The organism is Ruegeria sp. BC2, assembly GCF_056539245.1.
This window is the reverse complement of the sequence record NZ_JBQFUQ010000001.1, coordinates 1,018,103-1,074,101: the sequence shown is the minus strand read 5'-3', so window position 1 is coordinate 1,074,101 and position 55,999 is coordinate 1,018,103. Positions and strand designations below refer to the sequence as shown.

General features: G+C 61.0%; 57 protein-coding genes and 1 other RNA gene (2 of these 58 cut by a window edge). 18 read left to right on the top strand and 40 right to left on the bottom strand.

Translation table 11 applies throughout. The features are described from left to right. Window positions 1-161, top strand: partial view of a tRNA 2-thiouridine(34) synthase MnmA gene (gene mnmA / locus ACR0CU_RS05260; protein WP_170445854.1) — the 3' end only. 985 nt of this gene lie to the left of the window's left edge; the window shows 161 of its 1,146 coding nt (coding positions 986-1,146); its start codon lies beyond the left edge, outside the window; its stop codon occupies window positions 159-161. Here the strand turns inward: mnmA and ACR0CU_RS05255 are convergent. The 18 genes from ACR0CU_RS05255 to ACR0CU_RS05170 form a co-directional block, all read right to left on the bottom strand. Continuing rightward, complete coding sequence (locus tag ACR0CU_RS05255; RefSeq protein WP_174820234.1) at window positions 155-739, bottom strand: hypothetical protein; 585 nt, start codon at window positions 737-739, stop codon at window positions 155-157. The two genes, mnmA and ACR0CU_RS05255, sit on opposite strands and share 7 nt — an antisense overlap. Further along, entirely contained in the window at window positions 739-1,896 is a 1,158-nt protein-coding gene (lpxB, locus tag ACR0CU_RS05250) for a lipid-A-disaccharide synthase (RefSeq protein WP_170445850.1), read from the bottom strand. The genes ACR0CU_RS05255 and lpxB overlap by 1 nt, the downstream gene beginning before the upstream one ends. After that, a complete protein-coding gene (locus tag ACR0CU_RS05245) occupies window positions 1,896-2,690 on the bottom strand; it encodes an LpxI family protein (RefSeq protein ID WP_170445847.1) in 795 nt (264 codons plus the stop codon). The genes lpxB and ACR0CU_RS05245 overlap by 1 nt, the downstream gene beginning before the upstream one ends. 4 nt (window positions 2,691-2,694) lie before the next feature. Then, entirely contained in the window at window positions 2,695-3,480 is a 786-nt protein-coding gene (gene lpxA / locus ACR0CU_RS05240; RefSeq protein ID WP_170445844.1) for an acyl-ACP--UDP-N-acetylglucosamine O-acyltransferase, read from the bottom strand. Further along, on the bottom strand, window positions 3,477-3,950 hold the full coding sequence (gene fabZ, locus ACR0CU_RS05235) for a 3-hydroxyacyl-ACP dehydratase FabZ (RefSeq protein WP_170339263.1): 474 nt from the start codon (window positions 3,948-3,950) through the stop codon (window positions 3,477-3,479). The genes lpxA and fabZ overlap by 4 nt, the downstream gene beginning before the upstream one ends. A gap of 72 nt (window positions 3,951-4,022) precedes the next feature. After that, window positions 4,023-4,607, bottom strand: coding sequence for an OmpH/Skp family outer membrane protein (locus tag ACR0CU_RS05230; protein ID WP_170445841.1), 585 nt, complete (start codon window positions 4,605-4,607; stop codon window positions 4,023-4,025). Window positions 4,608-4,612: 5 nt separating this feature from the next. Beyond that, a complete protein-coding gene (bamA, locus tag ACR0CU_RS05225) occupies window positions 4,613-6,973 on the bottom strand; it encodes an outer membrane protein assembly factor BamA (RefSeq protein WP_170371099.1) in 2,361 nt (786 codons plus the stop codon). A gap of 127 nt (window positions 6,974-7,100) precedes the next feature. Next, the gene (locus ACR0CU_RS05220) at window positions 7,101-7,229 is read right to left on the bottom strand and encodes a hypothetical protein (RefSeq protein WP_254920122.1); all 129 of its coding nucleotides are present in this window, start codon (window positions 7,227-7,229) and stop codon (window positions 7,101-7,103) included. A gap of 103 nt (window positions 7,230-7,332) precedes the next feature. After that, a complete protein-coding gene (gene rseP, locus ACR0CU_RS05215; RefSeq protein WP_170340055.1) occupies window positions 7,333-8,685 on the bottom strand; it encodes an RIP metalloprotease RseP in 1,353 nt (450 codons plus the stop codon). A 4-nt stretch (window positions 8,686-8,689) separates the two neighbouring features. Beyond that, window positions 8,690-9,862: a 1-deoxy-D-xylulose-5-phosphate reductoisomerase gene (dxr, locus tag ACR0CU_RS05210; RefSeq protein WP_170445838.1), complete on the bottom strand. Its 1,173-nt coding sequence runs from the start codon at window positions 9,860-9,862 to the stop codon at window positions 8,690-8,692. Continuing rightward, a complete protein-coding gene (locus tag ACR0CU_RS05205) occupies window positions 9,862-10,644 on the bottom strand; it encodes a phosphatidate cytidylyltransferase (RefSeq protein WP_170338692.1) in 783 nt (260 codons plus the stop codon). The genes dxr and ACR0CU_RS05205 overlap by 1 nt, the downstream gene beginning before the upstream one ends. Next, window positions 10,641-11,372 (bottom strand): polyprenyl diphosphate synthase, encoded by a 732-nt coding sequence (gene uppS / locus ACR0CU_RS05200; RefSeq protein WP_170339273.1) that lies wholly within the window; start codon window positions 11,370-11,372, stop codon window positions 10,641-10,643. Before uppS ends, ACR0CU_RS05205 begins: the two co-directional genes overlap by 4 nt. Before the next feature lie 9 nt (window positions 11,373-11,381). Beyond that, window positions 11,382-11,945: a ribosome recycling factor gene (gene frr / locus ACR0CU_RS05195; protein WP_170338696.1), complete on the bottom strand. Its 564-nt coding sequence runs from the start codon at window positions 11,943-11,945 to the stop codon at window positions 11,382-11,384. A gap of 183 nt (window positions 11,946-12,128) precedes the next feature. Further along, window positions 12,129-13,124 carry an acryloyl-CoA reductase gene (acuI, locus tag ACR0CU_RS05190; protein WP_170338698.1) on the bottom strand — a complete coding sequence of 332 codons (996 nt, stop codon included), beginning with the start codon at window positions 13,122-13,124 and terminating at the stop codon, window positions 12,129-12,131. Between the two features lie 88 nt (window positions 13,125-13,212). Next, on the bottom strand, window positions 13,213-14,316 hold the full coding sequence (locus ACR0CU_RS05185; protein ID WP_170523826.1) for a dimethylsulfoniopropionate demethylase: 1,104 nt from the start codon (window positions 14,314-14,316) through the stop codon (window positions 13,213-13,215). Then, a complete protein-coding gene (locus ACR0CU_RS05180) occupies window positions 14,317-14,844 on the bottom strand; it encodes a DinB family protein (RefSeq protein ID WP_170523829.1) in 528 nt (175 codons plus the stop codon). Beyond that, the gene (locus ACR0CU_RS05175) at window positions 14,844-15,548 is read right to left on the bottom strand and encodes a DUF1326 domain-containing protein (protein ID WP_093962001.1); all 705 of its coding nucleotides are present in this window, start codon (window positions 15,546-15,548) and stop codon (window positions 14,844-14,846) included. Before ACR0CU_RS05175 ends, ACR0CU_RS05180 begins: the two co-directional genes overlap by 1 nt. Window positions 15,549-15,552: 4 nt before the next feature. Then, window positions 15,553-16,344: a DUF2182 domain-containing protein gene (locus ACR0CU_RS05170; protein WP_170523832.1), complete on the bottom strand. Its 792-nt coding sequence runs from the start codon at window positions 16,342-16,344 to the stop codon at window positions 15,553-15,555. Window positions 16,345-16,429: 85 nt separating this feature from the next. Between ACR0CU_RS05170 and ACR0CU_RS05165 the strand changes: the two genes are divergently transcribed. The 8 genes from ACR0CU_RS05165 to ACR0CU_RS05130 all read left to right on the top strand — a co-directional run bounded on the left by ACR0CU_RS05165 (window position 16,430) and on the right by ACR0CU_RS05130 (window position 22,727). After that, on the top strand, window positions 16,430-17,161 hold the full coding sequence (locus tag ACR0CU_RS05165) for a FadR/GntR family transcriptional regulator (protein WP_170418965.1): 732 nt from the start codon (window positions 16,430-16,432) through the stop codon (window positions 17,159-17,161). A 127-nt stretch (window positions 17,162-17,288) separates the two neighbouring features. Next, window positions 17,289-18,689 (top strand): selenium-binding protein SBP56-related protein, encoded by a 1,401-nt coding sequence (locus tag ACR0CU_RS05160; RefSeq protein WP_170339288.1) that lies wholly within the window; start codon window positions 17,289-17,291, stop codon window positions 18,687-18,689. Between the two features lie 13 nt (window positions 18,690-18,702). Next, window positions 18,703-19,353, top strand: coding sequence for a hypothetical protein (locus ACR0CU_RS05155; RefSeq protein WP_170339290.1), 651 nt, complete (start codon window positions 18,703-18,705; stop codon window positions 19,351-19,353). A gap of 64 nt (window positions 19,354-19,417) precedes the next feature. Further along, window positions 19,418-19,780, top strand: coding sequence for a DUF4345 family protein (locus tag ACR0CU_RS05150; RefSeq protein WP_170523835.1), 363 nt, complete (start codon window positions 19,418-19,420; stop codon window positions 19,778-19,780). A 35-nt stretch (window positions 19,781-19,815) separates the two neighbouring features. Then, window positions 19,816-20,163, top strand: a transfer-messenger RNA (tmRNA) gene (ssrA, locus tag ACR0CU_RS05145). 101 nt (window positions 20,164-20,264) lie between these two features. Beyond that, window positions 20,265-20,696, top strand: a complete 432-nt coding sequence (locus ACR0CU_RS05140; protein WP_093961996.1) for an ester cyclase — start codon at window positions 20,265-20,267, stop codon at window positions 20,694-20,696. 236 nt (window positions 20,697-20,932) lie between these two features. Further along, a complete protein-coding gene (chrA, locus tag ACR0CU_RS05135; protein WP_480642972.1) occupies window positions 20,933-22,186 on the top strand; it encodes a chromate efflux transporter in 1,254 nt (417 codons plus the stop codon). A gap of 76 nt (window positions 22,187-22,262) precedes the next feature. Beyond that, window positions 22,263-22,727, top strand: coding sequence for an SspB family protein (locus tag ACR0CU_RS05130; protein WP_170403236.1), 465 nt, complete (start codon window positions 22,263-22,265; stop codon window positions 22,725-22,727). A 40-nt stretch (window positions 22,728-22,767) separates the two neighbouring features. Here ACR0CU_RS05130 and ACR0CU_RS05125 read toward each other — a convergent pair whose 3' ends face one another. Next, a complete protein-coding gene (locus tag ACR0CU_RS05125) occupies window positions 22,768-23,295 on the bottom strand; it encodes a hypothetical protein (protein WP_170371935.1) in 528 nt (175 codons plus the stop codon). 244 nt (window positions 23,296-23,539) lie between these two features. On the opposite strand from ACR0CU_RS05125, the gene fumC reads away from it, so the two are divergent. The 4 genes from fumC to ACR0CU_RS05105 are packed head-to-tail and all read left to right on the top strand — an operon-like array spanning window position 23,540 to window position 25,991. Continuing rightward, on the top strand, window positions 23,540-24,934 hold the full coding sequence (gene fumC / locus ACR0CU_RS05120; protein WP_170445809.1) for a class II fumarate hydratase: 1,395 nt from the start codon (window positions 23,540-23,542) through the stop codon (window positions 24,932-24,934). Beyond that, entirely contained in the window at window positions 24,934-25,110 is a 177-nt protein-coding gene (locus ACR0CU_RS05115; protein WP_170445806.1) for a DUF4169 family protein, read from the top strand. The genes fumC and ACR0CU_RS05115 overlap by 1 nt, the downstream gene beginning before the upstream one ends. After that, entirely contained in the window at window positions 25,107-25,337 is a 231-nt protein-coding gene (locus ACR0CU_RS05110) for a ribbon-helix-helix domain-containing protein (RefSeq protein ID WP_170445803.1), read from the top strand. Before ACR0CU_RS05115 ends, ACR0CU_RS05110 begins: the two co-directional genes overlap by 4 nt. A gap of 51 nt (window positions 25,338-25,388) precedes the next feature. Continuing rightward, complete coding sequence (locus tag ACR0CU_RS05105; RefSeq protein WP_170445800.1) at window positions 25,389-25,991, top strand: DNA-3-methyladenine glycosylase I; 603 nt, start codon at window positions 25,389-25,391, stop codon at window positions 25,989-25,991. Window positions 25,992-25,993: 2 nt separating this feature from the next. Here ACR0CU_RS05105 and ACR0CU_RS05100 read toward each other — a convergent pair whose 3' ends face one another. The 4 genes from ACR0CU_RS05100 to ACR0CU_RS05085 form a co-directional block, all read right to left on the bottom strand. After that, window positions 25,994-26,875, bottom strand: coding sequence for a fructose bisphosphate aldolase (locus ACR0CU_RS05100; RefSeq protein ID WP_170445796.1), 882 nt, complete (start codon window positions 26,873-26,875; stop codon window positions 25,994-25,996). A 72-nt stretch (window positions 26,876-26,947) separates the two neighbouring features. Continuing rightward, complete coding sequence (locus tag ACR0CU_RS05095) at window positions 26,948-28,297, bottom strand: cytochrome P450 (RefSeq protein WP_170445792.1); 1,350 nt, start codon at window positions 28,295-28,297, stop codon at window positions 26,948-26,950. Then, complete coding sequence (locus ACR0CU_RS05090) at window positions 28,294-29,568, bottom strand: hypothetical protein (protein ID WP_170445789.1); 1,275 nt, start codon at window positions 29,566-29,568, stop codon at window positions 28,294-28,296. The genes ACR0CU_RS05095 and ACR0CU_RS05090 overlap by 4 nt, the downstream gene beginning before the upstream one ends. A gap of 78 nt (window positions 29,569-29,646) precedes the next feature. After that, window positions 29,647-30,399, bottom strand: a complete 753-nt coding sequence (locus tag ACR0CU_RS05085; RefSeq protein WP_170338729.1) for a cytochrome c biogenesis CcdA family protein — start codon at window positions 30,397-30,399, stop codon at window positions 29,647-29,649. Window positions 30,400-30,504: 105 nt separating this feature from the next. On the opposite strand from ACR0CU_RS05085, the gene ACR0CU_RS05080 reads away from it, so the two are divergent. Further along, on the top strand, window positions 30,505-30,744 hold the full coding sequence (locus ACR0CU_RS05080; protein WP_170445785.1) for a sulfurtransferase TusA family protein: 240 nt from the start codon (window positions 30,505-30,507) through the stop codon (window positions 30,742-30,744). 36 nt (window positions 30,745-30,780) lie between these two features. On the opposite strand, the gene ACR0CU_RS05075 is transcribed toward ACR0CU_RS05080, so the two are convergent. From ACR0CU_RS05075 to purC, 7 genes are all read right to left on the bottom strand, one after another. Beyond that, complete coding sequence (locus ACR0CU_RS05075) at window positions 30,781-33,474, bottom strand: Rne/Rng family ribonuclease (RefSeq protein ID WP_170445781.1); 2,694 nt, start codon at window positions 33,472-33,474, stop codon at window positions 30,781-30,783. A 503-nt stretch (window positions 33,475-33,977) separates the two neighbouring features. Beyond that, complete coding sequence (locus ACR0CU_RS05070) at window positions 33,978-35,312, bottom strand: sigma-54-dependent transcriptional regulator (RefSeq protein ID WP_093961984.1); 1,335 nt, start codon at window positions 35,310-35,312, stop codon at window positions 33,978-33,980. Between the two features lie 13 nt (window positions 35,313-35,325). Beyond that, on the bottom strand, window positions 35,326-37,098 hold the full coding sequence (locus tag ACR0CU_RS05065; protein ID WP_093961983.1) for a sensor histidine kinase: 1,773 nt from the start codon (window positions 37,096-37,098) through the stop codon (window positions 35,326-35,328). Window positions 37,099-37,134: 36 nt separating this feature from the next. Next, entirely contained in the window at window positions 37,135-37,803 is a 669-nt protein-coding gene (gene purQ / locus ACR0CU_RS05060) for a phosphoribosylformylglycinamidine synthase subunit PurQ (RefSeq protein ID WP_170363525.1), read from the bottom strand. Window positions 37,804-37,837: 34 nt separating this feature from the next. Next, window positions 37,838-38,068: a phosphoribosylformylglycinamidine synthase subunit PurS gene (gene purS / locus ACR0CU_RS05055; RefSeq protein ID WP_170339320.1), complete on the bottom strand. Its 231-nt coding sequence runs from the start codon at window positions 38,066-38,068 to the stop codon at window positions 37,838-37,840. Between the two features lie 129 nt (window positions 38,069-38,197). Next, window positions 38,198-38,866, bottom strand: a complete 669-nt coding sequence (locus tag ACR0CU_RS05050; protein ID WP_170363526.1) for a MarC family protein — start codon at window positions 38,864-38,866, stop codon at window positions 38,198-38,200. A 148-nt stretch (window positions 38,867-39,014) separates the two neighbouring features. After that, a complete protein-coding gene (gene purC / locus ACR0CU_RS05045; protein WP_170357710.1) occupies window positions 39,015-39,770 on the bottom strand; it encodes a phosphoribosylaminoimidazolesuccinocarboxamide synthase in 756 nt (251 codons plus the stop codon). Window positions 39,771-39,958: 188 nt separating this feature from the next. On the opposite strand from purC, the gene ACR0CU_RS05040 reads away from it, so the two are divergent. Together ACR0CU_RS05040 and bmt are read left to right on the top strand one after the other, a co-directional pair. After that, window positions 39,959-40,276, top strand: a complete 318-nt coding sequence (locus ACR0CU_RS05040; protein WP_170403268.1) for a DUF1476 domain-containing protein — start codon at window positions 39,959-39,961, stop codon at window positions 40,274-40,276. A gap of 118 nt (window positions 40,277-40,394) precedes the next feature. Further along, the gene (gene bmt / locus ACR0CU_RS05035) at window positions 40,395-41,408 is read left to right on the top strand and encodes a betaine--homocysteine S-methyltransferase (RefSeq protein WP_480642574.1); all 1,014 of its coding nucleotides are present in this window, start codon (window positions 40,395-40,397) and stop codon (window positions 41,406-41,408) included. Window positions 41,409-41,411: 3 nt separating this feature from the next. Here bmt and ACR0CU_RS05030 read toward each other — a convergent pair whose 3' ends face one another. The 10 genes from ACR0CU_RS05030 to ACR0CU_RS04985 form a co-directional block, all read right to left on the bottom strand. Continuing rightward, on the bottom strand, window positions 41,412-42,188 hold the full coding sequence (locus ACR0CU_RS05030; protein WP_170445772.1) for an enoyl-CoA hydratase-related protein: 777 nt from the start codon (window positions 42,186-42,188) through the stop codon (window positions 41,412-41,414). A gap of 71 nt (window positions 42,189-42,259) precedes the next feature. Further along, complete coding sequence (locus tag ACR0CU_RS05025) at window positions 42,260-42,715, bottom strand: cytochrome c-type biogenesis protein (protein WP_170371123.1); 456 nt, start codon at window positions 42,713-42,715, stop codon at window positions 42,260-42,262. Then, window positions 42,712-44,676, bottom strand: coding sequence for a heme lyase CcmF/NrfE family subunit (locus ACR0CU_RS05020; RefSeq protein ID WP_170445769.1), 1,965 nt, complete (start codon window positions 44,674-44,676; stop codon window positions 42,712-42,714). The genes ACR0CU_RS05025 and ACR0CU_RS05020 overlap by 4 nt, the downstream gene beginning before the upstream one ends. A gap of 75 nt (window positions 44,677-44,751) precedes the next feature. Beyond that, window positions 44,752-45,330: a holin family protein gene (locus ACR0CU_RS05015; RefSeq protein WP_170445766.1), complete on the bottom strand. Its 579-nt coding sequence runs from the start codon at window positions 45,328-45,330 to the stop codon at window positions 44,752-44,754. Continuing rightward, a complete protein-coding gene (locus ACR0CU_RS05010; protein WP_170432804.1) occupies window positions 45,321-45,932 on the bottom strand; it encodes a holin-associated N-acetylmuramidase in 612 nt (203 codons plus the stop codon). The genes ACR0CU_RS05015 and ACR0CU_RS05010 overlap by 10 nt, the downstream gene beginning before the upstream one ends. 138 nt (window positions 45,933-46,070) lie before the next feature. After that, entirely contained in the window at window positions 46,071-46,517 is a 447-nt protein-coding gene (gene ccmE, locus ACR0CU_RS05005; RefSeq protein WP_170338751.1) for a cytochrome c maturation protein CcmE, read from the bottom strand. 7 nt (window positions 46,518-46,524) lie between these two features. After that, a complete protein-coding gene (argC, locus tag ACR0CU_RS05000) occupies window positions 46,525-47,553 on the bottom strand; it encodes an N-acetyl-gamma-glutamyl-phosphate reductase (RefSeq protein WP_170437432.1) in 1,029 nt (342 codons plus the stop codon). Window positions 47,554-47,646: 93 nt separating this feature from the next. Then, window positions 47,647-48,456 carry a glutamate racemase gene (locus ACR0CU_RS04995; RefSeq protein WP_170437430.1) on the bottom strand — a complete coding sequence of 270 codons (810 nt, stop codon included), beginning with the start codon at window positions 48,454-48,456 and terminating at the stop codon, window positions 47,647-47,649. 8 nt (window positions 48,457-48,464) lie between these two features. Further along, window positions 48,465-49,343, bottom strand: a complete 879-nt coding sequence (locus ACR0CU_RS04990) for a lysophospholipid acyltransferase family protein (protein ID WP_170339337.1) — start codon at window positions 49,341-49,343, stop codon at window positions 48,465-48,467. A 67-nt stretch (window positions 49,344-49,410) separates the two neighbouring features. Continuing rightward, on the bottom strand, window positions 49,411-52,830 hold the full coding sequence (locus tag ACR0CU_RS04985; RefSeq protein WP_170371129.1) for an indolepyruvate ferredoxin oxidoreductase family protein: 3,420 nt from the start codon (window positions 52,828-52,830) through the stop codon (window positions 49,411-49,413). Window positions 52,831-52,999: 169 nt separating this feature from the next. On the opposite strand from ACR0CU_RS04985, the gene ACR0CU_RS04980 reads away from it, so the two are divergent. Both ACR0CU_RS04980 and ACR0CU_RS04975 read left to right on the top strand, forming a co-directional pair. After that, window positions 53,000-53,908 (top strand): LysR family transcriptional regulator, encoded by a 909-nt coding sequence (locus ACR0CU_RS04980; RefSeq protein ID WP_170442633.1) that lies wholly within the window; start codon window positions 53,000-53,002, stop codon window positions 53,906-53,908. A gap of 269 nt (window positions 53,909-54,177) precedes the next feature. Then, a protein-coding gene (locus ACR0CU_RS04975) for a mechanosensitive ion channel family protein (protein ID WP_170445763.1) crosses the window boundary here: on the top strand, window positions 54,178-55,999 show its 5' portion. 431 nt of this gene lie beyond the right edge of the window; only the first 1,822 of its 2,253 coding nucleotides appear in the window; the start codon lies at window positions 54,178-54,180; its stop codon lies off the right edge, out of view.

The following is a 55,999-nucleotide window of genomic DNA, read 5'->3' as shown; positions in this document are numbered from 1 at the left end:
GCCCCCCGCGCGAGGCGATCATACGTCCGCTGACCGACACCACCGCCGAGGTCGAATTGTTGACGCCCGAAGAAGGCGTCTCGCCCGGGCAGGCCTGCGTGTTCTATGAAACCGGGGGCAGCCGGATCTTTGGCGGCGGCTGGATCTGGCGCGGTTACTGAACCGCGTCGGTCCATGAATTGCTGAGGATATAAAGCCCGGCGCAGACCATGACATAAGGCACGAGGTACTCCAGCCGTTGCGCCAGGCGCCCCGTCATGATCTGGGCGCGCCCGCCGATCAGCCCCACGATCGCAAGGGAGAGCGCTGCTAGTCCTGCCCCAAGCACACCTGCCAGCCGGAAATCGGGGGTCGAGTCCGCCAGCAAGGGGGCGAGGACCGCAAACGTGTCCATCGAAAGGCTTGTGAACAACAACATTGTCACAAGCGCCGAGGCGCTGCCCGGCACTGCGGGCGCGTCCTGCGCATTCGTTCCGCGAAGCTGTCGAGCGGCCCCAAAAAGCCCCAAGGCCAGAGGGATGGCGCCGAGGTAGCCCGCCCAGTGCGGCACAACATCTTCGACCCCCAGCGCCAGCAGGAAAGCCGCGCCGATCACAAGCCCCTGTGCCAGCAGGAACCCCAGAACCGCGCGTTGCGGACCGGTGACGATCATCAGGGCGACCAGAGCCATGAGGTTGTCGAGATTGGTCAGCACCTGCGCCATGAAGGCCGAGGCCGCAAAGACCACATAGTCCAGCATCACGGCGTCATCCGCTCCAACACCGCGCGCGCGGCCCGAAGACCGGGCGCTTCGCCACCGCGGCCGAGACGTTCCATCGTGATGGCCATAGCCTGTTCCTGCGCGTCCGGCGCGGCCGACACGGAGGCAAGCGCGGCGGAAATGGCTTCAGGCGTGCAGTCATCCAGCAGGCATTCCGGCACTGTCCGGGTTTCGGACACCAGGTTGACCAGCGTGACCGTATCCAGCTTGACCATGCGTTCGGCGATCTTCTGGGTCAGCCAGGTCAGTTTATAGGCAATCACCATCGGCGTGGACTGGGCCGCCAGCTCCAATGAGACCGTGCCGGATGCGGCCAGCGCGATCTCGGCGGCGGCAAAGGCCGCACGTTTGCTGGCCACCGCCTGATCCGTGGCGATGTTGCGCGGGTCCACCACGACCGGCTGACCCGGCCAGGACCGGACATGGGCGGCCACGGTATCGGCCACATGCGCGACCGCCGGAACCACCACTCGCATGTCGGGGCGGTCTTTCAGGTACTGGTCAAGCGCCGCTCCGAATACGGGCGCCAGCCGATCGACCTCACCCCGGCGCGAGCCGGGCAAGGCCAGCAGGATTGGCGCGTCGCCCAGCCCGTGATCGGCGCGGAACTGTGCGATCTGCGCGTCGGTTGCAACCGGCTCGCTGGCCACCGGGTGGCCGACGAAATCGCACTCCATTCCGGCGTTTTCCATATAGGGCGGCTCGAACGGCAGCAGGGCCAGAACATGGTCGATGACCTTGGCCATCTTGTCCGCCCTCTTGGGGCGCCAAGCCCAGACGCTGGGCGCAACATAATGCACGGTTCGTATATTGCTGCGCGTCTTGACCTGCTTGGCCACGCGCAACGAAAAGTCGGGACTGTCGATGGTGATCAGAACGTCGGGCTGGGTATCCAGAACGGCCTGAGCGGTTTCGGCTATGCGGCGCTTGAGGTGAAAGAACTTGGGCAGAACCTCGACCAGGCCCATCACGCTGAGCTCGGACATCGGAAAGCGGCTGACCAGTCCCTGAGCCTGCATCAGCGGCCCGCCGACCCCGTCGAAGTCGATCTCCGGAACCAGGGTCTTCAACCCCTCCATCAGCGCACCGCCCAGACGGTCGCCCGATGGCTCACCGGCGACCAGAAAAACGCGCATCAGACAGCCCGCTCATGTACGTGCAGGAACAAGCCCAGGCGGTCGCATTCCGCGATCACTTGGGGCCGGTCCAACACGATCACCCCACCCTTTTCGATGATGATGCCGGACAAACCGGCCGCAACGGCGCTGGATACGGTGTCGGGGCCGATGGCAGGCAGATCGGCACGTCGGTCTTGGCCCGGCTTGGGGCCCTTGAAAAGAATACCACCGCCCGCATCCGGGCGTGCGGCCAGCGATTGCAGCATCCAGGCCGTGCCGAAGGCCCCTTCGACAACCAGAACTTGGCCTTTGTGAACAACGCAAGCCTGTCCGATATCCGCTGCCCCCATGGCCCGCAGGACACCCACGGCCCGGTTTGCATCGCCCAGCTCCGCCTCGGTCGGCTGTACCTGGGTCAGACACCCGAGAGGAGGCAACAGGTCCGGCGCGATCTCGTGCGCGGCCCGCACGCGCAGTCCGGCGTCCTCCAAAATGCCGATCACCGCCCGCAAGGCTCCGTCGTCGCCCGACATCAACGCCTGCTGTATGATCGGAACCAAGGGCATGGTCTGCGCGTCAATCCGGGCGGGGTTTATGTCTGGCCTGCGGACGGCACCTGCGAGGCATACATCTGTGACGCCGCGCGCTTTGAGCTCGGCGACAAAACTGCCCAACTGCTCCAGCGGGAAGGTCACGTCTGGCGTCAGAGTGTCGGGCTGAAATCCCTCCATCGCGCAAACCAAGGGGCGTTCCGGCAGGTGCGCAACCAGTTCGTCCGGCAAAACCCCTGTTCCCGCGATCAGAGCCAGCATGATCTTATTTCCTTGGTGTCAGGAACGAACGATCGCTTTCGCCCGTCACGAATTCCACGATCTGACGCACATAGTCGCTGTCGGTGCTGTCGCCCAGCCGCTTGGCGCGGTCCATGAAGGTGCCCTCGCCTTCGGACAGCTCGCGAAAGGCCGCACGCAGCGCCGAAATGTCCGCCCGGGAAACGCCACGGCGTTTCAGGCCGACAAGGTTCAGCCCCTCCAATTCGCCACGCGAGGCCTGAACCAGGCCGTAAGGGATGACATCGTTGGGCACCATGGTCAGCGCACCGATGATGGCGCCGCGGCCCACGCGCACCCATTGATGCAAACCGGAAATGCCGCCGATGATCACGTCATCCTCGATGATGCAGTGGCCGGCGGCGCCGGAATGGTTCACCATGATCACCCGGTTGCCGATCTGTACGTCATGGGCCACATGGACCCCGGCCATCAGCAGGCAGTCATCGCCGATGCGAGTGACGCCGCCGCCACCCTCGGTGCCGGTATTTACCGTAACGTGTTCCCGGATGCGGTTTCGCTTGCCAATTTCCAGCCGCGTGTTTTCGCCCCCGAACTTGAGGTCCTGCGGGATTTCACCAATCACCGAAAAGTTGAAGATGACGCAGTCGTCACCGATCGAGGTATCCCCGGTGACAACCACATGCGACTTCAGCTCGACTCGGTCGCCCAAACGCACCTGTGGCCCCACATGGCAGAACGGGCCGACTACGCAGCCCTGGCCGATCTGAGCGCCGTCTTCGATGATCGCGCTGGGATGAATTCGGTTCATGCTGTTTTTTCCATATCCCAATCGACATAGGCCGAGAACTCGGCCTCGGCCGCCACTTCACCGTCCACGGTCGCACGGCCGCTGAACTTGAAGATCTTGCCGCCCTTCTTGCCGCGCACGGTTTCGACATGCATTTTCAGCACGTCACCCGGCACCACTTTGCGGCGGAATTTGCACTTGTCGATATTCATGAAATAGATCAGCAGCTCGCTGTCGATGACATCCATGCCGACGCCCAGCATAACACCTGCGGTTTGCGCCATCGCCTCGACGATGGTCACGCCGGGCATGATCGGCGTTCCGGGGAAATGGCCCTGGAAATGTGGCTCGTTCATGGTGACGTTCTTGATACCAACCGCCGACTGATAGCCGTCAATCTCTTCCACCTTGTCAACCAGCAGGAACGGATAGCGATGCGGCAGGATCCGCTGGATCAGCTGAATGTCGGCGCTCTTGGTTTCCGTGGTCATTTTCAGGATGTCCTGTTCTCGAGGTCTCGTTCACGCGTGGTTAGCAATACCCGTACCCAAGGGCAAGCCACGCTATGGCTTGTCGCCCTCTTCCAGCTGCGATCCGTCGCCGATGGCCGCGTCGATCTTGCGGATGGCGATGGCCGTAACATCCGAGGCGTCCGAGCTGAGAAACACGTTGGATCGTTCGATGATCAGCGACGCGCCAGTTTCACGCAGCAGGTCGATGAGCACGGGCTGCGCCATCTCAAAGAACTGGTTGCGTGCCTCGTCACTGCGGCGGGCCAGAGCATCCAGTTTCGCGCGTTGCCCCTCGCGGTGAGACTGGACCTTTCGGTCGAAGGCTTCTGCAAGCGGGCGGAACTCCTCGGGGCTCAGGACTTCGCGCTTTTGCGTCAGCTCTTTTTCCTCGCGGCTCAGCTCGGCAACGATGCGTTCATTTTCAGCGGCCAGCGCAGCACTTTCTGCTTCGATCTCATCAAAAACCCGTCGCCCGAATGCTGACTCGGTAAAGATCCGGTCGCTTGAGATGGTCAGCACGCCGGATTGCGGTACACCCAACTGCTGGGCGGCCACTGGGAGCGACACCACCAGGAAGATCAAAACACACAGGGCCCGCAACGGGCCCTGTACAAACTTCGATATCGTCTTGATCATGGACGTCAGAACCGTGCCTGAATAGTAAAGTCGAAGTTCTGCTCTTTGTCGAAGTCTTCCTTCTTCACGGCCTGCGAGAAGTTGAACCGCAGCGGACCGAACGGCGTATCCCATAGCAGCGAGACGCCGATGACCTGACGGATCGAGCCGTCTGCGCCGACGATATTGGCACCTGTCGTATCAACATTGTTGATGTTGTACAGGTTGCCGATGTCATAGAAGACACCGCCGCGCAGCCCCAGTTCCTCGGGCAGACCCAACGGGAAGTCCGACTCGAACCGGGCGACCCAGTAGTAGTTGCCGCCGATCGCATCATCCTGCCCGTTCGACAGGTCACGAGGGCCGATACCGGCCGGCTCGAAGCCGCGGAACGTTGTCGGACCCAGAACATAACGGTCAATTGCCCGACTGAAGTCGTCACCTTGCCAATGGAGCGCGCCGGCCTCGAAGGACGCACGCAGCGTCATTTCCTCGTTCAGAACCTTTGTCTGGGCAATCGCCCGGGTCGAGGTCTTGAAGTACTTGTTGTCGCCACCAAGGCCAGCCGCGTCCACGCCGACCTCGAACAGAACACCTGCATTCGGGTTCAGGCCGCCCAGCCGGCTGTCATAGACATAGGCCAGCCCCAGCGAGCTTGTCGAACGCTTGCCTTGCGCGATTTCCGACGCGATGACTGCCCCGTTGACCTCGTCATCCTGCTGCGACATCTCGGACTTGTTCCAGTTGTAACGCAGCCGCAACGAGGACAGTTCGCCAATCGCATAGCTGAGCTGCGGATTGATGAACACGCTCTTGGTGTCATAGCTGGCAAAGCTGGAATTGGTCCTTGAAAGGCCAAAGCCCAGATCGAAACGCAGTTTCCGGCCCAACAGGTACGGTTCGGCAAAGTTGATGACGTACTGCTCAGAGTCCTGCGCAGTCGACAGCGTCAGGCCAAATTCCTGTCCGCGCCCGAGGAAGTTCCGTTCCTCAAGCCGGATGGCGATCCCGAAACCGTCGGAAACCGAGTAGCTACCGCCCAACGCCAGTGAACCGGTCGGTTGCTCCTGGACATCCACGTCCACGATCACCTGGCTGGGGCTGGACCCTTCGCGAGTTTCCACATCCGCGACCGAGAAGAAACCCAAGGCCCGGATACGTTCGGCGCTCTGCCGGATTTCGCGCGGGTTGAAGGGGTCACCCTCGACCGTGTCGAACTGGCGCCGGATGACCCGGTCCAGAGTGGTCGTGTTGCCCTCGATGTCGATCCGTTCGACGAAAATGCGCGGGCCTCTGGTGAGCACGAACTGAACATCCAGCGTCAGGTCACGGTCGTTTCGGGTCACGCGCGGCTCAACGCGCAGGAAGTCGACGCCCTGCTTCAGGCCAAGACGTTCCTGCCGAGCGATCGAATTCTCAATCAGAGTTGGTGAATACGTGACACCAGGTTTGATCTTGAGGGCCTTCTGATACTCGGCCGCATCAACGCCCGGGATTTCGCTGACCGTCGAGATGTTGCCGAACGAGAATTTCTGACCTTCGGTGATGTTCATCACCAGATAGAAGGCGTCGCGCTCCCGCGTGAACTCGACATTGGCGCTGTTGATCCGAAAATCGACATAGCCGCGCGACAGGTAGAAATCACGCAGAACCTGTTTGTCGAACTCGATGCGGTCGGCAATGAACGTGTCACCGCGCAGGAAGGTGCGCAGGATGTTGGCCTGCTTGGATTCAAGCACACGGCGCAGACGACGGTCGGAATAGGCGCGGTTTCCTACAAAGCTGACGCGCTCGATCTCAATCGTGGTGCCTTCTGCCACTTCAAAAACCAGGTCCACCCGGTTGTCGCTGCGGCGGATGATCCGCGGAATGACAGTGGCCGACACACGCCCTTGCGCCGAGTAGATTTCGGCGATCTTGTCAGCGTCGGACTCTGCGACCTGCGGCGTGAACACCCGGCGCGGCTGCGACGAGATTGCCTGGATCAACACGTCATCCTTTACGCGGCGATTGCCCTCGATGCTGATCTTGTTGATCGTCGGATACTCGGCGACCTCGATCACCAGAGTGTTCCCGCGCGGGGTCAATTCGACTGTCTCAAAAACACCACTGTCAAGCAAACGCTGGTAGGCGTCATTCAACTGGCCCGCAGTGACTGTCTGACCGGGTGTGATTCCTGTCCGGGCGATGATGGTGGACGTCTCAATGCGACGGTTGCCCTGAACATCGAACGACGAAATCGTGTAGGTCTGGGCCTGGGCGGCTTGCGGTACCGCCGTAAAACTCATTGCCGCAAAGAGGAAAAAAATCGTTAGTGCCCGCCACAAAATATTGTCGTGCGGTTGCGCAGTACCGCAGGATGTGCCCGCGCCTCTCCTGTAAGCCATTTTTGTCTCTACCTAGAATTTCGGACTTTAGAAGTTGAGTAGCCGCTCTGATGGGCCTTGTCAAAAGCACAAACGAAAAACGCGACCGGATCGGTCGCGCTCGGGTCGTTCAGCTGGGTATGGGGAATCACATACCGGCCAGATATGCGGCGCCTGCCAGTGCCAAAGCGGTCAGCCCAAAGCTCAGCAACGCGTCCCAGTTCAATACGAACAGGAAGCTGAAGCCCCGATAGGAATTTCGCAATGCCTTGGTCATTGGTTACAGCCCGCTTAATTGCATGTCTCGGCAGGATTACCCCAAACAAACTAGGTTTGAATTGAGGCAATTTTGCGACCGCAACGCGTCAATGCCGCCACAATCAGCAGAACAGGTCGTTGCTTACCGAGAAGATCATGAGGCTGAGAATTAACGTGATGCCCACCGCCATCAACAGTTGCAAAGCTCGGTCGCTGGGCGGTTTCCCCGCGACTGCTTCGTAGGCGTAGAAAACAAGGTGCCCCCCGTCCAATGCCGGGATTGGGAACAGGTTCAGCAAGCCTACAGCAGTGGACAGAACCGCGATGAAGAAGATGAAGCTCTGCGCCCCTTGGCTCGCCATCGCGCCCGAGGTTTCCGCGATACCAATGGGTCCGGACATGTTGCAGGTGCTGATCGCACCGGTGACCATGTGCCATATGCCGGACAGCGACCCCTCGATGATGCGGCCGGTCTGGATGACACCGCCATGCAGCGAGTCGACTAGACCCGCAGGTTCGGTCGCCGGGACCAGCATCATGCCGCCGACGATTCCAATCCGCCATTCGGTTTTGAAGCCGCCGTCCGCCTGTGGTTCATCCGTGCGACGCGGCGCCAGTGCAAATTCCAACTCGGCGCCGTCGCGCCAGACGTCCAGCAGAAGCACCTTTCCGTCCGAGCTTTCGACCTTTTCCTTGAGCTGTTCGAAGGCAAAAATCGGGTCGCCATCAACCGAGGTGATGACGTCGCCCGCCTGCAACTGGATATCCATCGCAGCACTGCGCGGGGCGACCTGCTGGATCAAGGGCGGGAACAGCCACGGAGCCGACACGTCGAGGGTCTGGCCGTCGCGGATGACAGTGTATTCGAGAACCGGCTGCACCGGCAGCGCTTCGGTAAACTCGGTCCAGGCCCCCTCCTGATCGAAATCAGGCGTGGGGATGCCAGCGATCGCAACGATTTCGTCCCCCTCCTGAAGCTCCTGCACGGTGCCCGGCAGAGGTTTCAGCGATCCGACCGTCAGTGGCTCGCGGGTCACGCCTTGCGACCAGAAGATCAAACCGAAGACAAGGATCGACAGAACGAAATTGAAGACCGGCCCGGCTGCAACCGTGGCAGTCCGCGCCCAAAGCGGTGCGCCATGCATCGTCCGACGCAATTCCTCGGGGCTTTGCGTGGTGATTTCGGCCATCGTCTCGGCGTCCTTGCCCGAGGCCGCATTGGCATCGCCCAGGAATTTCACGTAACCGCCAAAAGGCAGCAGAGCGATCTGCCATTTGGTGCCGCGTTTGTCCATTCGGCTCCAAAGCACCGGACCAAAACCCAACGAGAACACCTCGGCATGGATCCCCGACCAGCGGCCAACGATGTAATGCCCGTATTCATGCACCGCCACGATGACGGACAGCGCCACGACGAATGCGGCAATCGTATAGACCAGCCCACCAAATTGCGGAATCAGCGAGAGTATGTCCAAAATTCTATCCTGCTCTTCGTAGTACGGCGTCATCCACCCATTGACGTGCCAGATGGTCCGTTTTCAGGACGTTATCAAGGGTCAAAGGGGCATCAATAAGGCCGCCTGCATCGTCGAAACGGCCCAGAACGGCGGCCACGGCGTCGGTCATGTCCAGAAAGCCGATGCGTTGACCGATGAAATGATCCAACGCACGCTCCTTGGCGGCGTTGAAGATCGCGCCTGACAGGCCACCGCGCTGCATGACCTCGCGGGCCAGCCGCAGGGCCGGGTAACGCGCCGGGTCCGGATCACGAAAACGCAGCTGGCCCAACTTGGCCAGGTCCAGGCGCGGCACCGGCAGGTCGCGCCTTTCGGGCCAATGCAGCGCATAGCCGATCGCATGCCGCATATCAGGCGCTCCCAAATGCGCCATCACTGCGCCATCGCGAAATCCGACCAGAGCATGAACGATGGATTCCGGGTGAACCACAACCTCGATCCGTTCAGCATTGATCCCGAAAAACTCTTTGGTCTCGATTACTTCCAGCGCCTTGTTGAACATCGAGGCGCTGTCGATCGTTATCCGCTGACCCATGTCCCAATTGGGGTGGCTCGAAGCTTGCTCGACCGTAGCGCCGGCCAGCTTCTCGACCGGCCAGTCGCGAAAGGCGCCGCCGCTGGCAGTGATGATGATGCGCTCAACCGCATCCATGTCTTCACCCACAAGCGCCTGAAAGACCGCCGAATGCTCGCTGTCGACAGGCAGCAGACGCGCGCCATGGCGTTCCGCAGTTTCCAGAACAAGCGGGCCGGCACACACCAGCGTTTCCTTGTTTGCCAAGGCCAGGGTCGCGCCCTGCTTCAACGCCTCAAGCCCCGGCGCCAAACCGGCCGAGCCAACAATGGCGGACATGACCCAGTCTGCCGGGCGAGCGGCCGCTTCGATCAGCGCGGTTGCGCCCGCGGCGGCCTCGATCCCGGTGCCGGACAAAGCATCGCGCAGATCGTCCAGATGCTGGTCAAAGGCGGTTACCGCCACTTCGGCGCCCAACCGGCGGGCGTCCTGCGCCAGTTGCCGAACATTCGCCCCGCCGGTGACGGCGACCACCTTGTAGTCCTCAGGGGCCCGCGCAATCAGATCGATTGTATTCTGGCCAATCGATCCGGTCGCGCCGAATATCGAAACCTTTCGCATCAGATTTCCCCGGGCGAATAGACCAGCGACGCGATCAGAACCATCAGCGATGCACCCATCATGCCGTCAAATCGATCCAGAAAACCGCCATGCCCCGGCACCAGGTTCGAGCTGTCCTTGACCCCGAACCGCCGCTTGACGGCGCTTTCCACGATATCACCGGCCTGGCTGGCCATCGAGGCCAGGACCGAAACCAAAACAAACCGGTAGCCAAACCCGGCATACGCGGCAACGGCTGCGCCCACCAGCGCGGCTGCCACCCAGCCGCCCGCCGTGCCCGACCAGGTCTTCTTGGGGCTGACGCGAGGCCAGAACTTCGGGCCACCGAACGTCTTTCCCACAAAGTAACCAGCTACGTCCGTGGCAACGACGACCAGGATCAACCAGACCATCCAGCCAAACCCCATCGTCTCGCGGATCTGGATGAACCCGTAACCCGCGCAGGCAATCCACATGGCAAACAGCACGTAGATCCCGCGCGAGTGCGAGACCTGCCCTGCCCCGACCAGTGCGGGCGCGATCAGAAAGGGCAGTTTGTAGAGCGGCGGAACATGATAGCTGAGCATGACAGCAACGCCGGTCAGGATTCCCAACTGAACCGCGACGCCCATCCGATCGGAATCGATCATGCGAACCAGTTCCCAGGTCATCAGACCACACGCGGCGGCAACAAATGTCTCGAACCATAGTCCGCCCAGCCAAACCTCGACCGCTCCAATAGCGACCAGTACCAGGGCAGACAACACCCGGGTGGTGAGGTCGGACCATCGGCCGTCCGTCATGCCGGAACTGCTCCGAACCGGCGTTCGCGCGACCCGAAGCTCTTGCACAGCCGTTCCAGCTCGGCCGCGGTGAAGTCGGGCCAGAGCGTGTCGATGAATTCGTATTCCGAGTAAGCGGATTGCCAGAGAAGGAAATTCGATATCCGCGCCTCGCCACTGGTGCGAATGACCAGATCGGGGTCAGGCAGGACGCGCGTGTCCAGATATCTGGGCAGCGTTTCCTCGTCGACATCTTCTGGCCGCAGGTTGCCTGCGGCAACGTCCCGCGCCAGCCGCTTAGTTGCCCGGGCCACTTCGTCCCGACCACCATAATTGAGAGCGACGGTCAGGTGGACAAGGTCATTGTTGGCCGTCTCGCGCTCCAGCGTGTCCATCAACTCGATCAGTTTGGCATCCAGCCGCACCCTGTCGCCGATGAATCGGACACGGATACCGTTTTGGGCCAGTGTTCGGGTTTCCTTGATGATGTAGCGCTTGAACAGGCTCATCAAACCGGCAACCTCGACCTGGGTCCGTTTCCAGTTTTCCGTCGAGAAGGCAAAAATCGTCAGGTACTTGATCCCCAGCCCCGGGCAGGCTTCGACCACTTCGCGCACCCGACGGGCACCGGCGTGATGCCCGTACAGCCGTGGCCGGCCGCGCGCCTGGGCCCACCTACCGTTGCCATCCATGATGATGGCCACGTGACGCGGTCCACAGGGGGGCTCGTTTTGGGGATCAGCGGGCATGGCTTGCGCTCAAACCTGCATGATTTCGGCCTGCTTGGCCTCAAGGGCCGCATCTACGGCCTTGATCATCTGGTCGGTCAGTTCCTGAACCTCGGTTTCCCAGAACTTCTGATCGTCTTCCGACAGGCCGTCGGCCTTGGCTTTCTTGATCTGATCCATGCCATCGCGGCGCACGTTGCGAATGGCAACGCGGGCGTGTTCGGCGTATTGCCCGGCCACTTTGCCCAGCTCGCGGCGGCGCTCTTCGTTCAGCTCGGGGATAGGCAGCATGATGATCGTTCCGTTCAGCTGCGGGTTGATGCCCAGTCCGCTTTCCCGGATCGCCTTTTCCACTTTGCCGACCAAAGACTTGTCCCAAACATTCACGGTGACCATGCGCGGCTCGGGAACGTTTACAGTGCCGACCTGGTTGATCGGTGTCATCGACCCATACGCATCCACCATAACCGGCTCGAGCATCGAAGCCGACGCACGCCCGGTGCGCAGCGACGCGAATTCGGTTCTGAGGTTGGCCATCGCGCCATCCATGCGGCGTTTCAAATCATCGGTGTCCAGTTCAAAATCGTCAGACATGCTGCTCACTCCCCGTCTTCAGGTGATGTTGGAATGGCTCTTACGCCATCGCACCTGGGATGTATAGCAATCATGATCGGGAAATGTGGCAATGACCAGAGTTGTTTCCGCGAAAAAACCGATCCCCCAAACAAAAAAGACCGACCCTGTGGCGGGCCGGTCTGGCACAGAAAAAACTAAGGCTCAGGCGTTCAGGTCAACGACCACGCGTCCCTTGACCTGACCGTTGAGGATGTCGGCACCCAGCTTCGGAAGATCATTCAGAGTGGCCGGCTGAATCATCGCTTCCAGCTTGTCCATCGGCAGATCCGAAGCCACCCGCTGCCAGGCCCGCAGTCGGTTGTCGAACGGCTGCATCACGCTGTCGATACCCAACAGGTTGACTCCGCGCAGCAGGAACGGAATGACGGTCGCCGGCAAGCCCGCGCCACCGGCCAGACCGACCGCTGCCACCGAGGCGCCATACTTCATCTGACCCAGTACGCGCGCCAGCATTGCGCCCCCTACGGCATCAACGCAGCCAGCCCAGGTTTCGCTTTCCAGCGGACGTTTGGTGGTTTCGTTCAACTCGTCACGCGGCACGATCGACGTCGCACCAAGCGCCTTCAGATAGCCTTCGGTTTCAGGCCGCCCGGTCACTGCCGCAACTTCGTATCCCAGATTGGCCAAAATCGCCGTGGCGACCGAGCCGACGCCCCCGGCTGCACCGGTTACCAGAACCGGCCCGCGGTCGGGCGTCAGACCGTGATCTTCCAGCGCCATCACCGCCAGCATCGCGGTAAAACCGGCAGTTCCCACGGCCATGGCCTGGCGCGTGCTCAACCCCTCGGGCAGAGGGACGAGCCAGTCGGCCAGCGCGCTGGCCTTCTGGGCGTATCCGCCCCAATGCGCCTCACCCACGCGCCAACCGGTCAGCACGACCTTGTCGCCGGGTTTGTACCGGTCGTCCGAGGATTCTTCGACAGTTCCAGCATAGTCGATCCCGGGCACATGCGGATAATTTCGGACCAGACCGCCGCCCTTGGGCGACATGCACAAACCATCCTTGTAGTTGACGGTCGAGAACTCGACGGCCACACGCACTTCACCATGCGGCAAGTCATCTTCCGAAATCTGCTTGATGACCGGGCTGGCCAGTCCGCTTTCCTCGTCCTTTTCCATCACCAAAGCGTTGAACATATTCCAATTCCTTTCATTGACCGTGGCCCAACCGATCTGTCATCTGGCCCATATGCTTCTCGGGCGCGTCCCGCGCGCCCTTCCCGGCTCAAATCCAGAACTTGTCCTGCACGATTGCAGTCCGCATTCCAGACGGCGTTTCGACTTCAACCTGCGTTCCCGGATCCCAATGGCTCAGCCGCAGCATACCGATCGACACGTTGGTTTGAAAATCCGGCGACCAGGTAGCCGAGGTCACCTGGCCCACACGCTTGCCGCCGCCATAGATCGGCCACGGCCGATCGCAGGGGGGCACCGCGTCGCCCTCGATCGCGATCGGACGGATTTGCTGAACCGGCCCCTCTTTGGCCACCCGCAACAGCGCATCCCGCCCGATGCAGCCAATGGCCGTATGCGTGTTGCAGAACTTGCCCAACCCGCATTCATGGGGCGTGTTGTCATCGGTCATGTCATTGCCGTAAGACAGCAACCCGCCCTCGATCCGCTCGATCAGGTTGGGGCAGCCCGCCCGAACCTGCAGGTCCTCTCCGGCGGCGAAAAGCGCATTCCACAAGGGCATGCCGACGTCGCCGCCTTCGACATAGATCTCGAACCCGCCCTGTTTGGAATAGCCCGACCGCGCAATCGCCAGATCACGCCCCTCGAACTGGAACATGTCGAACTTGAAGAAGCGGATATCACGCACCCGGTCGCCAAAGACCCGCGCCATCAGGTCATCCGACTTGGGTCCCTGCACCGCCAAGGGCGACACGTCCGGCTCATCCACCAGAACATCCAGTCGATATCCGTTGGCCAAGCCTTTGACCCACAACAGCAAATCACTGTCTGCGATCGAAATCCACCAGCGGTCATCCGCCAGTTTCACCGCCACGGGATCGTTCAGCATTCCCCCGGTTTCGTCCACGATCGGCACATAGTAGCACTGGCCCGGCAACATGCCGCGCAGGTCGCGCGGGGTCAGCATCTGCATCAGCCGCGCCGCATCGGGACCGCGCAGTTCGACCTGCCGCTCGCATGATACGTCCCAGACCTGCACGTGGGTTTTGAGATGCCGATAGTCGGCCTCGACGCTTTCAAATACCGTGGGCAGCAACATCCGGTTGTACACGGTATAACCTTTGACACCGGCCGCCTCGACCCCGTCGGAGAACGGCGTGCGCCGCAGCCGGCGCGACAAAGAAATCTGTGGCACTTAGACCTCCTCGGGCAAGAAAACGAGATCACTGACCGGGGCCCCAGACCCGGCCTCGGTCAGCATTTTGTGGATTTGTCCCCGGTGATGCGTTTGATGATTGAAAAAATGCATCACACACACAGCGTAAGGTAATGTAATGTCTTCTTCTTTTGCCGCGGAATACCAGGTGAACGGACCCGAGATTGGCTCGTCGCCCAGAGTTTCAACCCAAGCATCGATCCGCGCATCGATGGTCTCGCGCAGTGGAAGCCAGTGCGCTAGATCCGGACTCAGGTGGACGCTCTCGTGTATACCGCCGCCCTTGCGGTGCGGATTGCTTTCAGGCCCCGGACCTTTGTCGAACCGCGACACCCAAATCCAGTCGCCCCACAACAGATGGTTGGCAGTCCCCAGGATCGACCCGAAAAATGCGCCGCGTTCCCGGGTCAATTCCTCGGGCGAAAGCTCTTGAAGAAAGCCCGCCAACTGGCTGTTCTGCCAGCGGTTATAGCGGGCCATCTGCTGTGCATAGGCGCCGGTGATCATCACTTGGGTCCGTGCCAGTCGATCGGGCAGATTTCGGCAGATTTGCCGCCGAAATCCCAGACACGACCATAATCGCGCACCTTCGACTTGGTGCCACGCGCCACGATGATGTCCGGGCCCATCCAATACTTGGAATTGGACACCATGACCGGATGCTCGGGATCTTTGCCTGCCAGCATCTCGATCTCACCCTGGATCTTGCGGCCGATGACGATGCGGCGTTTGTTGCCGTCGCGCTCGATCTGCACCGGAGCACGCTCGGCCCCGATGATTTCACTCACCAGCATCGTGAACAGCCCAGTGGTGCCACCGGCCTGCCCGCTGAAAATCTGCAGCAGACCGTTGTACGCCTTGCCACTTGCGCGCTCATCCACGTACGCGGCGACCTTCCACTGGCCTTCGCCCATCCGGCCCGGAATATCGACCAGCAGACCAACGTTCAGACCCGACAGGTCCTCACCTTCATAGTGTCCCTCGTCGATGATCACGCCCATCCAGGCATGACAATGCCCTTCGGTCGGAGGGTGCGCCCCCAGCGAAACCACGCAGGGGCAGAACACGTCGCAGGAGCAGTTCAGGATAAGCTCACCCTTGATGGCCCAGTCCGTCGGGCTCATCTCGCGCCGCTTGGGATTGGGCATCCGGCTATCAATTCGCTGACTGACCGGCAGCTTGTCGGCATCGGGTTTTCTGTTTTTTGCCATCGGCTTATCCTCCGTATGCAATTGGGTAGATCAGCAGCCCAAGGCCACCTGCAATCAAAGCGAAACCCAGCGGCCGAGTCAGAACATGACCGATCTGGGGCAATTTCTCCAACACCATGAACAGGGTCGCCAAACCCATCCACAGCAGGCTCATCACGCCTCCGACAAAGCCAAGCGCCATGAACCCCCAGCAGCAGCCGACACAAAAGGCGCCCAGCCCCAGCCCCATGCGCAGACCGCCAGAGAAGCCGGTGCGCCAGTGTCCAAGGAAATAGGTCATGGGTGCATGACACACCCCGTGGCACACCTCCTTGGCGCGCGTGAATTGAAAGGCACCGACGGCAATCAGAAGACCGGCGGCAAAAAGCGGAGACTTGGCAATGCCCAGCATGTCGATCACGCCCCCGAACAACAAAGCCAGCTGAACACCTGTGATCAACGCGGCGAACCCGGCCCAAACCACGAAGTAACCCAACAGAACGCCGACCCACCCAAGCCTTGTTCCATTGGCGCTCTGGATCAAATCCTCATAGCTTCTCAGTGTTGGAACCAAAGTCGGAAGCATCATCGCGGCCATCATGATCGCCCACATCACGAACAGCGGGCCGAACTCGGCCATCGGCATGTACATGTCCATACGGGGATCCATCGCACGCATCGCATCTGCCATTGGCCCGGGTCGGCCAATCCAATCGACGCCCATGTCGCGGCTCATGGTGTACATCACCCACCAAGCCCACAGGATCAGGACGAAAAAGCCCAGCCACAAACCGCTGCGAAGAAGTGCCCGACTCATGTTCCCTCCCGACTCGGTGCTTGCTTTTCAAATGTCAGACTTTTAAATGTCAGACAAATAAATTTTTCACGGCGGCCTGCAGAAGATGAAAATCGATCCTCAGAAAAGCACCGACTTGTCCGCACAGATCGCCCAAGCCATCCGCGATGCCATCGTATCAGGAGAGCTGATCGTGGACGAGCGCCTGCCCTCTGAATCCGAACTGGCGGACCAGTTCCAGGTCTCACGCCCCACCGTGCGCGAGGCGCTGAAACGGCTGGCGGCGCAATCGTTGATCCGCACCCAGCGCGGCGCGACGGGGGGTGCTTTCGTCAACCGGCTGAGTTTCCCGGACGCCTATTCTCAGCAGATCACGACTTCGACGCTGCTGCTTTCGATGAACGAGGTCAGCTTCGACACCGCTTGCGAGGCCCGCTATGCGTTGGAACGGGCTTGCGCGCCCCTGTCGGCCCAGCGGCGCACCGCCGATCAATTGGCCACCATGCGCGCGGAAATCTTCCGTCAGGCGCAACCCGGTTTGACGGATGAGGCCTTCTGCGCCTCGGACGTGGCCTTTCACCGGGCGCTGGTCGATGGTGCGGGCAACCCTGTCCTGTCCTATCAGCTGGCCGGCGCGGTCGAGGCGATGCAGCCCCTGATGAACATGATCACCTTCACCGCCCGCTCGCGTGAAGAGATCATCCGCCTTCACAGCAAGATCGCCGACGCGCTGGAGGCGCAGGACGCCGAAACAGTCGACGCCGCTCTGGTCGAGCTGGAAACCTACACACGCCGCCTGGCCCATGATGTGGCCGAACGTCGGCGGAAACCGGCCTGAAGACACTCTGAATTCTTCTTGACGCATCACATCAACGGAAAGGACACTCGAGCAGGCAGACCATCATCCGGCGGGAAGACCGGCACTCTCAATAAAATTGATTTTCAATGACTTACGGGAGGACGTTATGAACAAAAGACCGGATCCAACATTCTATCCATCCGCCAAGATGGCCATGGAGGCCCCGCCCGAAACCTTGGCCTTCACGCTGATGCTCAGCCCCGATTTTTCGCAGCCCGATGGCTTGGCGGTTGTGAATGTCGACCCAACTTCGGGCGATTACGGAAAGATCGTTCACAAGGTGATGATGCCCAACAAGGGCGACGAGTTTCACCATTTCGGATGGAACGCCTGCTCCTCGGCCCTGTCTCCGCTGACCGGCCACGCTTTTCTTGAGCGCCGGTACCTGATCATCCCCGGTATCCGTTCCAGCCGGATCTACGTGATTGACGTGAAAGAGCCGCTGAAGGCCAAAATCCACAAGATCATCGAGCCCGAAGAAGTCTTTGCAAAGACGGGGTATTCCCGCCCCCACACGATCCATTGCGGACCCGAAGGTATCTATGTCAGCACCTTGGGCGGTGGCGGACCGGATGGCACCGATGGACCTCCGGGCATCTTCATCATGGATTGCGAGACCTTCGACATCATCGGGCGTTACGAGATCGAGCGCGGCGTGCAGGACAAGCACTATGATTTCTGGTGGAACCTGCCGCGGGACTACATGGTCAGTTCCGAATGGGGTCTGCCCCCGCAATTCGAAAACGGGATCGTGGCCGAAGATCTTCTGTCGAACAAATATGGCCACCGGATCCATTTCTGGAACCTGCGCGACCGCACCAACATCCAGACCATCGACTTGGGCGAGAACCACCAGATGGCGCTGGAAATCCGGCCGGCGCATGACCCGGTCAAGCAATACGGGTTCTGCGGCGTGGTGGTCGACACCACCAACCTTCAGGGTGCGATCTTTACCTGGTGGCGCAACAAGGATGGCAGTTTCGAGGCCAAAAAGACCATCATGATCGACCCGCAACCCGCTGATCCGGATGATCTTCCCGATCTGCTCAAAGGGTTCTCGGCGGTGCCTCCTCTGGTCACCGACATCGACCTGAGTCTGGACGACAAATACCTGTACGTCGCGTGTTGGGGCACCGGTGAAATGCACCAATACGATGTTTCGGACCCGATGAAGCCCAAGCTGGCCGGCAAGGTCGAGATCGGCGGAATCGTCAAGAAAACCAAGCATCCCAACGGCAAGGACTTTGGTTATGGCCCGCAGATGGTCGAGATCAGCCGTGACGGCAAACGCGTCTACTGGACCAATTCGCTTTATTCCACGTGGGATGACCAATTCTATCCCGGCGATCGCGGCGCTGCGATGGTCAAGGCGGATGTAGGCGAAAAAGGCGGCCTGACACTGGACAAGGATTTCTGGGTGGATTTTCCGAAAGGGTATCGCAGCCACCAGATCCGGCTTGAGGGAGGAGACTGCTCCACCGACAGTTTCTGCTACCCTTCGGTCTGAATTGGACGTCTTGATGACATCGACGGCCGGCCTCTGGCTGGCCGTTGTTCTGAGCGGTGCCTATCACGGGTTGAACCCCGGTATGGGCTGGCCGTTGGCCGTGTCGGCGGCATTGATGGAGCAACGCCAATCCGCTCTCTGGCGCGCGTTGGCAGCGCTGGCGGGCGGGCATTTTGTGGCGATGCTGGGTGTTTTGCTGCCCTTTGCGCTGATGACCATCCTTGTAGACTATCAGCGCGAAATCCGGATCGGAGCGGCCCTGATCGTGATCGCTATGGGCCTCTACATCGCGATCACCCGGCGCCACCCACGGTTTCTGGCGCGCGTACCGCCCAGTCGGCTGGCGCTGTGGTCGTTTCTGGTGGCGTTGGCGCATGGTGCGGCGCTGATGCTGGTCCCGATCTATCTGGGCCTGTGCGGGCTGGACGAGCTGGATACCGGCCACAGAGCCGTGTCAGAGATCATGGGCACCAATGGCCTGCTGGTCCTGGCTGTGGCCGCGGTCCATACGGGCGCTATGATGCTGGGCGGCGGTGCGCTGGCCTTCGCGGTCTATCGCTGGCTGGGCCTGCAGTTTCTGTCTCGCAGCTGGTTCAACCTGGAAATGGTCTGGGCGCTCAGCCTGATCCTTGTGGGTGTGCTCGGCCTGTGGGCCGCAATCTGAGGTCTTCCCCCTGCCCCGAAACAGATTAGGTTCGACGGACAGGCATTTGAAACGCGAGGCCCCCATGACCGGAACACTCAACATCATCGCAGCCCTTCTGACCATCGGCTTTGGCCTGTTCGGCTTTCTGGCTCCGGCCTGGACGGCGGCCTCGCTGGACCTTGCGCCCACCAACAGCACGATGGGCCTCAGTGAAATGCGGGCCTCGGTCGGCGGGTTGTTCGTCGTGACCGGCATCGCTGTATTGTGGCTGAACCACCCGATGGCCTACGCGATGTTGGGCGTTGTCTATGCGGGCGCGGCGCTGGGTCGGTTCGTGTCCGTTTTGCTGGACAATCCCCCCTTGGCCAAGGCGTTGACCTTCGGCGGAATCGAGCTGGTGCTGGCAATTTGGCTGATCGCAGCCAACCTCTTCAAGCCCGCGTGAAAGGTTGGAAAAATCGCCATGATCCCGCGCTTTGAGGGTTTGCATCCGCAAATATCCTCACCTATATAAATCCTGTCCTTCGGGACTATGGACATAAACGCGCTCGTAATAAGCGGATCGGACCCGGGGGCGGTACCCGGCGGCTCCACCATACATCCTTCATTTGGGGATCATGGGGCCGAAATAGGATCGACGAACGTCTAAAGGGGTTAGCTTTGTCTCGGCTGTCTGCCACCGTTACCGGCGAAAACAGTACAATTGCAAATGACAATCGTGCTCCGGTTGCCGTTGCTGCGTAAGCAGTAACCAGACCGAAACTTAAGTCCTTGCGCCTAGCCGCGTAAGGCGGGGTTCGCAGGTACCTGGCAACAGAAACCTGCATTTCCCAAGATTTTGTCTGAGTTTTTGCACCGAATTTGGCCGCCATTCAGAAACTGTTCACTCCTGTCATTCAAAGTAGCGGAAGACAGACAGGAGAGTTGGGATGACTCATTCAGAGATACTCAGGGCCTGGTATTCCGAGGTTTGGGAAAAAGGCAATATTGACGCGATCGACCAGTATTTTGCCCCGGAAACGATGGCCGAGGGGCTGATACCCGAAATGCAGGTCGGCGCGGACGACTTTCGCGACCTGGTCATGGCCTTTCGGCACGTTCTGGGCGAAATTCAGGTGGATTTGCCCAAAATTATCGAAAATGGCGATTGGGCGTCAGCTGTTTTGCATGTGCGGACCTCGCGGGCGGACAACGGCGCGCCCTTGGAGGTCACAGGCCAAGTTATGGCGCGCTTCAAAGGTGACAAGATGGTCGAAGCCTACAACCAGTTCGACTTCGTTTCCCTGTTCGAACAGCTCGGCCAGTTCCCGCAGGATACCTTGCCCGTTTGCATGACAGGGCAACGGCTGGACTGGGCCTGAACCGGTTCTTGACCGCGCGTGCTGACCCCGAGTAGCAAGAGCACACGGGGTCAGCATGTGAACGCCCTGCCCGGCGGCAGCCCGGGTTCGCATGTCTCCAAATCCAAAGGGGCACATGCCATGGCTGCGCAATTTCCAATGATCGCTGGTGGTTGGATCGGCACCTATGCTCCGAATATCGGATGGAGCCGCCCGAGGACCGCCGAAACCGGCGCATGCAGGGCGGATCCCCTGTAGTGAACCCCTCACTGTCAGAACAGGTCCGGGTGTTCGGCCGCATCGGCCTCCTCTCATTTGGTGGCCCAGCGGCACAGATCTCATTGATGCACCAGGAATTGGTCGAACGGCGGCCATGGTTGGATGAGCAGAGCTTTCTGCGCGCGCTGTCGTTGTGCATGTTGCTGCCCGGCCCCGAAGCCATGCAACTGGCCACCTATGCCGGTTGGCGGCTGCGGGGGGTGCCGGGCGGGCTGATTGCCGGCGGCCTGTTCGTTCTGCCCGGAGCGCTGGTGATATCCGTGCTGGTCGGCCTGTATGCTGCCTACGGAGACCTTCCCCTGGTCCAGGCTGCATTTCTCGGGATCAAGGCCACGGTTATCGTGATCGTTCTCCAGGCGGTGCTCAATCTTTCTCGCAAAACTCTATCTGGGGCAGAGCCCGGGATTCTTGCGATACTGGCGTTCCTGGCGATCTTCGCTCTGAATCTACCTTTCCCCCTGATCATTCTGGCCGCGGCTGTCTGGGGCTTTTCACGCAAGCCTTCAGAGCAGCCTTCAGTTTCGCAGAATGTCGATACCGCCTTGGCTCGGCCCGCGCGGACCGCAGCGCTCTGGCTGTTTCTTTGGTTGGCTCCGCTGGTGTTGTTGACCCTTTCCGGCCAGACGTTGCTAAGCGATCTGGGCTGGTTCTTTGCACGATTGGCAGTAGTCACTTTCGGCGGGGCCTATGCGGTGCTGGCCTACATGACCCAGACGGTCGTCGAGAACCATCAATGGATCTCTACCGATCAGATGATAGATGCGCTGGGACTGGCAGAAACCACCCCCGGCCCATTGATACTGGTCACACAATTCGTCGCCATGCTCGCCGGGCAATTGGCGGGCGGGATGCCCCTTGCGCTGGCAGCCGGGGTCGTTGCGCTGTGGGCGACCTTCGTTCCGTGCTTCCTGTGGATATTCGTTGCCGCGCCTTACCTGGACGTCATAGCGCAAAGACCGAGACTGTCGGAAGCATTGCGCGCAATTACCGCGGCGGTCGTCGGTGTGATTCTCAACCTGTCGGTGTGGTTCGGACTGCACGTCCTGTTTGGAACCATCGGAAAAGTCGAGTTTGGTCCGATCTCACTGCCCATTCCGGTTTTTTCGACCTTGGACATCGCAGCCGTTGGATTGACATGCCTTGCCGGAGTCTTGATTTTCATAAGAAAAACCGGTCTGGCAACGACGCTGGGCATCATGATAGGTGCAGGCGCAATCCTGCATCTGGTTTGAACAATCAGACGCAACCCGCTCTTTCGTTTCCGATCAAATCCCTTATGCTTGGGATAACCACTTTCGAGGATGACACATGTCGCAAGGCATTGACTACGGCAACTTGATGCACACCGCTATGCGCGGGCTGATCAAGACTGTTCTGAAGCGCGTTTCCGAAACCGGATTGCCCGGCGCGCACCATTTCTTCATCACGTTCGATACCCGAGAGCCCGGCGTCGAAATAGCTGACTGGCTGCGTGAACGCTACCCTGACGAGATGACGATCGTGGTGCAGCACTGGTTCGAAAATCTCGAGGTTGGCGAGGACGGATTTGCCATCACGCTCAATTTCGGTGACGCTCCGGAGCCGCTGTATATCCCCTATTCGGCCATCCAGACATTTGTTGATCCGTCGGTCGAATTCGGGCTGCGCTTCGAAAGCTCGGACGAAGAAGATGAGGACCCGGTGGAAATCGAGGCCGAGTCGATCGAGGTCGAACCCGACGACGAGCCGCATCACGATGCGGATATCGTATCTCTGGACAGCTTCCGCAAGTAATTCGCGGCCATTGGACGAGGCTTCGCTTTTTTGGCGGAGCCTATTGTTTTTCCAGGAATGTTTCGACCGAACGCGACTTCTGTCCATCTCTGAACCGGGAAAAGGACAGGTTCAGCCCGCCCTCGGCCAGCGTCCGGTCATATTGCTGCAATTCGTACCCGCCGTCCTCGTCTATGAACAGCGAGAAGACGGTCAGTGTTTCCCCTTCGATCCGCCCCCAGACAAAGGGTTCCCCCTTCATCGGGTCCAGCGGAACCTCATGACCGAAGACATTCCGCTTCATGGCTGCGGAATAGATGTTGTTCCGATCAGAAGGTCGGAACTCGACCGAAAAGCTTTGTTCTTTCACCCGGCCGTCGGCTTTGTAGGTGGTAGTCTTCCACTTGACCACGAACCCCTCGCCGGTCTCTGCGATGGAAACGCTCATGTCGCGCGGGGTCGACGATCCGTCTGCATCCACCACGTCGGCAGATCCGACATAGTCGCCGACAAAGGGACCAATGTCCTGCGCCCATCCCGGAGACGCCAACAAAATTCCAAACGCCAGTATCGACAGCCATCGGGCCATTTGCGCGAAAAATGAGGTCCGGTCTGAGCGATTCATGGTTCTTTCTCCGCGGTTGCCTTCTATATCTTAGCTCAGCTGGGAACGGGCACAATGGTACGTCCCTGTGACCAACCAAGAAAAGTGACGCACACCGCATGGCTATACCTTTTTTGCCCTTCGGACTAAGGTGCGCGCAACTGGCCGATTGAACCATAGCTTAGCTGCGGTTAAACGGCATGCGACTGCATACCAGACGGAGTGACAGATGTCTCAGACCCGCACCGAATCCGACAGTTTTGGCCCGCTCGAGGTTCCTGCCGACAAGTATTGGGGGGCGCAGACGCAGCGCTCGATCATGAACTTCCCCATCGGATGGGAGAAGCAGCCCGTCGCCATCGTGCGCGCGCTGGGCGTGGTCAAGAAGGCCTGCGCCATGCAGAACAAGGCCACGGGCAGGCTGGACGCACGCATCGCCGACGCCATCATCCAGGCCGCCGGCGAGGTGATCGAGGGCAAGTTCGACGACAATTTCCCTCTGGTCGTCTGGCAGACCGGATCGGGCACCCAGTCGAACATGAACGCCAACGAGGTCATCGCGAACCGCGCGATCGAGATCCTGGGCGGCGTGATCGGTTCGAAGGATCCGGTACACCCGAACGATCACTGCAACATGGGACAATCGTCGAACGACACCTTCCCAACCGCCATGCACATCGCCACCGCGATGAGCGTGCGTGACAAGCTGCTGCCGGGGCTGGAGAAGCTCGCCGCCGGGCTCGAGCAGAAGTCCGCGGAATTCAAGGACATCATCAAGATCGGTCGCACCCACACGCAGGACGCGACTCCGCTGACCCTGGGCCAGGAGTTCAGCGGCTATGCCCATCAGATCCGTCAGGGTATCGCCCGCGTAAATGCCGCCATGCCCGGCATCTACGAGCTGGCGCAGGGCGGCACCGCCGTCGGCACCGGGCTGAACACCCAGAAAGGCTGGGCCGAGGCCGTTGCCGCCAACATGGCCGAAATCACCGGCCTGCCCTTCGTCACCGCGCCCAACAAATTCGAGTCGCTGGCCGCTCATGACGCCATGGTGTTCCTGTCGGGCGCCTTGGCCACGGTTGCGGGCAGCTGCTACAAGATCGCCAACGACATCCGCTTCCTCGGCTCGGGGCCGCGTTCGGGTCTGGGTGAACTGATCCTGCCGGAGAACGAACCCGGCTCGTCGATCATGCCGGGCAAGGTCAACCCGACCCAGGCCGAGGCGCTGACCCAGGTCGCAGCCCACGTGATGGGCAACGACGCCGCGATCAAGTTCGCCGGCAGCCAGGGCCATTTCGAGCTGAACGTCTACAACCCGATGATGGCCTACAACCTGCTGCAGTCGATTCAGCTGCTGGGCGACGCGACGGACAGCTTTACCGAGCGTATGCTGCTGGGCACCAAGGCCAACGAGGCGCGCATCGACAAGCTGATGAAAGAATCGTTGATGCTGGTGACCGCCCTGGCGCCCACCATCGGCTATGACAACGCCACCACGGTCGCCAAGACTGCGCACAAGAACGGCACCACGCTGAAGGAAGAGGCCATCAAGCTGGGCTTCGTCGACGAGGCGACCTTTGACGCCGTGGTGCGCCCCGAGCAGATGATCGGGCCCAAGGACTGATGGGCAAGCCGGTCAATCTGAACCGGTATCGCAAGGAAAAGGCGCGGGCCGAGAAAAAGGCCCGCGCCGACCGGAACGCGGCGGCGTTCGGGCGCAGCAAGGCGGAAAAGCAGCTGGACGAGGCCCGTGCCGATAGGGCCCGCCGCGATCTGGACAATCACGAGCTGGATGAATGAGCGGCCCGCCCGTCAAACGCTCGCTGACCCTCAAGGGGCACCGCACTTCGGTTTCACTCGAGGATGAGTTCTGGCAGGCGTTCCGAGATATCGCCAAGGCAAAAGGCTTGCCGATCAATGTGCTGGCCTCGGAAATTGATTTCGCGCGCGACCCCGAGACTGGATTGGCGTCGGCCATTCGCGTCTTTGTTCTGAACTGGTACCGGTCACCCGATCGCAACCCTTGATCTGATATCCGTCTGCGCCTAGGGTGATGGCGAACAAAAGGGGTACATTCGATGCGCGAACTCGCTGCCGGACCGGATGGCCGGCCGCGCTGCGGCTGGTGTCAGGCCGCGCCGGAATTCTTCGACTATCACGACAATGAATGGGGTTATCCAGTAGGTGACGACCAGCGCCTGTTTGAGAAGCTCTGCCTTGAAAGCTTCCAATCCGGCCTCAGCTGGCGCACCATTCTGGCCAAGCGCGAGAATTTCCGCAAAGCCTTTTCCGGTTTTGATTTCAACGTGATGGCAGTCTTTTCTGAAGCGGACGTCGAGCGCCTGCTGCAAGATCCCGGTATCATCCGCCATCGCGGCAAGATCGAGGCGGTGATCAACAACGCCCGCCGCGCACAGGAGCTGGTGGACGAAGCCGGCTCGCTGGCGGCCTATGTCTGGCGGTTCGAGCCCGAGACCCCTCCTGCGCCGCAGACGGCCTCGACTTCGCCCGAGTCGGTCGCCATGTCCAAGGATCTGAAAAAGCGCGGGTGGAAATTTGTCGGCCCCACCACGGTGTTTGCCTTCATGCAGGCGATGGGGCTGGTGAATGACCACGCCACAGGCTGCGCCATGCGCGAAAAAGCGGCGCAGATGCGCCGCTCGTTCATCAAACCGGTCTGACCTCAGACCGAGGCGCGGTAGATCTTGTCGATATTGCTGCCAAGGGCCGCGTTGAACTCGGCATCCGACTGCTGTTTCGACAGCCCCTCGGTCAGCGCGCGCGAGAAAGAGGCGATCATCTTGCCGTTCTGCGCCAGCAAGTCACAGGCCTCGTCGGTCGAATAGCCGCCCGACAGCGCCACCACCCGCAGAACACGCGGATGATCGGCGGCCTCGTCATACAGGTTGGCCTTGCTGGGCAGGGTCAGCTTCAGCATGACGTCCTGCCCCTCGTCCAACTCGTCGAGGTTCTTGAGGATTTCGGCTTTCAGGATCTCTTCCGCTTCGGCCTTGGTGTCCGACTTGATGTTCACCTCGGGTTCAATGATCGGAACCATGCCGGCCGCGATCACCTCGCGGGCCACGTCGAATTGCTGTTTCACCACGGCGGCAATGCCCTCGGCATTGGCCTCGTGGATGACCGAGCGTTCCTTGGTGCCGAACACACCTTCGGCCTTGGCCAGCGTCTCGGCCAGGCCCGGGATGGGCTTCATCAGCTGCACGCCGTTGGCGGTGTCCTCCAGCCCCTTGTCGATCTTGAGGAACGGCACGATGCCTTTGACCGACCACAGGTAATCGGCCACCTTGCGACCGTCGATTTCCTCGCTCAGCGTGCGTTCGAACAGGATCGCGCCGATCACCTTGTCGCGGGTGAAGTCATCGGCCAGGATGATCCGGGCGCGCATCTTCTGGATCTCGGCAAACATTTCCTCGTCCGAGCCATAGTTGGACGGCTGCACCCCGTACAACGCCAGCGCCTTGGGCGTCGAGCCGCCGCTCTGATCCAAAGCCGCGATAAAACCCGCACCGTTGATCATCTGTTCGCGCTGTTCAGCCTTGGACATAACACTTTCCCGTTCAGTAATGATTCCGCTTTTCCAACCGCATACAGCATGGCGCGGGGCGATGATAGTTTGTTAGCGCTCAACCACACGCAGCCAAATTCCGTCGCGGGACCGGACCGTCAGATGCGCCACCGGGACCGGGGAGCGGCCCTCGACAGGTTCGAACCGGTATCGGCGCAGCAGGGTCGACAGGATCAACGGCCCCTCGACCATCGCAAACCCCGCCCCGGTACAGACGCGCGGCCCGGCCGAAAACGGGATGAAGGCCGCCCGATGGCAGGCTTTGCCGTTTTCGGTCGCCCAGCGGGACGGGTCAAAGCTGTCGGGGTCCTCCCACAACCGTTCATGTCGGTGCAGGTGCCACGGGCTGAGCACGATCTGAGCGCCCTTGGGCACGTCGCGGTCGCGGAAACGTTCGGGGCATGTGGCCTCGCGCACCATCATCGGCACCGGGGGATAGAGGCGCAGCGCCTCGCGGAACACATCCCGGCTGAGCTTGAGGCGGGACATGCTGGCAAAACTGATTTCATCCTGCGCGCGGGCTTCCTCGGCCACGCGGTCCTGCCAGTCAGGATAGGCGGCCATCAGGTACAGCGTCCATGCCAGGGCCGAGGCGCTGGTCTCGTGCCCGGCCAGAAAGAAGATGGCGACCTGGTCGATCATCTCATCGGTGTTGAAACATTGCCCGGTCAGGGGGTCGGGCGTGGTCATGATCTTGGTGGCCAGATCGTCGGGCGCGGTGCCGGCGGCGATCTGCGCGGCCCGCTCGCGGGTCAGGCGGGCGATCAAGGCGCGGATTTCAGCCGCCGCACGGCGGGTCTTGCGCGGGTGGAACCGAGGCACCCAGCCTGGCAGCGGCACGAAAGCCGCAAGGTTCAGCAAAGGTTGCTGCCGCTGATAGGCGCGGAATTTCTCGAACACCTGTGCGGCGATTTCGTGCTCGATAGGCACCGAGAACAAGGTGCGAAAGATCACGTCGGCGGCGGCATGGCTGGTGACCTCTTCGATCTCGACCGGCACGCCCGTCCTGTCGCGCAGGCGATCGGCGCAAGCCTCGGCCGAGGCCAGCATCGCGGGAAAGGTCTGTTTCAGCCGCCCGCCCTCGAAGGCCGGATCGATGATGCGGCGTTGGCGCTCCCAGGTCGCGCCGTTGGTCAGGAATACCGATTGGCCTAGCAGGGGCCGCAGGCCTTCGCTGATCCGGCCGGATTTCGGGAAATCCTGAGGACGGTGTTTCAGAACCCGGTCGATCAGCTCAGGCTGGTTGATCAGGTAGGACCGGAAGAACGGGGTGCGAAACTCGGCCATCCAGGCGCGGTACAGGCGTTGCGGCTGGGCCGACAGGATGTCGCGCCGGAACAGGCGCAGGTATTGCCACAGCGATACCTTGTCCGGTCTGGCGGGCGGTTTGGGCGGGGTCATGCGCGCACCGTTCGGTATTTGGACACTGCCCGCTCGATCCGCGATTTCGACGGCGCCCGCCCTGCGAACCTTGCGCCCAGTGTCAGCGGCCCGGCCGTGATGCGGAAATAGTCATAGTCGCTAGGCCGGTCGAACGCGCAAAGATACTGGAAATGCAGACGGAAGAACCGCCAGCGCAGCGCGGCCCAGCGTTCAGGCGACAGGGTTTGCGTGAAAGCGGCCGACAGGACCAGAGGCCAGCGTTTGCCCGGCCCGGCAACGCCACTGACCGCCACCGGATCACATAGGGCAAAGGCGCAGCCATCCCCGGGAGCCGAGACGTCGACCCATGTCAACCGCCCGGTCTGCGACAGCAACTGCAGGTCGGCCCGCAACCGGTCGGCCCGCGGCAGGAATGACACCATCGGCACCACCTGCCCCAATGTCAGGAACGACAGGACCGGGCCATCCGGCGGCACCTCGCCCCGCCGCAGCAGGTCGGCCAGAACCGAGACGCCAAGATGCGCGCCGGAACTGTGGCCTACCACCAGAACCTCATCGACGGGCGACCGCAGCGCCGCCGCGACCAAGGCGCGGAACGCGTCCAACCGTGCCTGCAACTCGGGCGGTGTTTCCCCCCGCAGCCGCGCAGAATAGGCATAGTCGTGCATCAGGTAATAGGCGAACAGGCGGTTGTCGATCTTGCGGAACCAGCGCAAGACCCACCAACCCGCCAACACGCCAAGCGCCAGGCAGAAATACATCCGCGGCGCAAAATAGGGACCGAACAGCGCGGGTCCTTCTACAGCTTCAACCAACCAATGCATCGCGGACGCGGACAACATTGCCACACCGTAGAAGACCAATCCCGCCAGCGCCAATTGCCCCAGCAACATCGCCACTGGATAGAGTGCGGCGATCACCGGCCCTTTGCGCAGGCGCATCAGCCGCCACAGCGTGCCGGTCGAGATGTAGATCCACGCCGTGCGCAGCAATTGCCAGTAGGTCGCCGGGATCGAGCTGTCCATACTGTCGCGCACGATGTCGGACCAGACCAGAACCTCGACGTCCGTTTGCACTTCGGCCCCGTCCTGCTCAGACCAGACGTGCCAGCCATAGGGGCCATCGCCCGTCTTGGCCGAGACCTCCAACCGATACCCGGAAATCGCTGACTGCGCGCGCCCCTCTTTCCGATAGAGTTCGCGATAGCGGCGGGGATGGATCGGATCATAGCCGGGGATATAGAACACCCGGCGTCGTTGTACCCCAGATTGCGGAACCTGACTGCTCATGCCTTTGCCCTTGTTGCGGGCAGGTTAGCGCAGCGATGTGGCCAAGGTAAGGCCCGATCATCGCGACCGGGCGCCGCGTCAGCCCAGAGTGGCCAATGCCGGGAACGTCTCAAGCAGCCACCAGCTGAACTCGGTGAACAGACCCGTCACCAGCATGATGCCGACGACCAGCAACAAGCCACCCATGACTTTTTCGATCGTTCCCATATGCGGTTTCAGCTTGTTCATCACCGCCATTGAACGGTTCAGGAACATCGCAGCCAGCAGGAACGGTATGCCCAGACCCGCCGCGTAGACGCCCAGCAACAGCGTGCCCCGCGCCACCGAGGCCTCGGACGCGGCCAGCGACAGAATCGCGCCAAGCTGGGGGCCGATGCAAGGGGTCCAGCCGAATGCGAAAGCCAACCCCAGGATGTAAGCCCCGAAGACCGAGCCGCCGGAGTCCCCGGTTTCGAGCCGCGCTTCGCGGTCCAGGATCGGAATTCGGAACACGTTCAGGAAATGCAGGCCGAACACGATCACCACCAGACCCGAGGCCTTGGCGAACAGTTCCTGGTTCTGCAGCACGAATGCGCCGAAGGCCGAGGCCGTGAAGCCCAGCAGCAGGAACACCGTCGACAGTCCAAGAACGAAGAACAGCGCTGACAGAGTCGCCTTGCGTCTAGCCTGCGCCTGATCCTGCATCTCGTGAATGGTCACGCCGCTCATGTAGGCCAGATAAGGCGGCACGATCGGCAACACGCAGGGCGACAGAAAACTGATCAACCCGCCGACCAGCGCGATGAACATGGCGGGCAGCAGCCCCGCGTCGATGATATCGATTCCGAACATGCCACTGCACATAGGATATCCGGTGGGGCGCGTCACGGGGCCATTCGGTCACATCCTCGTGGTTGCCGGCTGGACAGCTGTGCGCCATGCAAATATCTGAGAGCCATGACACAAGAAGCCGAAACACTGGATGCATTGGGCCTGCTGTGCCCCCTGCCCGTCCTGAAAGCCCGTAAACGGCTCAAGGCCATGCCTGCGGGCTCCCTTCTCCGGGTCCTTGCCGACGATCCGGCCGCAATCGTCGATGTGCCTCATTTCTGCTCGGAGTCCGGGCACGAGCTGATCGGGATGGAAGACGCTGCGGATCACCACGTCTATCTCATTCGGAAAAACGGCGGGACCTGAAAAAAAAGGCGGACAATACTGTCCGCCTTTGTTGTCTTATTGGCCCAGAGACCACCAACCGCGCCGTTTGGGCTTGGCCGGAGACGGCTCGGGTTCTTCCGCTACCGTCTCAAGCACCGGCTCTGCGGTGTCCTCGGCTTTTTCTTCTGTTGCCGTTTCCGGCGCTTCCACCACGGGCTCGGCATCAGGCGTTTCGACTTCTGCCGCTACCTCGGGCTCACTCGCTTCAACCGGCTCCTCAGCTTGCGCGTCGGGGGCATTGTCCTCAGCAGGAGACGCCTCATCGGCAGGCGTTTCTGCAGCCGCCTGAACCGTTTCCTCGGCTACCTCGGGTTCCGGCGCGGACGCCTCTTCAACCTCGGCCGTCTTCTTGCGGCGCGGTGCCCGACGTTTTTTGGGCTTGGCCGATTTTTCTTCGGCCTGTTCCGCTTCACCCTCGGTCACGTTTTCGGCGCCAGCTTCTGCGGTCTCAGCCGGATCGGATTCAGATTCTGCGGTCTTTTCCGTCCCGGACTCCTCGGGTTGCGCCTCGGTGGTCGCCTTGTCTTCCGCATCTTCGTCAGAACTGGTTGCCTCGGCCTGCTCGCCGTTACCGCCGTTCTTCTTGCGGCGACGCCGGCGGCGCTTGCGCTTCGGCTTAGCTTCCTCTTCCGCCAGTTCCGGCTCGACGGCGCTGTCTTCAACCTCGTCCTCGGAATCCACCAGATCCATCAGCGATGCCGTCGCGGACACCACCGGCGCAGACGCTTCGGGAACGATCCGGCTGGCCGTCTTGAACTTTTCCATCGAGAAGTCAGGGCTGACCAGATGAATGTCGCCTTCGATCCGAACCGACAGGCCATAGCGGGCCTCGATCTGCGCGATATGCTCGCGCTTCTGGTTCATCAGGAAGTTCGCAATGCTGACCGGACACCGCACCAGCACCTCGCGCGAGCGGCGGCGTGTCCCTTCCTCTTCGATCTGACGCAGGATCGACAGCGCCATGTTGTCGTCCGAGCGGATCAGACCGGTGCCATGGCAGGACGGGCAAGGCTGCGTGGTTGCCTCAAGCATTCCTGGGCGCAGGCGCTGGCGGCTCATCTCCAGCAGGCCAAAGCCCGAGATCCGTCCGACCTGAATACGGGCCCGATCGGTCTTCAGCTTGTCCTTCAGGCGCTTTTCGACCGCCAGGTTGTTCTTGCGCTCGTCCATGTCGATGAAGTCGATGACGATCAGACCGGCCAGGTCGCGCAGGCGCAGCTGGCGTGCAACTTCCTCGGCGGCTTCAAGGTTGGTCTTCAGCGCAGTTTCCTCGATCGAGCCTTCCTTGGTGGCCCGGCCCGAGTTTACGTCGATGGCAACCAACGCCTCGGTCACGCCGATCACGATATACCCGCCCGATTTCAGCTGGACCGTCGGGTTGAACATCCCCGCCAGATAGCTTTCCACCTGATAGCGCGCGAACAGCGGCAACTGATCCTCGTACCGCTTCACGTTCTTGGCGTGCGACGGCATGATCATCTTCATAAAGTCTTTGGCGATGCGGTAGCCACCTTCGCCTTCGACCAGAACCTCGTCGATGTCCCGATTGTAAAGATCACGGATCGACCGTTTGATCAGATCGCCCTCCTCGTAGATCTTCGCAGGAGCGATCGATTTGAGCGTCAGTTCGCGGATCTGCTCCCACAGGCGCTGCAGGTATTCGTAGTCGCGCTTGATCTCGGACTTGGTACGCTTGGCGCCGGCTGTACGGATGATCAGACCGGCGCCCATAGGCACGTCGATCTCGGATGCGATTTCCTTGAGCTTCTTGCGGTCCGCGGCGTTGGTGATCTTGCGGCTGATGCCGCCCCCGCGCGCGGTGTTCGGCATCAACACACAATACCGGCCGGCCAGCGACAGGTAAGTGGTCAGCGCGGCACCCTTGTTGCCACGTTCTTCCTTGACGACCTGCACCAACAGAACCTGGCGCACCTTGATGACTTCCTGAATCTTGTAGCGGCGCGGGCGTGGTTTGCGCGGAGGACGGATGTCCTCGCTGTCGTCGTCATCCGCAACCGACTCGATCGTGTCATCCTTGGCCGCCGCATCCGGCTTGGCCTCATCAGCTTCGACGTCGGTTTCGTCGGCTAGATCCGCTTCGGGCTCGTCTGCTTCGACGGGTTCCGCGTCTGCTTCGGCTTCGGCCTTTTCGTCCGCTGGTTCGTCACTCGCGTCTCCACTCGGCTCTTCGACCGGAGTTTCAGCGACCGTCTCCATCGGAGACGTGCCTTCGGGCACATCCTGATCAGCGGCGTCTTCCTCGACCAGGTCGATGGTTTCCATGCCTGTCGGCTCGGCGGATACGTCCAGCGTTTCGACCGGATCGTCCGTCTTGACCTCTGCCGCCTTCGAACGCGACCGCGAGCGGCGCTTCTTGGGCTTGGATTCTTCGGCCTCGTCCCGCGCCTTCATTGCCTCAGCGTAGGCGCGCTCTTCCTCCATCAGGGCTTCGCGGTCCGCGACCGGAATCTGGTAGTAGTCCGGATGGATTTCCGAGAACGCAAGGAAGCCATGCCGGTTCCCGCCGTAGTCAACAAAGGCCGCCTGCAGCGAAGGTTCGACGCGCGTTACTTTTGCCAGGTAGATGTTGCCAGCAAGCTGGCGTTTGTTTTCGGATTCAAAATCGAACTCCTCGACCTTGTTTCCGTCCACCACCACGACGCGGGTCTCCTCCGCGTGGGTGGCATCGATAAGCATTTTCTTTGCCATGTGTCCTTGGTGCACCGCGCCAAACGCGTTGTGCTGACCTGTCCAGGCGGACAGGCGCATCTGGGGTGGTGTCTTGTCTGGGCGATTACGGACGGCGCGCGGCAGGGATCGGCGCTGTGGCCCCCTGCCCGTATACTCAATCGTAGCGCGCGCGTCATCGCGGTTCTTCTCCGACAGGCGCGAACACGCCGCTGCCTGCCCATTATTCCTTTCGCCCGAAATTCGGGCTCAGGTTCTCTACTGCCCCGGAACGAGGCACAATCGGTCTGCTTGGCCGGGCGGGAAAGGTCACCACCTGCAGCAAAGCAGCGAAACTCAATGATTCGGGGCATTCAGGCACAAAAATGCGCCCGACCCGTCCCGGTACAATAAAAGCAGTCCTGTGGAAAACACAATGGGCAAACTGCAAAGGAGCCCGATCTACGGACAGGTCGGGCTTCCTCCGGCTTCAAATTTCCCGGGTGTACTTTGGCCGAACGGCCAAAAAGGGACTGGCCTCTCGCCTACAGATAGTCCGCCCGTTGCAACCCGTACTTGGCCATTTTTTCATTCAAAGTCCGGCGCGGCAGGCAAAGTTCCTCCATCACCGAGGCGATGGACCCCTTGTGGCGCCGCATGGTGTTGTCGATCAGCATCCGTTCGAACGCTTCAACGTATTCCTTCAGCGGCTTGCCCTCGGTGGTCATCACCGGCTGCATCTCTTCGTGATCGGACATCAACAGCGACGCGATGGTGCCCGAGCCGCGCCGCGACTGCAGAACCGCGCGTTCGGCGATGTTGATCAACTGGCGCACGTTGCCCGGCCACGGGGCCTGCAGCAGCTGCGCGGCCTCCTGGGCGCTGACTTGCGGCGCCTCACAACCATATTCCTCGGCAAACTGCTCGCTCAGCCGGGTGAACAGAGTCAAAATATCCTCGCCCCGCTGCCGCAGCGGCGGCATGGTGATCCGCAGCGCCGCCAGACGATAGAACAGATCCGGCCGCAGCACGTCCTCGCTGGTCTTGCCGGCTTCCTGCAGGTTTGAGATCGCAACGATCCGGGTCTCGGCCGGCGTTCCCTGCTCGTTCATCACGCTCAGCAACCGCGCCTGCAGCGTGTCGCTCAGCGCCTCGATATCCTCCAGCACCAGAGTGCCGCCGCGGGCTTCCTCGATGGCGGGCAGTTGCGTGTCCTCGGGCATCATGGGGCCGAACAGCCGTTTGGCCAGCGCCTCCTCTTCCAGCGCGGCACAAGAGACCAGAACGAATTTCTTGCCCGCCCGGCTGCCGACTGCATGCAGCGCGTGCGCCACCAAGGTCTTGCCGGTGCCGGTTTCGCCGTCGATCAGCACATGCCCGTCGGCCTGGCCCAAGTCGAGAATATCTTCACGCAGGCGCTCCATCACCGGGCTGGCGCCGATCAGCTTGTTCATGATCTGCGTGCCGCCCGACAGCTCGCGCCGCAGGGCGCGGTTGTCCAGCGTCAGACGCCGAGCGTTGCTGGCGCGTTTGGCCAGTTCCGACATCCGATCGGGGTTGAACGGCTTTTCCAGAAAGTCGAACGCCCCCACCCGCATCGCTTCGACCGCCATTGGCACGTCGCCGTGACCGGTAATCATGATCACCGGCAAGGTGCTGTCGGCACCCATCAGCTTTTTCAAAAGCTGAATACCATCCATGCCGGGCATCTTGATGTCCGAGATCACGATCCCCGGGTAATCCGGCCCCAGAACCTTGAGCGCATCCTCGGCGCTTGCAAAGGTTTCGGTGTCATAGCCGGACAGCGCCAACCATTGGCTGATCGACTGGCGCATGTCCTGTTCATCATCCACGATGGCAATTTTCATGGCCTGTGCCATAGGTACGTCCTCGTTATTCTGCGGCCTCAAGGCCGTCATGTCCCAAAATGGGCAGTTGCATCTCGAATACCGCGCCGCCGTTCTGGCCGTTGCGCGCAGTCAGCCGTCCGCCATGGTCGTTCACGATCCCGGACGAGATGGCAAGACCCAAGCCGACCCCATCTCCGGGTCGCTTGGTGGTGTAGAACGGCTCAAACAGGTTCTCGATATCCTCGATCCCGTGGCCATTGTCGCGCACCGCCAGCACGGCGGTTTCGCCTGCGGCCAGAATGATCTCGACCTCCGGCTCTGCAACAGATTTGGTGGCGTCGAGCGCGTTTCGCAACAGGTTGACCATAACCTGTTCGATCCTCATCCGATCTCCCATCACGATCACCGGCTCTTCGGGCAGGATCTGGGTGATCTTGACCTGCCTCTGGCGCAGCTGCGGTTCCATCATCGACAGGGATGAGGCCAACGCCTCCCCAAGATTTACGGGCGAAAACGCGTCCGCGCCCTTTCGGGCATAAGACTTGAGCTGCCGCGTGATCGCGCCCATCCGCTCGATCAGACCGTCGATCCGACCAAAGCTGGCCAGCGCCTCTTCGGGGCGGTTTCGGCGCAGCAGTAGCCGCGCGCCCGCCAGATAGGTCTTCATCGCCGCCAACGGCTGGTTCAACTCGTGACTGACGGCCGCCGACATCTCGCCCAAGGCTGCCAGCTTCGAGCTTTGGGCCAGCGTCTGTTCCGCCACTTCCAGCGTCTTTTCAACCCGTTCGCGTTCGGCGATTTCGCGCTGCAGCCTTGCGTTCAATGCGCGAAGCTCCGCCGACTCGCGTTGGAACAGCGCCATGCGGAACGTGGCCCTGCGGCTCAGTGCATAGAAGGTCAGCGCAAGAAGAATCGCAAACCCCATGATCTCGAGCGCCAGCACGCTGTTCACCTTTTCGCGGATCGAGGAATAGGTCGTGAACGAAGTCATCTTCCAACCGCGGAACGGGATGCGGGTCTCCATGCGCATCACGGCCTCGCCCGCAACATAGGCGTCCGGCGGCAAGGCCGTCCAATCGGTAGTCGCCCGAATTGCGCGCTGGATGGCACCCTGCGGATGCTGCCGCAACAAAGCCTCAGTCTCGTTCAGGCCGCGCCACTGGGGTTCGGTCGACAGAATGATCGTTCCGGTGCTGTCGGTCACCATGACCGCGTCCGAGATCCCGGCCCATGCGTTCTCGAACTTGCGCAGATCAACCTCGACCACAATCACGCCCAGAATTTCCGACCCGGCCTCAATCCTGCGGGAATAGAGAAAGCCATAACTGCCGGTCTCGCGGGCAATCTCGGAAAAGATCGTCGCGTTCGACCTGACGGCATTCACGAAATACGGGTCACTTCGATGGGACTCGCCCAGTCGATTGCGGTCTGTTGCGGCAACGACCCGACCATCCCGATCCAGCAGCATCAGCGACGCAGCCCCGATTTCCTCAACAAAGGACAGAAGTCGCTGCGTCGACAGGGAAAAATCGGCTGACTGCAAGGCCGAAATCAAAGTCGGGTCCCGGGCCAGCAATTGTGGAACGATGGCGTTTCGACGCAATTCGCTCAGCAGGTTGCCGGAATAGAGCGCCAGACGCAGTTCAGCCCTGTTTCGGGTCGATTCCGTGAACCGATTGGTCAGCAGGCTGTTGGTGACCCAGACCGTCGCCGCAGCAGCAACCAGCAACACGAACACAGCCAGCCGCAGGCGCCACCCCAAAGGGGCACCGCGGCCAAATAGATTTGTCCAGCCTGATTGCGCGTCGGAACTCATGCACCGAAGCTACGCTTCCGCGCCCACGACCTCAAGTCACGCAGGTGTCAGCACACCCGACAATGCGCGGAAGAGCGCCACTCCGTCGGTGCCGCCATGGGCCTCGTCCGCCGCCCGCTCGGGGTGGGGCATCATGCCCAGCACGCGCCGGTTGTGCGACAGGATCCCGGCAATATCCCCGCGCGAGCCGTTGGGGTTGTCGGTGTAGCTGAAGGCGATCCGATCCTCGTCCTGCAGGCGGGCGATGGTTTCGTCATCAGCGAAGTAGTTGCCATCGTGATGCGCGATCGGAATCTGAATCACGTCTCCGGCGTTGTAGCCCTGAGTAAAGGCGCTGTCGCTGGTCGCAACTTTCAGCCCGACGGTTCGACAGATGTATTTCAGGCCGGCATTGCGCAGCAGCGCGCCCGGCAGGATGCCGGTCTCGGTCAGGATCTGGAACCCGTTGCAGATGCCGATGGCATAGCCGCCTCGTTCGGTGTGCTCGACCACTGCCTTGCAAATCGGAGACTGCGCAGCAATCGCACCGCAGCGCAGGTAATCGCCGTAGGAAAACCCGCCCGGCACGCCCACGATATCCACGCCCTGCGGCAGTTGGGCATCCTTGTGCCAGACCATGTCGACCTGAAATCCGGCCTGCTCAAAGGCGACGGCAAGATCCCGGTCACAGTTAGACCCCGGAAAAACGACAACCGCTGCGCGCATGGGAAACCCTCCTTGGGGATGACGGTCAGAGAACTCAGACCAGTTCGATCTCGTAACGCTCGATGACCGTGTTGGCCAACAGCTTCTCGCACATTTCGGCCACATCGGCCTTGGTCGCGCCATCGGCCAGTTCCAGGTCAATCACCTTGCCCTGCCGCACGCCCTGCACCTTGTCAAAACCCAGTGCGCCCAATGCGTGGCGCACAGCCTCGCCTTGAGGGTCCAGAACCCCGTTCTTGAGCATTACGTGCACCCGTGCCTTCATCGTCGCAACTCCACCTGTGGCCCGCCGCGCCGGGGCCTGTTCCGTTGCGCGGGGGATAGCGCGACTGACCGCGCAGAACAAGCCTTTGTGATGCGGTCGAATGACCGCAGGCGGTTCATCTTGAGGAAATCAATTGCCTGCGCTGCCGGTCAGGCTGGGATAATGTGCATCAACCGCGTTGAAGATGCCGGTCAGAACCATCTCGACGGCCACGGCAACCAGCAGGATCGCCATGATCCGGGTCAGCACATTGATCATCGTCTCACCCACAAGACGCGAGATGCTGTCAGCAAACAACAGGCCGAGCCCGACGATGAAACAGGCGATCAGGATCGCCGAGCCAAGGGTCACAAGTTCGGCCCCATCCGACAGTTGATGCGAGAACACGATCGTCACGGCAATCGTGCCCGGGCCAATCGTCAACGGGATCGCCAGTGGAACAACGGCAAAGTTCAACTTGCGCGCGTGACCATCGACCACGGCCGCCTGATCGCCCGGCGCCCGGTCTTGCGCGTTCAGCATCGACATGCCGATCCCGAAGATAATCAGCCCGCCGGCCACGCGAAACGAAGGAACGTCGATCCCGAAGACAGCCAACACCTCTTCACCTATAGCGACCGAGATCAGTGCGATCACCGTCACCGAGGCCATCACGATCATCGCTACCCTGCGCCGTTCGGCAGGTGTGCAGTCGCGCGTCATGCTCAGGAAAATCGGGATGTTGTAGAGCGGGTTGAATATGGCCAGCACGGCAGCCAGAAACTTCAGGAAAACCGCTTGATCGAACAACGCGCTCATTCAGTGTGCCACCTTGGTTAGCGGACCGGGTTGGTCGGTCAACCCGAAGATGCGTGACGGGGGCCTGACCTGTCAAACCCGCAATGAAAAATGCGCCGCCCCCGAACAGGAGCAGCGCATCCTTGTTAGGCCCTGCCAGTCGGCGCGATCAGTTGATCAGGGTGGGCTTGCTCACGTTGCTTTTCGGCAGAACGCCCAGGCGACGAGCGACCTCGGAATAGGCATCGGTCAAGCTGCCCAGATCGCGGCGGAACACGTCCTTGTCCAGTTTCTGGCCTGTCTCGATGTCCCACAGGCGGCAGCTGTCCGGGCTGATCTCATCAGCGACGATCAGGCGCTGGAAGTCACCCTCGTAGACACGGCCGATCTCGATCTTGAAGTCGACCAGACGGATACCGACGGCTAGCATCACGCCGCTCATGAAGTCGTTCACCCGCAGCGCCAGGCTGAGGATGTCGTCCATGTCCTGCTGGCTGGCCCAGCCGAAGGCGGCGATGTGCTCCTCGGTCACCAGTGGATCACCCAGCGAGTCGTCCTTGTAGCAGTATTCCACGATCGGACGCGGCAACTGCGTGCCCTCGGCGATGCCCAGCCGTTTCGACAGCGACCCGGCGGCATAGTTGCGGACGATCACCTCAAGCGGGATGATCTCGCAGCTGCGAACCAGCTGTTCGCGCATGTTCAGGCGGCGGATGAAATGGGTCGGCACGCCGATCTGGTTCAGACCGGTCATGAAGAATTCGCTCAGGCGGTTGTTCAGAACACCCTTGCCGTCGATCACGTCTTTCTTTTCCGCGTTGAACGCGGTGGCGTCATCTTTGAAATACTGAACGATCGTGCCCGGTTCCGGGCCTTCGTACAGGATCTTGGCCTTGCCTTCGTAAATCTTCTTGCGACGCGCCATGTGCGACCTTTCCAGGCTGGGGCGAGGGAATGAGTCCCATCGCGTTGGCGCTCTCATAGTGCAAGCCCCCCTTTCCCGCAAGTTCATGCATCCGAGAGGCTTTGACGCAGCGCAAATACCTTGCGCCCGGCAGCGCGTATGGTCATATCATCAGGAAACACACTTTTACTTGAAGAGGCCCAACACCCATGACCACGTTCGACGAACGCGAAAACGCCTTTGAAGCAAAATTCGCCCATGACGAAGAAATGCAGTTCAAGGCGCAAGCCCGTTGCAACAAGCTGCTGGGCCTGTGGGCTGCGGAAAAAATGGGCAAAAGCGGCGACGAGGCCGCCGAGTATGCAAAATCCGTCGTGATCGCCGATTTCGAAGAGGCCGGCCACGAAGACGTGGTGCGCAAAGTCGCCGCCGATCTGGGCGATCTGTCCAGCCCCGAGGAAATCCGCGCCAAGATGGCGGAACTGCTGCCAGTGGCCAAAGCTCAGGTGATGAGCGAAGCCAACTGAGGCATGCCGCCCACCTCATGATCTTCATGAGTATTATGAATTTGATTTGACGTCCCGGTCATGCGACACGGGGCGTCTAAATTTTTGGCCCTCGGGGCCACAACTCCGGACATCTCCAATGACCAACGCGCTGACCAGACTGCTGGAAACGAAGGACGCCATTCTTGCTGACGGCGCCACCGGAACGAACCTGTTCAACATGGGGCTGCAATCGGGTGACGCGCCCGAGCTGTGGAACACCGACCAGCCGGACAAGATCCGCGCCCTGTATCGGGGGTCGGTGGATGCGGGCAGTGACCTGTTCCTGACCAATACATTCGGGGGAACGGCTGCACGTCTGAAGCTGCACGACGCCCACACCCGCGTGGCCGAGTTGAACCGCATTGGCGCCGAACTGGCACGCGAGGTGGCGGATGCCGCCGGGCGCCCGGTGGTGGTTGCCGGGTCGGTCGGCCCGACCGGGGAAATCCTGGAACCCGTGGGCAGCCTTACCCATGCCGAGGCGGTCGAGATGTTCCACGAACAGGCCGAGGCGCTGAAAGAAGGCGGCGTGGATGTTCTGTGGCTGGAGACGATCAGCGCGCCGGAGGAATTCCGCGCCGCGGCCGAGGCCTTTGCCCTGGCAGACATGCCCTGGTGCGGCACCATGAGCTTTGACACCGCCGGGCGCACCATGATGGGCGTCACCTCGGCCGATCTGGCGCAGTTGGTCGAAACCCTGCCCAACCCGCCGATCGCCTTTGGCGCCAACTGCGGCACCGGCGCATCCGACATCCTGCGCACGGTTTTGGGATTTGTCGCACAGGGGACCGAACGCCCCCTGATCTCCAAGGGCAATGCTGGCATTCCGAAATATGTCGACGGCCACATCCACTATGACGGCACGCCCGAACTGATGGGTCGCTACGCGGCCATGGCGCGGGATTCAGGTGCGACCATCATCGGCGGTTGCTGCGGAACCATGCCAGCGCACCTGCGAGAGATGCGCAAGGCACTGGACACTGAACCCCGTGGCGCCCGTCCGTCGCTCGAGCAAATTACTGCAGTCCTTGGGCCTTTCTCGTCGGCCAGTGACGGAACCGGGGACGAGGTGATGCCCAAACGGCGCGCGCGCCGCCGCCGCCGGGCCTGATGTTCAGCGCCCCTCGAACCGGGGGGCGCGTTTTTCCAGAAATGCCACCACGCCTTCGGCGAAGTCGCGGGTGCGACCACATTCCCCCTGCAGGTGCGCCTCGGTCGCCAGTTGTTGCGGCAATGTGTTTTCGTAGGTGCCTCTCATCGCCTTTTTGATCGCGGCAAAGCCCGCAGTCGGCCCTTTGGCCAGGTACTCGGCGCGCTTGCGCCAATGCGAGGCGAATTCATCGTCGGCAACCGCCTCGTAGATCATGCCCCATTGGTCGGCCTGACGCGCAGAAATCTTGTCGGCGAACAGGGCCGCACCCATGGCTTTGGCCAGCCCCATCTGGCGCGGCATGAACCACGTCCCGCCGGCGTCCGGCAAAAGACCGATCCGGGCAAAGGCCTGCAGGAAATAGGCGCTTTCGGTCGCAATGACCACATCGGCACAAAGGGCAAGGTTGGCCCCTGCCCCCGCCGCGGGACCGTTCACGGCCGCGATCGTCGGCACCGGACAATCATGAACAGCTTCCAGCATCGGTTCATATTCGTCGCGCAGCGCGCGTTCCAAATCGATCTTGCCAGTGCTGGACGCATCGCCCAGATCCTGGCCGGAGCAAAAGGCCGGACCCGCGCCCGTCAGAACGATTGCACGCGCGTCATGAGCGGCTTTTTTCATCGCATGGGTAATCTCGGCGCGCATTTTCGTTGTAAGCGCGTTCATCTTGTCCGGCCGGTTCAGCGTGACCACAGCCAAACCGTCCGTGATGTCCAAAAGCACCGTTTCGTATTCCATGAAGTCCTCACATGCGCAGAATTTCCCGAACCCTGACGCAAATGCCGCGCAAGGGAAAGGCAAACCGCACGTCAGTCTTCAAGAATCCGGCGCAGGCGCTCTTTCTCGTCGTCACTCAATCCGTCTACGGCGGAGGTCTCCTCAACCCGCGCACGACCGCGCAGGAAGTTCCAACCCAGACCCGCCGCAATCAACAGCATGGCCGGCCCTGCCAGCCACAACAGAAGGTTCGCCCCCGTGGTCGTGGGTTTGAGCAGCACGTATTCTCCGTAGCGGTCGACGATATAGGCAACCGCTTCTTCATCGGTGTCGCCCGCGACAAGCCGTTCGCGCAGCAAAATGCGCAGGTCACGGGCCAGTTCCGCGTTGCTTTCGTCGATGCTTTCGTTTCTACAGACCAGACAACGCAGGCCCGTACTGATGTCTCGTGCTCGGGCTTCAAGCACCGGATCATCCAGCACCTCATCCGGCTGGACCGCCATCAGCGGCGATGCCAGCAACAACAGCAAAACGATCAGACGTTTCATTCTGCTGGCACCCCGCCTGCCGGAGCCTTGCGCGCGCCTGCGGCCACCCGGAAGCGGCGGTCGGACAAGCTGAACAATCCGCCCAGAGCCATCAGTATGCAGCCTCCCCAAATCCAATTCGCAAGAGGTTTTATGTAGGTACGCATGACCCAGCCGCCATCGTCCTGCTGGTCCCCGATGACCACGTAGACATCACGCAGAAAACGGTAGTCAATCGCGGCCTCGGTCGTGGGCATGGCGGCCACCGGATAGGTCCGTTTTTCCGGGTTCAGCGTAGCAATCTCTCGACCATCTTTTTGAACCTGCACATCGGCCATGGTGGAGAAATAGTTCGGTCCCTCAACTTCGCGCACGCCGTCCAAAGTGAACGAGAAACCGCCCACGTCGAAGGTTTCCCCGATACGCGCAACACGGATGTCCTCGACCTCCCAGGCGGTCAGGCCGGCAATCGCAAAGATCGTGACCCCCAGACCGGTATGGGCGATTGCCTTGCCCCAATCCGCACCCGGCAGACGCATCAGACGCCGGAAGCCGCCGGTGCGGCCCGTGCGGCTCCACAGATCGACCGCGGCGCCGAAGGTGATCCATGCGCCAAGGAACAAACCAACCGGCCCGAGCGCGCTGCGGCCCGTCTGCAGCACCCAAACCAGTACGGCCAGCGAAACGGCCAGAACAAACGCATAGCGCAGCTGCCATGCGACGCGGCCCAGCCTGCCGCGCTTCCACGGCAGCATCGAGCCCAGCGGCAATGCAATGCCCAGCACCACCATGAACGGCGTAAAGGCCGCGTTGAAGAACGGTGCCCCGACCGAAAGCTTTCGGTCGAACATCATCTCAGCCACCATCGGCCACAGGGTCCCGAAGAACACGACAAAACTGCTGACAGCCAGCAGGATATTGTTTAGCACCAATGCGCTTTCACGGCTGACCATTCCGAACAGCCCCTTGGCCTCCATCGCCTGCGCCCTGGCGGCGAACAGGATCAGCGCTCCGCCGATGAACGCCACCAGAATGAACAGGATGAACACACCACGCTCAGGATCGTTTGCGAAGGCGTGAACCGACGTCAGAAGGCCTGAGCGAACGATGAACGTTCCGATCAGCGAAAAGCCAAACGCAACGATCGCCAGCAGAATGGTCCAGCTTTTCAAGGCTTCGCGCTTTTCGACCACGATGGCCGAGTGCAACAGGGCGGCGGCCAGGAGCCACGGCATGAAAGACGCGTTTTCCACAGGATCCCAGAACCAGAACCCGCCCCAACCCAGTTCGTAATAGGCCCACCAGGATCCCAACGCGATGCCGATGGTCAGGAATATCCACGCTGCCAGGGTCCACGGTCGAACCCAACGACCCCACGCCGCGTCCACCCGCCCCTCGATCAGGGCAGCGACAGCAAAGCTGAATGCCATGCTCAGGCCCACATATCCAAGGTACAGAAACGGCGGATGGAAAGCCAAACCGGGATCCTGCAGCAAGGGGTTTAGATCGCGGCCGTCAAACGGCGCCACGGGAAGCCTGTCAAACGGGTTCGACGTAAACAGGATGAAGGCGTAGAACGCCACCCCGATTGCGGCCTGCATCGCCAAGACACGGGCCTTGAGCGTGGGTGGCAAACCCTGGCCGAAAAGTGCGGCCGTTGCGCCAAAAAGCGCCACGATCAGCACCCACAACAGCATCGAGCCTTCGTGGTTTCCCCAGGTTCCGCTGATCTTATACAGCATCGGCTTCAGGGAGTGGCTGTTTTCCACCACGATACGCAGCGAGAAATCCGAGGTCGCAAAGGCCCACACCAGCGCAGCGAAGGCAAATCCTGTCAGAAGACATTGAGCAATAGCCGCGGGCTCCGAGAACAGCATCCATGACGGCCAGCGTTTTGCGGCGCCGATCAATGGCACGACTGTCTGAACTATGGCCACCATGAAGGCCAGGATGAGGGCGAAATGTCCAAGCTCGGTAATCATGGGCTCGGGTATAATCCCGCGCCCGGGCAAGCGCCAATCACTTTCGCCGCAATCAGGCGCACATAGTGTCGCGGGTCAGGCGCGCTGCAGACGCCGCCAGTCCTCAAGCGCCGGGTTGTGATCGGGGATGATCACCTGGGCCGTCAGTTCGGCATCCGGCCCCGGATCGGCAGCCCCCGGACTTTCCGCTCGCATCTCGTGAAGAGCTTGCAAGTTGGCCATGACCTGTGGCGCCCGCATCATCGTAACTGAGATATCACGCTGAAGGTCCTGAACCTTCGCTTGGTGCCGCGCTCCGAAATAGAACGACACGATGACGCCCAGTAGCCACCACAGCGGCTCGGGCACCAGCGCAATTCCCTGCATCCGCGCCGCAAACCACAATGGATCGACCATCGCGGCCACGAACAGACCCAATGTCCCCAGCGCCAATGTAGGCCTTGGCAACCGATTCAAACCGTCCATGAAACGGTCAAACCCGCCTTTGCGGGGAGCTTCGAATTCCGCGCCGAACTGGTTCATCGCCTGTCCGCGCAGCGCAACAGCGCGTTCCGCACCGGCCTCCGAGTTCTCGCGGAAAACCTCGGCAGTTTCGCGCACCACGTTGCGCCCACCCCCGAACAGAAGATCAAAAACACCTGCGATCAGTCCCATGCGGCTATCCTTTGCTGAAACTCGGCCATGCTCAGGTGATAGGGCGGAGATAGAAACTCCTCGGCCCGGCGGATCCACCCCCCTTTCACACCGTTGCGGCTGCGCACGTATTTGCGCAAGGCTGGACGTCGGTCAGCAAGCCGGAAATAGTAGTTCCTTCGTGCCACCCCATACGCGTCGCGCAACACCACCGGATCGGGTTTTGCGGCCTGATCGCACGCCCCAGCCGTTCGCGGCCCCAAAACGCCATCCACGGCGAGCGAAAATCCCATCTGCACCAAAAGACGCTGCAGGATGCGCACCGCCTGTCCGCCCGCATTCACGTACATATCGAACAGCGTCGGCTGCAGCACGTGGGGCACCCGTGCCAGACCGGGCTTTTGAAAGTAATGCGTGATGAAAATCGCGACGGCCTGATCCCGGCCTAGCGCCATCACGTCGCGGCGATCGACAGTGCCGTCACGCGTCAGGTCAAGGCCCAACCGTCGCATCGTGTGGATTGTGACACCGTATTTCGTGGCCCCTCCGGGGTCGTCCGGATCATCGACGAAACCGCCCTCGCGGGCTATGATCTCGTTGGCAATCTGTTGAACCGACTGCATGCTGCACCTCTGTGTTCCTATGCGGCCCACGGTCCGGTGAAATCCTTAAATCCATGAAACGAAGAAGGGCGCTGCACGACCAGATCGCGCAACGCCCTTGAACACTCATTCAGGCAACCTACCGAAGGCTGTCCTGTCTCAACTGTCTGCCGGCTCTTCGTAGACGCCCTGCTCCTTCAAGGCATCGATGACCTCTTTCGGCATATAGGTCTCGTCGTGTTTTGCCAGAATTTCAGTGGCTTGGAACACGCCATCAACGTAGCTTCCGGTGCCGACCATCCCCTGACCCTCGGAAAACAGATCAGGCAAGACACCGGTGAAGGCCACCTTCACACTCTCACCCCCGTCGGTGACGGTGAACCGTACGGTTTCACCCTGCCCTCGTACGATCGAGCCTTCTTCGACCAAGCCACCGATGCGGAACACCTCGTTCGGCGCCGGCGGTTCGGCGATTACCTGGCTGGGCGAGCGGAAATAGTTGATCCCGTCTCGCATGGCATAACCGATCAAGCCCGTCGCCAGGGCCAAAGCCACAAAAGCCAACAGAATGATCTGTACACGACGACGTTTCTTCAGCGTCTTCATCTCGCCCTCATGGGAACAGTGGGGCCATCATAAGCCCCGTCGTTTCGGGTTCACCTAACATCAGGTTTGCGTTCTGCAAGGCCTGCCCACTGCTACCTTTTGTCAGGTTGTCCAGCGCCGCGATCACGATGGCACGCCGTTCGATCCTGTCAGCAACGACGCCGATGTGGCAGAAGTTCGATCCGCGCACATGGTGGGTCGAAGGTGTGTCGCCAAAGGGCAGCATCTGAATGAAAGGCTCGTCTAAATAGGCTGCACACAGCGTTTCATAAACGCTCTGCGGATCACCCTTCACATACGAGGTCGCCAGAATGCCCCGGTTCGCGGGGATCAGGTGCGGCGTAAACTGGATGTGAACCGCGCGGCCCGCCAGTTTCGAGAACTCCTGATCGAACTCGCCCAGATGCCGGTGGGTACCGCCGACGGCATAAGCGTTGGTGCCCTCGCTCAGTTCGGCGTGCAGAAGGTTCTCTTTCAGCGCACGCCCCGCCCCGGAGACAGCGCATTTCAGATCAAGAATGATGTCATCCAGGTCGATAACACCGGCCGCGATCAACGGCCGCAGCACGTACTGCCCCGTGGCAGCATTGCACCCGGTGCCAGCCACCAGCCGCGCAGCGCGGATATCCTCACGGTAGAACTCAGTCAGTCCGTAGACAGCCTCATCCTGATGCGTGAGTGCGGCATGCGGATTGCCGTACCATTTCTCGTATTCATCGGGGTCGGCCAGCCGGAAATCCGCCGACAAATCAACGATTTTGAGGTCGGAGGGCAAATCCCGGATGACCTCCTGGCTGGTCTTGTGCGGCAGCGCGCAAAAGCACAGGTCGATCTGGCCAAAGTCAATCTGCTCAATCTTGCACAGACGCGGCAAATCCAGATGGCGCAGATGCGGAAACACCTCGGCCATGGTCTGCCCGGCCTTGCGCTCGGCCGCCAGGGCGGTGATTTCCATGTTTGGGTGCTCGGCGATCAGCCGTACCAGTTCGGCACCGGTATAGCCCGAAGCGCCCAGGATTGCGATTTTGTGGGTCATGTCAGACCTCGTAGATTTATGTGACACGTCTGGCACCCGCCGACATGACAGGTACCGAATAAATTCATGACAGGGGCCGGTCCTTGACCTAAGTCAGGCGGCCTTGAAGGTGATCTGTCGTCGGAGAAATTGCGTTGCCCGGTCACTGACCTTCTGCGGATTGCCTGTGGTCAGGTAACCCGCCTCACCCCCGCCCAGCATATCCGGATGCCGCTGGAGATAATCCGCAAGGCTTTCGGCCACCAGGTCGCCTTGGCTGAACACTTGCACGTCCGGTCCCAACGCTGCCTGAAAGGCTTCGGCCATCAAGGGGTAATGGGTGCAGCCCAAGATCGCAGCCTGCGGTTGCGGCATCTTGCGCTTCAACGCGTCCACATGGCTCCGCACAAGGGCTTCGGCCAGGATCATGTCACCGTCCTCGATGGCATCGACCACGCCACCGCAGGCCTGCGCCTCAACATCGACGCCGATGGCGCGGAACGCCAGTTCACGCTGAAACGCGCGGCTTGCCACGGTTGCCGGCGTGGCAAACAGAGCCACATGTTTGACCGCCACTTCGCGCGGGGGGCTGTTGTCGCCCCACTGGCGCTCGGTCAGCGCCTCGATCAGCGGGACGAACACACCCAGAACGCGCTTGCCCTGGGGCACGCCCTCTTCCTGCATCCGGCGCAGCGCCGCGGCGCTGGCCGTGTTGCAGGCCAGAATCACCAGATCGCAGCCGCGCGACCACAGGTCCTGCACCGCGTTTCGGGTCAGGTTGTAGATATCCTCGGCGTCGCGCACGCCATACGGCGCGTGCGCGCTGTCCGCGTAATACAGGAAATCCACCTCCGGCAGACGTGTCTGCGCGGAGTTCAGGACGGTCAGCCCGCCCAATCCGGAATCAAAGATGCCTACTGCCATTTGCCCCTTCAGGCGCGATGCCGTTCCTCGAATTCATAGCCATAGTCATACGACTTCAGCGGCTTCGGAGACAGCTCATACGTGGCTTTGCGCAAGAAATCCATCATCTTGCGCGTATCGCCGGCCAATGGGTCCAGAACGTCGCGGCCGATGGGCTGCCCCACGACCACATCCACTGGGGTATCGACGCGCTTTTTGAACTCTTTGATCAGCAAACCCATGCGCAGCGTCACATGCAGATGGCTGGCAATCTGGAACAGGCGCGAGGTGTGACCATCGAAAAACAAAGGCACCACGGTCGCTTTTGACTTGGCTACCATCCGAGCGGTGAATCCGCGCCAGCCCGGGTCCATCGGGTGCGCGAACGGTCGGGCCGCCGTGCTGACCGTGCCACCGGGAAAAATCCCGATTGCCCCACCCTGACCCAGATAATCCAGGGCGGTTTTTCGGGTCTGCAGGTTCAGCCGCATCGCCTCTTTGGTCTGATCGAAGGAGATCGGCAGGATGATACGGTTCAGATCCTCGGCCTTGTGGAACACATGATTGGCCAGAATCCGGAAATCTCCGCGGGTCTGGGACAGCACATGCCCCATCATCAACCCATCAAGAATCCCGTAGGGGTGGTTGGCGATCAGGATCAGCGGGCCGTCCTTGGGGATGTTTGACAGCGCCCCGCCCACCACGTTCAGGCTCAGCCCGTAGCGTTCGACCATGACCGACCAGAAATCACGGCCATTGGCGACCTCGCGCTCGTAACCATCCGCGCGCCGGATCAGACGCAGCCGACCGGTCGTGTTCTCCATCAGTTTGATGACCATGCGCCCACCCCGCGTTTCAGCAGAATGGGCGTAGGAAATGTCCCGAGCGACTTGGCGACGTGATTTCATCACGGGTCTCCGGCGTGGCCGTCATCGGACGGGAACCCTACCGCGCCTCCATGACACCGATATGACGTTACTCGGCCGCGGCCAGCGTCTCGGTCCCTCCTTGCCGGATCACGGCCAGAAGTTCCTCGCGCCGCTTGGCGGCCTTGGCTTCGTTGGCGGCCAATACCGGACCGAAACCGCGGATGTCCAGCGGCAACCGCGCCAGCGCGACAATCGCATCGCGGGTGTTGTCATCCAGCTTGGGCAGAACCTCTTTCATGTCCGCCTCATACTGACGGATCAAGGCCCGTTCCATTCGGCGCTCGGCGGTATAGCCGAAGATGTCCAGCGGCGTGCCGCGTAGCCCCTTCAGCTTGGCCAGAACCTTCATCGGCCCCAGCAGCCATTCGCTGAATTGCCGTTTGCGCGGACGCCCGTCCGGCCCTTTGCCCCCCAGAATCGGCGGAGCAAGGTGGAAGGTCATCTTGATGTCGCCGTCGAATTCGGCGGCGGCCTTGTCGCGGCTGTCCAGCAGCAGGCGGGCCACCTCGTATTCGTCCTTGTAGGACAACAGCTTGTGATACCCACGCGCGACTGCATCCCGGACCTTCGGGTCTTCGATCGACTCGACCAGCTTGAGATAGCGCCTGGACAACCGTTTGCCCTGATAGGCCACCAGATGATCGGCCCGGAAGGCGATGGCCTGCTCGGGTGTCTTGGGCAATTCGGTCACCGTGGGGGTCACGATGCGCGCCACTTCCTCGGGATGAAGAACCGCCCAGCGGCCGACCTCGAAGGCGCGCTTGTTGCGCTCGACCGCGGCGCCGTTCAGCTCGATCGCGGTCATGATCGCCTCGTGGCTGACAGGCAGCAGACCCCGCTGCCAGGCCGCCCCGAACACCATCATGTTGGAATAGATCGAATCGCCCATCACCGCGCGTGCCAACTCGGTCGCGTCGAACAGGGCAAGACCGTCCTTCAGTCGCGCTTCCAGCGCCAGTTCCAGCCGGTCGACCGGAATGTGGAACTCGGTGTTGCGGGTGAAATCGCCAGTTATGATCTCGTGGCTGTTGACCACCGCGCCGGTCTGACCAGTGCGCGTCAGGCCCAGCGTCTTGGCCCCGGCCGACACCACGAGGTCGCCTCCGATCAGCGCATGCGCTTCGCCGGTGGCCACGCGGATGGCGCTGATGTCTTCGGGCTTGTTGGCCAGGCGACAGTGGATATGCACCGCGCCCCCCTTCTGCGCCAGCCCGGCCATTTCCATCATGCCCGCGCCCTTGCCGTCGATCTGCGCGGCCTGCGCCAGAACCGCCCCGATGGTCACGACGCCGGTGCCGCCGACGCCGGTGATGACCACGTTATGCGTGCCCTCGATCTGCGGCAGTACCGGCTGCGGCAGATGGGGGATGTCGATTTCGGTGGTGGCTTCCTTGCGGATCTTGGCGCCTTCCAGCGTGACGAAGGACGGGCAGAACCCGTTGAGGCACGAGAAATCCTTGTTGCAACTGGACTGGTCGATCGCCCGCTTGCGGCCCAGCTCGGTTTCCTTGGGCACGATCGAGACACAGTTCGACTGCACCCCGCAATCGCCGCAGCCCTCGCAGATGTCCGAGTTGATGAACACCCGCTTGTCCGGGTCCGGGAAGGTCCCGCGCTTGCGGCGGCGGCGTTTCTCGGCGGCGCAGGTCTGGACGTAGACGATGACCGACACGCCTTCAATCTCGCGGTACTTGTTCTGAACCGCCATCAGCTCGGCCCGTTCGTGGGTTTCCACGTCGCCGGGCAGCACCTTGAAGTTCACGTCTTCCTTTTCGTCATAGACGACGGCCACATGCTGCACGCCCATTGATTTGACCTCGCGCACGATGCGCTCGGCGGTCAGATGGCCCTCGTTCTCCTGCCCGCCGGTCATGGCGACCGCGTCGTTGAACAGGATCTTGAAGGTAATGTTGGTTCCGGCCGCCAGCGCAGCCCGGATCGCTTGAACGCCCGAGTGGTTGTAGGTGCCGTCGCCCAGGTTCTGGAACACATGCTTCGTGGTCGAAAACGGCGCCTCACCGATCCAGTTGGCGCCTTCGCCGCCCATCTGGGTAAAGCCGGTGGTCTCGCGATCCATCCATTGCACCATGTAGTGACAGCCGATCCCGGCATAGGCCCGGCTGCCCTCCGGCACTTTGGTCGAGCTATTGTGCGGACAGCCCGAGCAGAAATACGGCAGCCGTGTCGCGATCTCCTGCGCGTTGTCGTTGCGGCGCGCCTCTTGCAGGCTGGCCAGCCCTGCGCGAATACCGTCGGTTTCGCGACCTTCCTCGATGAAGATCTCGCCCAGCTTTTCGGCGATCATGATCGGATCAAGCGCACCACGGGTCGGGAACAGCTCTTCGCGGTGCAGCGTGCCTGCCCCGCCCTTGTACCAGCCGTACACGCGACGTCCGCGACGGTCGTCAAAGATCGCCTCTTTGACCTGCACTTCGATCAGCTTGCGCTTTTCTTCGACGATGATGATCAGGTCCAGCCCCTCGGCCCAATCATGGAACCCCTTCATGTCCAACGGGAAGGTCTGGCCGATCTTGTAGGTGGTGATCCCGAGCCGTTCGGCCTCGGCCTCGTCGATGTTCAGTAGCGACATGGCGTGGACCAGGTCCAGCCAGTTCTTGCCCGCCGCGGCAATGCCGATCTTGGCGCCCGGCTTGCCCCAGACCCGCCGGTCCATCCGGTTGGCGTGTGAAAACACTTCGGCCGCGAACCGCTTGTAGTCGATGATCCGCGCCTCCTGCAGGTGCGGCGTGTCGCCCAGCCGGATGTTCAGCCCACCTTCGGGCATGTCGAATTCCGGCGTCACCAGTTGCATCCGGTCAGGCCGGCCATCCACGACCGAGGTCACCTCGATCGTGTCCTTCATCGTCTTGAGGCCGACCCAGACCCCAGCAAACCGGCTGAGCGCAAAGCCGTAGATCCCATAGTCGAGGATTTCCTGCACTCCGGCCGGACTGACGACGGGCATGTACATATCAACCATCGACCATTCCGACTGGTGCAGCACGGTCGAGCTTTCGCCCGTGTGGTCGTCGCCCATCGCCATCAGGACGCCACCATGCTTGGCGGTTCCGGCCATGTTGGCGTGACGCATCACATCGCCGGACCGGTCCACACCCGGCCCCTTGCCGTACCACAGGCCGAACACGCCGTCATACTTTCCATCGCCGCGCAGACCCGCCTGCTGGCTGCCCCACAGGGCTGTGGCGGCCAGGTCCTCGTTCAGACCGTATTGAAAGGTCACATCGCACTCGGCCAATTGCTTTTCGGCGCGCGACATTTGAAGATCGACCGCACCCAGCGGAGACCCCCGGTATCCGGTGACCAGACCGGCAGTGTTTAGACCGGCGGCGGTATCGCGTGCCTTCTGCATCATCATCAGACGAACAAGCGCCTGCGTACCATTCAAAAGCACCGGGCTTTTGGTCAGATCGAAACGGTCATTGAGCGAAATCTTTGGCTGACTCATCAGACGCCTCCCCACGTCGGAATAGTGTGCTGCATTTGACGTCATTTTAGGTCATAATTTCTGACCTGTATACAAAATTCCCCCTGTTCTGTAACGATTTCCCCGTTTGAATATGGAATTTGTTACCTCTTTCATATAGGGCTGCCAAAGGATAACGAAAGTTGCGACGATGAATTGGGACAAGCTCAGAATATTTCACGCGGTAGCTGACGCCGGCAGCCTGACGCATGCCGGCGACAAGCTGAATCTGTCCCAATCCGCCGTCAGCCGTCAGGTTCGCGCACTTGAGGAATCGCTGGGTGCCACACTGTTCCATCGCCACGCCCGCGGTCTGATTCTAACGGAACAGGGCGAGCTTCTGTTCGATGCAACAACGGCCATGTCCAAGCGTCTGGACGCTGCTGCAGCGCGAATCCGCGACAGCGAGGATGAGGTCTTTGGAGTCCTGCGGGTCACCACGACTTTTGGCTTCGGGACCCTGTGGCTGGCGCCGCGCCTGCCCAAGCTGTATGAGCAGTATCCGGACCTGAATATTGACCTGATGCTCGAAGAACGCGTGCTGGATCTTCCGATGCGCGAAGCGGATGTCGCTATCCGGATGAAGGAACCCAGTCAGGCCGATCTCGTCCGCAAGCGTCTGATGACCGTTCGAATGATGTTGTACGCGACCAAGAACTATCTGGATTCGCACGGAGGCGCGCCCCAGACGCTGGAGGATATTTCGAAACACCGCCTGATCTGTCAGACCCCTTCCGCACCCCAGGTTGGCGTTGGCGCGTCGATGGTCAGTCACCTTATGACCTACGAACCCAGCTCACTGCTGACGGTGAACAACTACTTTGGTGTTCTGCAGGGTGTCCTCAATGACCTCGGAATTGGCGTCCTGCCCGACTACGTGACCGAGGATTTCCCTGACCTGGTCCCGATCCTCTCCGACATCGAGACGGCGAATGTGCCGGTATATTTGGCCTATCCTGAAGAACTGAGGCACTCAAAACGGGTCGCAGCGTTCCGAGACTTCGTTCAGGATGAAATCATTGCGCATCGCAAGCAGCTGAAACATCTGGGAAAACTGTAGCTATGCACTCGCAGCATAGCGGACATGCCCTCAATGCGCCCAAAAAACCTTGATCGTTCACAGAGTGATCCCTAAATGAGCACTCGAAGGCGATGATGCTGAAACGCTCATCATCTTCATACCTCCCTGTTGGACTACGGCCGAGCTTAGTGCTCGGCCTTTTTTTTGGCCTGCACCCCGGCGCGCGGTGCCAAATCGTTTGGAATTATTTTGCCAACGGGCCTATGATCGCGAAAAACCATAATATTTCGTGTTCGAGGACAAAGTTTATGACCATCCTACTCCGCCTGTTTTTGATGGCGTTGGTATCCGTCACGTTCCTGGCCCGGCCAAGCATGGCCCAGAGCACCAGCGAACCCACCGCCAGCCATGTGACCATCCCCGAAGATCTGACCCCCGAACAGGTCGACGATCTGGTGGCGAGAATGTCTGACGATCAGGTCCGGGCCATTCTGCTGGAACGGCTTGATGCGGTCGCGGCGAAACAGGCCGAAACGCAGACATCCCGTAAGGGGCTGCTGCAAACGATTTCATCCTCGGCGGGCGACATGGCTGCGTCTTGGCTGGATGTCATCCGCAAGGTTCCGCTGCTGGTTTCGGCGCAGGTCGAAGCCTTCAGCAATTTCGGAAACAAGTTTGGCGCAAGCGGTCTGGCAACCCTGTTCGGGTTCACCTTCCTGGCGCTTGCAATCGGGTATGCCGCAGAAACCGCAGTTGGCCTTTGGACACGCCGTTGGATCAAAGTCGTCGATGGGGATGCCTCGACCAACCTAAAAGGCGCCGTAGTCTTTCTGTTCAAGCGCTTCTGCGTCGAGTTTCTGGGGCTGCTTGTCTTTTATTACACGCTGGTTTTCGTCGGGCGTCGGTTGCTGGACGAACAACAGATTGCCCAGGCCGCACCGTTCGTGTTCTTCCTGATCTGGTTCCCCCGCCTGGGAGCCGCGATTTCCCGTTTCATTCTCGCCCCGAAGCAGAGCAACCTGCGACTGGTCAACGTAAATGACAAATGGGCAAAATACCTGCATCGGAACCTGATCGGCCTGTTCCTATTGATCGGGTTCACCCTGTTCATCCTGGATTTCAATGCGATGAATGGCGTAATGCCGGGTGAATCGCGCCTTGGTTTCTGGCTGAACACCGCCATCCATATCTATGTCGGTGTCATTGCTTGGACGGCCCGCAACGGTCTGACCGACATGATGCGTGGTTCCGATCCGGATCGCACCCATTTCGACGAAGAAGTCGCCCGCTACTATCCGTATTTTGCGATCGCCGTGTCGGCGGGTACCTGGCTTTTGGTCGAGTTCCTCGCCGCTCAGCGTAATCCGGCCGTGTTTGCCCTTCTGTCCGAAGGCGCGCATTTCGTCACGATGTTCTGGCTGTTGATCGCACCGGCGCTCGACACGCTGATCCGAGGGCTGACCCGGCACCTGCTGCCGCCGATGATGGGCGATGGTCCGATCGCGGAACGTGCCTACAAATCGACCAAACGCAGCTACATCCGCATCGGACGCGTTCTGGCCGGCATTCTGGTCATTCTGATGATTGCGGATGCCTGGAATCTGGACCTGCAGGATATTGCGGGCGGGGACTCGGAAGCCGGCAGCAAACTGGTTCAGTTCTTCATCATCATCGCAATCGGCTACATCCTGAACGAGGTGGTCTCGCTCTGGATCAACCGCCGGCTTGCCAAAGAGCAGACGGCTTCGGAGCAGAGCCCCGATGAGGAAGCCGGCGAAGGCGGCGGTGCCGGCGGCTCGCGCCTTGCCACGGTTCTACCGTTGCTGCGCGTGACCGCTCAGGTTGCCATCGCGGTGATCTTTGCCTTGCTGGCGTTGGGCGCACTGGGCCTGGACATCACACCGCTTCTGGCTGGTGCTGGTATCCTGGGTCTGGCCATCGGCTTTGGTGCGCAGAAACTGGTCTCGGACATCGTGGGCGGGATTTTCTTCCTGATCGACGATGCTTTCCGAGTGGGTGAATATGTCGATGTGGGTGGCACCACCGGCACGGTGGAAAAGATCTCGATCCGCTCCATGCAGCTGCGCCACCATCGTGGCCCGGTGCACACCATTCCCTATGGCGAGATCC

Bases quoted from the DNA above. Each gene is read 5' to 3' on its own strand.
- ACR0CU_RS05050 (WP_170363526.1), bottom strand. From the start codon at position 38,866: ATGAGCGCGTTGTTCGATCAAGCGGTTTTCCTGAAGTTTCTGGCTGCC.
- ACR0CU_RS05075 (WP_170445781.1), bottom strand. From the start codon at position 33,474: ATGGCAAAGAAAATGCTTATCGATGCCACCCACGCGGAGGAGACCCGC.
- ACR0CU_RS05020 (WP_170445769.1), bottom strand. From the start codon at position 44,676: ATGATTACCGAGCTTGGACATTTCGCCCTCATCCTGGCCTTCATGGTG.
- argC (WP_170437432.1), bottom strand. From the start codon at position 47,553: ATGACCCACAAAATCGCAATCCTGGGCGCTTCGGGCTATACCGGTGCC.
- ACR0CU_RS05100 (WP_170445796.1), bottom strand. From the start codon at position 26,875: ATGTCCAAGGCTGAACAGCGCGAACAGATGATCAACGGTGCGGGTTTT.
- ACR0CU_RS05125 (WP_170371935.1), bottom strand. From the start codon at position 23,295: ATGGCCCGATGGCTGTCGATACTGGCGTTTGGAATTTTGTTGGCGTCT.
- ACR0CU_RS05115 (WP_170445806.1), top strand. From the start codon at position 24,934: ATGGGCAAGCCGGTCAATCTGAACCGGTATCGCAAGGAAAAGGCGCGG.
- bamA (WP_170371099.1), bottom strand. From the start codon at position 6,973: ATGGCTTACAGGAGAGGCGCGGGCACATCCTGCGGTACTGCGCAACCG.
- fumC (WP_170445809.1), top strand. From the start codon at position 23,540: ATGTCTCAGACCCGCACCGAATCCGACAGTTTTGGCCCGCTCGAGGTT.
- ACR0CU_RS05180 (WP_170523829.1), bottom strand. From the start codon at position 14,844: ATGATCACCGGCGCCTATGCACAGCAGATGGCCCGCTATAACCGCTGG.
- acuI (WP_170338698.1), bottom strand. From the start codon at position 13,124: ATGTTCAACGCTTTGGTGATGGAAAAGGACGAGGAAAGCGGACTGGCC.
- ACR0CU_RS05130 (WP_170403236.1), top strand. From the start codon at position 22,263: ATGTCGCAAGGCATTGACTACGGCAACTTGATGCACACCGCTATGCGC.
- frr (WP_170338696.1), bottom strand. From the start codon at position 11,945: ATGTCTGACGATTTTGAACTGGACACCGATGATTTGAAACGCCGCATG.
- uppS (WP_170339273.1), bottom strand. From the start codon at position 11,372: ATGCCCGCTGATCCCCAAAACGAGCCCCCCTGTGGACCGCGTCACGTG.
- ACR0CU_RS05140 (WP_093961996.1), top strand. From the start codon at position 20,265: ATGACTCATTCAGAGATACTCAGGGCCTGGTATTCCGAGGTTTGGGAA.
- ACR0CU_RS05105 (WP_170445800.1), top strand. From the start codon at position 25,389: ATGCGCGAACTCGCTGCCGGACCGGATGGCCGGCCGCGCTGCGGCTGG.
- ACR0CU_RS05065 (WP_093961983.1), bottom strand. From the start codon at position 37,098: ATGAGTTCCGACGCGCAATCAGGCTGGACAAATCTATTTGGCCGCGGT.
- ACR0CU_RS05245 (WP_170445847.1), bottom strand. From the start codon at position 2,690: ATGCTGGCTCTGATCGCGGGAACAGGGGTTTTGCCGGACGAACTGGTT.
- ACR0CU_RS05025 (WP_170371123.1), bottom strand. From the start codon at position 42,715: ATGAAACGTCTGATCGTTTTGCTGTTGTTGCTGGCATCGCCGCTGATG.
- lpxA (WP_170445844.1), bottom strand. From the start codon at position 3,480: ATGAACCGAATTCATCCCAGCGCGATCATCGAAGACGGCGCTCAGATC.
- ACR0CU_RS05015 (WP_170445766.1), bottom strand. From the start codon at position 45,330: ATGGGACTGATCGCAGGTGTTTTTGATCTTCTGTTCGGGGGTGGGCGC.
- ACR0CU_RS05230 (WP_170445841.1), bottom strand. From the start codon at position 4,607: ATGATCAAGACGATATCGAAGTTTGTACAGGGCCCGTTGCGGGCCCTG.
- dxr (WP_170445838.1), bottom strand. From the start codon at position 9,862: ATGCGAAAGGTTTCGATATTCGGCGCGACCGGATCGATTGGCCAGAAT.
- ACR0CU_RS04985 (WP_170371129.1), bottom strand. From the start codon at position 52,830: ATGAGTCAGCCAAAGATTTCGCTCAATGACCGTTTCGATCTGACCAAA.
- bmt (WP_480642574.1), top strand. From the start codon at position 40,395: ATGACCAACGCGCTGACCAGACTGCTGGAAACGAAGGACGCCATTCTT.
- ACR0CU_RS05030 (WP_170445772.1), bottom strand. From the start codon at position 42,188: ATGGAATACGAAACGGTGCTTTTGGACATCACGGACGGTTTGGCTGTG.
- ACR0CU_RS04980 (WP_170442633.1), top strand. From the start codon at position 53,000: ATGAATTGGGACAAGCTCAGAATATTTCACGCGGTAGCTGACGCCGGC.
- ACR0CU_RS04990 (WP_170339337.1), bottom strand. From the start codon at position 49,343: ATGAAATCACGTCGCCAAGTCGCTCGGGACATTTCCTACGCCCATTCT.
- purC (WP_170357710.1), bottom strand. From the start codon at position 39,770: ATGGCGCGTCGCAAGAAGATTTACGAAGGCAAGGCCAAGATCCTGTAC.
- ACR0CU_RS05170 (WP_170523832.1), bottom strand. From the start codon at position 16,344: ATGAGTCGGGCACTTCTTCGCAGCGGTTTGTGGCTGGGCTTTTTCGTC.
- ACR0CU_RS05175 (WP_093962001.1), bottom strand. From the start codon at position 15,548: ATGGCAAAAAACAGAAAACCCGATGCCGACAAGCTGCCGGTCAGTCAG.
- ACR0CU_RS05095 (WP_170445792.1), bottom strand. From the start codon at position 28,297: ATGACCCCGCCCAAACCGCCCGCCAGACCGGACAAGGTATCGCTGTGG.
- ACR0CU_RS05080 (WP_170445785.1), top strand. From the start codon at position 30,505: ATGACACAAGAAGCCGAAACACTGGATGCATTGGGCCTGCTGTGCCCC.
- ACR0CU_RS05155 (WP_170339290.1), top strand. From the start codon at position 18,703: ATGACATCGACGGCCGGCCTCTGGCTGGCCGTTGTTCTGAGCGGTGCC.
- ACR0CU_RS05040 (WP_170403268.1), top strand. From the start codon at position 39,959: ATGACCACGTTCGACGAACGCGAAAACGCCTTTGAAGCAAAATTCGCC.
- fabZ (WP_170339263.1), bottom strand. From the start codon at position 3,950: ATGACCACGGAAACCAAGAGCGCCGACATTCAGCTGATCCAGCGGATC.
- ACR0CU_RS05150 (WP_170523835.1), top strand. From the start codon at position 19,418: ATGACCGGAACACTCAACATCATCGCAGCCCTTCTGACCATCGGCTTT.
- ccmE (WP_170338751.1), bottom strand. From the start codon at position 46,517: ATGAAGACGCTGAAGAAACGTCGTCGTGTACAGATCATTCTGTTGGCT.
- purS (WP_170339320.1), bottom strand. From the start codon at position 38,068: ATGAAGGCACGGGTGCACGTAATGCTCAAGAACGGGGTTCTGGACCCT.
- lpxB (WP_170445850.1), bottom strand. From the start codon at position 1,896: ATGCGCGTTTTTCTGGTCGCCGGTGAGCCATCGGGCGACCGTCTGGGC.
- ACR0CU_RS05205 (WP_170338692.1), bottom strand. From the start codon at position 10,644: ATGACGGACGGCCGATGGTCCGACCTCACCACCCGGGTGTTGTCTGCC.
- ACR0CU_RS05110 (WP_170445803.1), top strand. From the start codon at position 25,107: ATGAGCGGCCCGCCCGTCAAACGCTCGCTGACCCTCAAGGGGCACCGC.
- ACR0CU_RS05010 (WP_170432804.1), bottom strand. From the start codon at position 45,932: ATGCAGTCGGTTCAACAGATTGCCAACGAGATCATAGCCCGCGAGGGC.
- ACR0CU_RS05090 (WP_170445789.1), bottom strand. From the start codon at position 29,568: ATGAGCAGTCAGGTTCCGCAATCTGGGGTACAACGACGCCGGGTGTTC.
- ACR0CU_RS05165 (WP_170418965.1), top strand. From the start codon at position 16,430: ATGAAAATCGATCCTCAGAAAAGCACCGACTTGTCCGCACAGATCGCC.
- ACR0CU_RS05160 (WP_170339288.1), top strand. From the start codon at position 17,289: ATGAACAAAAGACCGGATCCAACATTCTATCCATCCGCCAAGATGGCC.
- ACR0CU_RS05070 (WP_093961984.1), bottom strand. From the start codon at position 35,312: ATGGCACAGGCCATGAAAATTGCCATCGTGGATGATGAACAGGACATG.
- ACR0CU_RS05255 (WP_174820234.1), bottom strand. From the start codon at position 739: ATGCTGGACTATGTGGTCTTTGCGGCCTCGGCCTTCATGGCGCAGGTG.
- ACR0CU_RS05085 (WP_170338729.1), bottom strand. From the start codon at position 30,399: ATGTTCGGAATCGATATCATCGACGCGGGGCTGCTGCCCGCCATGTTC.
- purQ (WP_170363525.1), bottom strand. From the start codon at position 37,803: ATGCGCGCAGCGGTTGTCGTTTTTCCGGGGTCTAACTGTGACCGGGAT.
- ACR0CU_RS04995 (WP_170437430.1), bottom strand. From the start codon at position 48,456: ATGGCAGTAGGCATCTTTGATTCCGGATTGGGCGGGCTGACCGTCCTG.
- ACR0CU_RS05220 (WP_254920122.1), bottom strand. From the start codon at position 7,229: ATGACCAAGGCATTGCGAAATTCCTATCGGGGCTTCAGCTTCCTGTTC.